This is a genomic window from Streptomyces sp. 1-11, from assembly GCF_007176755.1.
Lineage (GTDB): Bacteria > Actinomycetota > Actinomycetes > Streptomycetales > Streptomycetaceae > Streptomyces.
In genome coordinates, this window is the sequence record NZ_BJTV01000021.1 from 56,329 (window position 1) to 96,735 (window position 40,407).

General features: G+C 73.5%; 35 protein-coding genes (1 of these 35 only partly in view). 14 read left to right on the forward strand and 21 right to left on the reverse strand.

The window, feature by feature from the left end; all coding sequences use genetic code 11:
• Positions 1-714: the 5' portion of a TIGR01777 family oxidoreductase gene (locus tag TNCT1_RS32000; RefSeq protein ID WP_143639133.1), read on the reverse strand. 180 nt of this gene lie to the left of the window's left edge; the window shows 714 of its 894 coding nt (coding positions 1-714); it begins with the start codon at positions 712-714; the stop codon falls past the left edge of the window.
• 56 nt (positions 715-770) lie between these two features.
• Here TNCT1_RS32000 and TNCT1_RS32005 point away from each other — a divergent pair, with 56 nt between their 5' ends.
• Positions 771-1,253 carry a GNAT family N-acetyltransferase gene (locus tag TNCT1_RS32005; RefSeq protein ID WP_174266523.1) on the forward strand — a complete coding sequence of 161 codons (483 nt, stop codon included), beginning with the start codon at positions 771-773 and terminating at the stop codon, positions 1,251-1,253.
• A gap of 53 nt (positions 1,254-1,306) precedes the next feature.
• Here TNCT1_RS32005 and TNCT1_RS32010 read toward each other — a convergent pair whose 3' ends face one another.
• Positions 1,307-2,500, reverse strand: a complete 1,194-nt coding sequence (locus TNCT1_RS32010) for a MarP family serine protease (RefSeq protein WP_143639137.1) — start codon at positions 2,498-2,500, stop codon at positions 1,307-1,309.
• Positions 2,501-2,701: 201 nt separating this feature from the next.
• On the opposite strand from TNCT1_RS32010, the gene TNCT1_RS32015 reads away from it, so the two are divergent.
• Positions 2,702-3,577, forward strand: coding sequence for a peptidoglycan recognition protein (locus TNCT1_RS32015; RefSeq protein WP_143639139.1), 876 nt, complete (start codon positions 2,702-2,704; stop codon positions 3,575-3,577).
• Here the strand turns inward: TNCT1_RS32015 and TNCT1_RS32020 are convergent.
• The 8 genes from TNCT1_RS32020 to TNCT1_RS32055 form a co-directional block, all read right to left on the reverse strand.
• Positions 3,567-4,085 carry a DUF4240 domain-containing protein gene (locus TNCT1_RS32020; protein WP_174266527.1) on the reverse strand — a complete coding sequence of 173 codons (519 nt, stop codon included), beginning with the start codon at positions 4,083-4,085 and terminating at the stop codon, positions 3,567-3,569. The genes TNCT1_RS32015 and TNCT1_RS32020 overlap by 11 nt on opposite strands.
• Positions 4,086-4,141: 56 nt before the next feature.
• Complete coding sequence (locus TNCT1_RS32025; RefSeq protein ID WP_143639144.1) at positions 4,142-5,128, reverse strand: YafY family protein; 987 nt, start codon at positions 5,126-5,128, stop codon at positions 4,142-4,144.
• Between the two features lie 96 nt (positions 5,129-5,224).
• Positions 5,225-7,927 (reverse strand): pyruvate dehydrogenase (acetyl-transferring), homodimeric type, encoded by a 2,703-nt coding sequence (gene aceE, locus TNCT1_RS32030; RefSeq protein WP_143639146.1) that lies wholly within the window; start codon positions 7,925-7,927, stop codon positions 5,225-5,227.
• Between the two features lie 274 nt (positions 7,928-8,201).
• Positions 8,202-8,825: a GntR family transcriptional regulator gene (locus TNCT1_RS32035; protein WP_143639148.1), complete on the reverse strand. Its 624-nt coding sequence runs from the start codon at positions 8,823-8,825 to the stop codon at positions 8,202-8,204.
• Positions 8,826-9,002: 177 nt separating this feature from the next.
• Positions 9,003-10,799 (reverse strand): 2-oxoglutarate dehydrogenase, E2 component, dihydrolipoamide succinyltransferase, encoded by a 1,797-nt coding sequence (gene sucB / locus TNCT1_RS32040; RefSeq protein WP_143639150.1) that lies wholly within the window; start codon positions 10,797-10,799, stop codon positions 9,003-9,005.
• A 62-nt stretch (positions 10,800-10,861) separates the two neighbouring features.
• A complete protein-coding gene (gene lpdA, locus TNCT1_RS32045) occupies positions 10,862-12,250 on the reverse strand; it encodes a dihydrolipoyl dehydrogenase (RefSeq protein ID WP_174266524.1) in 1,389 nt (462 codons plus the stop codon).
• A 267-nt stretch (positions 12,251-12,517) separates the two neighbouring features.
• Positions 12,518-14,044, reverse strand: coding sequence for a leucyl aminopeptidase (locus TNCT1_RS32050; RefSeq protein ID WP_143639154.1), 1,527 nt, complete (start codon positions 14,042-14,044; stop codon positions 12,518-12,520).
• 469 nt (positions 14,045-14,513) lie between these two features.
• Positions 14,514-15,299 carry an adenosylcobinamide-GDP ribazoletransferase gene (locus TNCT1_RS32055; protein WP_143639156.1) on the reverse strand — a complete coding sequence of 262 codons (786 nt, stop codon included), beginning with the start codon at positions 15,297-15,299 and terminating at the stop codon, positions 14,514-14,516.
• Positions 15,300-15,391: 92 nt separating this feature from the next.
• Between TNCT1_RS32055 and TNCT1_RS32060 the strand changes: the two genes are divergently transcribed.
• Positions 15,392-16,156, forward strand: coding sequence for a hypothetical protein (locus TNCT1_RS32060; protein ID WP_143639158.1), 765 nt, complete (start codon positions 15,392-15,394; stop codon positions 16,154-16,156).
• A gap of 245 nt (positions 16,157-16,401) precedes the next feature.
• Here TNCT1_RS32060 and TNCT1_RS35660 read toward each other — a convergent pair whose 3' ends face one another.
• From TNCT1_RS35660 to cobT, 3 genes are read right to left on the reverse strand one after another with little or no spacing between them, the layout of a single operon-like run.
• A complete protein-coding gene (locus TNCT1_RS35660; protein WP_160160446.1) occupies positions 16,402-17,109 on the reverse strand; it encodes a hypothetical protein in 708 nt (235 codons plus the stop codon).
• A 10-nt stretch (positions 17,110-17,119) separates the two neighbouring features.
• Complete coding sequence (locus TNCT1_RS32070) at positions 17,120-19,009, reverse strand: phosphatidylglycerol lysyltransferase domain-containing protein (protein WP_235903013.1); 1,890 nt, start codon at positions 19,007-19,009, stop codon at positions 17,120-17,122.
• A 55-nt stretch (positions 19,010-19,064) separates the two neighbouring features.
• The gene (gene cobT / locus TNCT1_RS32075) at positions 19,065-20,207 is read right to left on the reverse strand and encodes a nicotinate-nucleotide--dimethylbenzimidazole phosphoribosyltransferase (protein ID WP_143639160.1); all 1,143 of its coding nucleotides are present in this window, start codon (positions 20,205-20,207) and stop codon (positions 19,065-19,067) included.
• 133 nt (positions 20,208-20,340) lie between these two features.
• Between cobT and TNCT1_RS32080 the strand changes: the two genes are divergently transcribed.
• Positions 20,341-21,345 (forward strand): class I SAM-dependent methyltransferase, encoded by a 1,005-nt coding sequence (locus TNCT1_RS32080; RefSeq protein WP_143639162.1) that lies wholly within the window; start codon positions 20,341-20,343, stop codon positions 21,343-21,345.
• A gap of 62 nt (positions 21,346-21,407) precedes the next feature.
• Here the strand turns inward: TNCT1_RS32080 and TNCT1_RS32085 are convergent, their stop codons facing one another.
• On the reverse strand, positions 21,408-22,610 hold the full coding sequence (locus TNCT1_RS32085) for a bifunctional adenosylcobinamide kinase/adenosylcobinamide-phosphate guanylyltransferase (protein ID WP_143639165.1): 1,203 nt from the start codon (positions 22,608-22,610) through the stop codon (positions 21,408-21,410).
• Positions 22,611-22,690: 80 nt separating this feature from the next.
• On the opposite strand from TNCT1_RS32085, the gene TNCT1_RS32090 reads away from it, so the two are divergent.
• Positions 22,691-22,903 (forward strand): hypothetical protein, encoded by a 213-nt coding sequence (locus tag TNCT1_RS32090; RefSeq protein WP_143639167.1) that lies wholly within the window; start codon positions 22,691-22,693, stop codon positions 22,901-22,903.
• Between the two features lie 40 nt (positions 22,904-22,943).
• On the opposite strand, the gene TNCT1_RS32095 is transcribed toward TNCT1_RS32090, so the two are convergent.
• The 3 genes from TNCT1_RS32095 to TNCT1_RS32105 all read right to left on the reverse strand — a co-directional run bounded on the left by TNCT1_RS32095 (position 22,944) and on the right by TNCT1_RS32105 (position 25,582).
• The gene (locus TNCT1_RS32095; RefSeq protein ID WP_143639169.1) at positions 22,944-24,017 is read right to left on the reverse strand and encodes a S1C family serine protease; all 1,074 of its coding nucleotides are present in this window, start codon (positions 24,015-24,017) and stop codon (positions 22,944-22,946) included.
• 126 nt (positions 24,018-24,143) lie between these two features.
• Positions 24,144-24,881, reverse strand: a complete 738-nt coding sequence (locus TNCT1_RS32100) for a bifunctional 2-polyprenyl-6-hydroxyphenol methylase/3-demethylubiquinol 3-O-methyltransferase UbiG (RefSeq protein ID WP_143639209.1) — start codon at positions 24,879-24,881, stop codon at positions 24,144-24,146.
• Positions 24,882-24,955: 74 nt separating this feature from the next.
• Positions 24,956-25,582 (reverse strand): DUF3043 domain-containing protein, encoded by a 627-nt coding sequence (locus TNCT1_RS32105; RefSeq protein ID WP_174266525.1) that lies wholly within the window; start codon positions 25,580-25,582, stop codon positions 24,956-24,958.
• A 279-nt stretch (positions 25,583-25,861) separates the two neighbouring features.
• On the opposite strand from TNCT1_RS32105, the gene TNCT1_RS32115 reads away from it, so the two are divergent.
• The 5 genes from TNCT1_RS32115 to TNCT1_RS32135 all read left to right on the forward strand — a co-directional run bounded on the left by TNCT1_RS32115 (position 25,862) and on the right by TNCT1_RS32135 (position 32,292).
• Positions 25,862-26,653, forward strand: a complete 792-nt coding sequence (locus TNCT1_RS32115; protein WP_143639174.1) for a PspA/IM30 family protein — start codon at positions 25,862-25,864, stop codon at positions 26,651-26,653.
• 33 nt (positions 26,654-26,686) lie between these two features.
• On the forward strand, positions 26,687-26,965 hold the full coding sequence (locus TNCT1_RS32120; RefSeq protein ID WP_143639177.1) for a hypothetical protein: 279 nt from the start codon (positions 26,687-26,689) through the stop codon (positions 26,963-26,965).
• Positions 26,966-27,145: 180 nt separating this feature from the next.
• Positions 27,146-28,363: a sensor histidine kinase gene (locus TNCT1_RS32125; protein WP_174266526.1), complete on the forward strand. Its 1,218-nt coding sequence runs from the start codon at positions 27,146-27,148 to the stop codon at positions 28,361-28,363.
• Positions 28,360-29,037 (forward strand): response regulator transcription factor, encoded by a 678-nt coding sequence (locus tag TNCT1_RS32130; RefSeq protein ID WP_143639179.1) that lies wholly within the window; start codon positions 28,360-28,362, stop codon positions 29,035-29,037. Before TNCT1_RS32125 ends, TNCT1_RS32130 begins: the two co-directional genes overlap by 4 nt.
• Positions 29,038-29,193: 156 nt before the next feature.
• The gene (locus TNCT1_RS32135; RefSeq protein WP_143639181.1) at positions 29,194-32,292 is read left to right on the forward strand and encodes an efflux RND transporter permease subunit; all 3,099 of its coding nucleotides are present in this window, start codon (positions 29,194-29,196) and stop codon (positions 32,290-32,292) included.
• Between the two features lie 63 nt (positions 32,293-32,355).
• Here TNCT1_RS32135 and nadA read toward each other — a convergent pair whose 3' ends face one another.
• Complete coding sequence (nadA, locus tag TNCT1_RS32140; RefSeq protein ID WP_143639183.1) at positions 32,356-33,540, reverse strand: quinolinate synthase NadA; 1,185 nt, start codon at positions 33,538-33,540, stop codon at positions 32,356-32,358.
• A 274-nt stretch (positions 33,541-33,814) separates the two neighbouring features.
• Here nadA and TNCT1_RS32145 point away from each other — a divergent pair, with 274 nt between their 5' ends.
• On the forward strand, positions 33,815-34,171 hold the full coding sequence (locus tag TNCT1_RS32145) for an iron-sulfur cluster assembly accessory protein (RefSeq protein ID WP_061919812.1): 357 nt from the start codon (positions 33,815-33,817) through the stop codon (positions 34,169-34,171).
• 130 nt (positions 34,172-34,301) lie between these two features.
• Here TNCT1_RS32145 and TNCT1_RS32150 read toward each other — a convergent pair whose 3' ends face one another.
• Complete coding sequence (locus tag TNCT1_RS32150; RefSeq protein WP_143639185.1) at positions 34,302-35,954, reverse strand: hypothetical protein; 1,653 nt, start codon at positions 35,952-35,954, stop codon at positions 34,302-34,304.
• A 99-nt stretch (positions 35,955-36,053) separates the two neighbouring features.
• Positions 36,054-36,263 carry a hypothetical protein gene (locus tag TNCT1_RS32155; protein WP_143639187.1) on the reverse strand — a complete coding sequence of 70 codons (210 nt, stop codon included), beginning with the start codon at positions 36,261-36,263 and terminating at the stop codon, positions 36,054-36,056.
• Between the two features lie 159 nt (positions 36,264-36,422).
• Here TNCT1_RS32155 and TNCT1_RS32160 point away from each other — a divergent pair, with 159 nt between their 5' ends.
• On the forward strand, positions 36,423-37,397 hold the full coding sequence (locus TNCT1_RS32160) for a carbohydrate kinase family protein (RefSeq protein ID WP_143639189.1): 975 nt from the start codon (positions 36,423-36,425) through the stop codon (positions 37,395-37,397).
• A gap of 89 nt (positions 37,398-37,486) precedes the next feature.
• Here the strand turns inward: TNCT1_RS32160 and TNCT1_RS32165 are convergent, their stop codons facing one another.
• Positions 37,487-38,869: a cysteine desulfurase/sulfurtransferase TusA family protein gene (locus TNCT1_RS32165; RefSeq protein ID WP_143639191.1), complete on the reverse strand. Its 1,383-nt coding sequence runs from the start codon at positions 38,867-38,869 to the stop codon at positions 37,487-37,489.
• A 309-nt stretch (positions 38,870-39,178) separates the two neighbouring features.
• Here TNCT1_RS32165 and coxB point away from each other — a divergent pair, with 309 nt between their 5' ends.
• Both coxB and TNCT1_RS32175 read left to right on the forward strand, forming a co-directional pair.
• Positions 39,179-40,144, forward strand: a complete 966-nt coding sequence (coxB, locus tag TNCT1_RS32170; protein WP_143639193.1) for a cytochrome c oxidase subunit II — start codon at positions 39,179-39,181, stop codon at positions 40,142-40,144.
• The coding region (locus TNCT1_RS32175) for a cbb3-type cytochrome c oxidase subunit I (protein ID WP_373920520.1) at positions 40,141-40,407 on the forward strand (267 nt) is incomplete at its 3' end. The genes coxB and TNCT1_RS32175, both read left to right, overlap by 4 nt.

The following is a 40,407-nucleotide window of genomic DNA, read 5'->3' on the forward strand; positions in this document are numbered from 1 at the left end:
CGCCTCAGTGACCTCGCGGTTCGTCAGCGGCTGCGGGGCGGTCAGGTTGAACGGCCCGTACGCGCCGTCGTCGTCGATGAGGTGCCGGATCGCGGCGACCTCGTCGTGCAGCGCGATGTACGACCAGTACTGCCGTCCGCTGCCCAGGCGTCCCCCGAGCCCCGCCTTGAACAGCGGGAACAGCCGCCCCCAGGCTCCGCCGCCGCGCGCGACCACCAGACCCGTGCGCAGGAACACCGTGCGCACCCCCGCCTCCTGCACGGGCGCCGCCGCCTCCTCCCACTCCACGCACAGCGAGGGCAGGAACCCGTCCCCGGGCGGCGCGTCCTCGTCCACCGCGCGGTCGCCGGTGTCGCCGTAGATGCCCATCGCGCTGCCGCTCACATAGACCCGCGGCGGGGTGTCCAGCGAGGCCACCGCCTCCGCCAGGGCGGCCGTGCCGAGCACCCGGCTGTCCCGGATCAGCCGCTTGTACTCCGGGGTCCAGCGCCGGTCGCCGATCCCCGCCCCAGCGAGATTGACCACGGCGTCGCAGCCGGCCAGTCCCGCCGCGTCCACCTGCTGCCGCTCGGGGTCCCAGCGGACCTCGTCCTTGCCCCGGGGCGCACGCCGCACCAGGCGCACCACCTCGTGCCCGTCGGCGGTCAGGGACCGCACCAGGGCGCTGCCGATGAGACCGGACGCACCGGCCACCGCGATTCGCGAACGTTCCATGCGCCCATCCTTCCCCGCCGGAGCCCTCCTTCTCCGGCCTGCTTAAGGTGATCTCCATGCCGTCCATACGCATCGCCCGGCCCGCCGACGAGGAGGAGCTGGCCCTCCTCGACCGGGCCGCCTGGTCACCGCTGCACGCCGTACTGCCCGCGCCGCGCCCGCCGTACCCGCCCTTCTTCGACGAGCGCCACCAGCCGGAGGACTACCTCGTCGCCGAACTGGACGGGCGCCTCGCCGGCTACATCCGCCTCGTCCTGCCCACCGCGCTGCCCGCCAACGCGCACGTCCGCCAGATCCAGGGCCTGGTCGTCTCCGACGCGGCCCGGGGCAGGGGCGTCGGCGGCGCGCTGGTCCGGGCCGCCGTCGAGGAGGCGCGGGCGCGCGGCGCGCGGCGCCTCACCCTGCGCGTGCTCGGGCACAACACCCCCGCCCGGCGGCTCTACGAGTCCCAGGGCTTCGCGGTCGAGGGCGTGCTGCCCGGGGAGTGGCTGATCGAGGGCGCGTTCGTCGACGACGTGCTCATGGGACGCGCCCTCTAGGGCCCGGTCCCCGCGGCGCCACGAGCGGTGCGGGAGCCGGCGCGGCCCGCGCGCTACGACGTGACGAGGTGGCCGGTGCCGACCGGCGCCGTCGCCGTCGCCGCGCGCGCGGCGTCGCCCGCCACCTCGTCCGCCGTCAGCGCGTACCCCGTCTCGGCGTCCGAGGTGGACCGCGCGAAGACCACGCCGAACACCCGGCCGTCGGCCGACAGCAGCGGGCCGCCGGAGTTGCCCGGCCGGACCGTGGAGCGGATCGAGTAGATCTCCCGGGTGACCGTGCCCGTGCCGTAGATGTTCTGGCCCCGCGCCAGCACCCGGTTCGCCACCGTGGCCGCCTGCAGGTCCAGGCCGCCGTCCTGCGGATAGCCGGCGACCACGGCCGGGTCGCCGCGCACCGCGCCGTGGTCGAACCGCAGCACCGGGGCACGCAGCCGCGGCACGTACAGCACCGCCAGGTCGCGGTCCGGGTCGAACAGCACCACACGCGCCAGGTAGGCCGGCCCCACCCCGCCCACCCGGACGCTCGGGTGGTCGATGCCCGCCACCACGTGCGCGTTGGTCATCACGTGCCGCGCCGCGTACACGAAGCCGCTGCCCTCCCGGCCCTCGGCGCCGGCCGCGCCCTCGATCTTCACCGAGCTGCGCCTGGCCGCGTTCGCCGCCGCCGACGTGACGCTGTCGCCGGTGGGCGGGGCGACCCGGGCCGTCGACTCGTTCTCGAACGGGTTGAAGACCTGCGGGAAGCCCGCCTCGGTCAGCGCGGAGGTGGCCCGGGAGAACCACGCCGGGGTGGTGTCCGGCATCGTCCGCTGCACCGCGCCCAGCACCGCCGAGTCGCGGATCGCGGTCGTCACGGTCTGCGAGGAGGAGGCACCCAGCACGCTCGCCGCGACCCAGGCCACGATCAGCACGGCGACCGAGTTGGCCGCCGCGCCCCCGAGCCCGTCCGCCGCCCGCAGCGGTCCCCGGCCCTCCCGGTCCAGCTCGCGCCGCAGCCGCAGCGCCGGCCGGCCCGCCAGCTCGTGCCCCACCACGCCCGGCACCAGGACGGTCAGCACCGCCAGCACGGTCGCCGTCGCCGAGCCGCGCGCCGCGAGCCCGGTCACCCAGGGCAGCACCCACACCCCGACCGCCGCACCGCCCACGAACCCGGCCAGGGACAGGCAGCCGGCCAGCAGACCGCGCCGGTAACCGGACGCCGCGTAGACGACGACCACCAGCGCGAGCACCAGGTCGAGCAGGTCCACGGAGCCGCCTTTCTCTCGGACCCCCTGAGATACGGGCCGGGCGGCCCCGGCGACCGGTCACGCGCGGGTGAGCGGCCATCCGGACCGCGAACCGGTCACGTTGTGCGTATATCCCCAGAAACGGCCTGGACAAGGACGATGGTTCCACCAGGTGGCACACCCCACATCGCGAGCACGGCGGAGCGAGCCGACAGTGGGACCATGCGCCTCCCGCGAAGGGCGCCGGGAACACGTGGACGGCGGACCGCCCGCGTCCCCGGCGCCGTACCCGTGCTGCTCGGCTGCCTGCCCGGCCTGCTGGCCGTCCTGGCGCTGGCCCTGTGCGCCCGGGCCGTGGAGGGCGCCGTCCCGCTCCGCCCGCCCCGGCCCGGCGCGGACCCGGAGATCCCGGCCCACCAAGCCCCCCGGCCGCGCATCCTGCCCCGCTCCGCCTGGCTGGACGCGGCCACCGCCCCGCGCAGCCAGCCGCCCCCGCGCTACGACGACAAGGTGGTCGCCGTCTTCGTCCACCACACCGCCTCGCCCAACCGGTACGACTGCGCCGACGCGCCCCGCATCATCCGCGGCCTGTACGCCGGGCAGACCGGCGACCGCCGCTGGGACGACATCGGCTACAACTTCCTCGTCGACCGCTGCGGCACCATCTACGAGGGCCGCGCCGGAGGAGTGGACCGGCCGGTCACCGGCGCCCACACCCAGGGCTTCAACCACCGCACCGCCGGTGTCGCCGCCCTCGGCAACTTCACCGGGGACGAGCCCGTGCCGCGGGCCATGACCGACGCGATCGCCGCCCTCGCCGCCTGGAAGCTCGGCCTCGCCGGCGTCGACCCGCGCGCCCGGGCCCGGCTGGTCTCCAGCAACGGGCACAGCCGCTTCAAGGCCGGCACCGGCGCCACCCTGCCCGCGGTGGCCGGCCATGACGAGGGCTTCATGACGAACTGCCCCGGCGCCGCCCTGACCGCCCGGCTGCCGGAGATCAGGCGGACGGCGGCCCGGCTCCAGGGCCGGCCGCCCGCGGACGGCGCCCGCAGGCGCACGGGCCCCGTGCCGTCCGCATCCGGTACGGCTACTCCTTGAAGCGCTCCCACAGGCGGGGATAGCGCTCGGCGAGCACCCGCTCGTTCTCGAACGCGATCGGGGGGCCCTCCGGCTCGGCCGGCGCCGGGGCGATGCCGAGGTCAGGGGCGACGGTGCCGGTGAGCTGCTCGTAGGCCTCGTCCGCCGCGTAGCCCAGCTCCTCGCCGTCGCCGTCGATCTCCTCGTCGAAGTCCCCGAGCAGGTCGGCCAGGGAGTCCGGGTCGTGCAGGGCGCCCTCGAAGACCTCCCGGCCCTGGCCGATCAGCCAGCAGCGGAAGTAGTCGAACGCGTCGTCGCTCGCCCCGTCCAGCAGGACCCAGGCGGCGCCCCACAGATCCCAGTGGTAGGCCCGGTTGTAGCGGGCCTCGAAGTGACGGGCGAAGTCCAGGACCAGCTCCGGGTCGAACTGGAGCAGCCGTTCCACGAGCAGGTCGGCCTGCTCCTCGGGGTCGCCCTCGGCCGCCTCCCGGGTCGCGTCGATCAGCTCCCAGAACTCCGTCTCGTCCATCACGCCACCAGCATCGGGCCTGCGCCGGTGGGGCGCACGCGGAGTGCGGCGGATCGTTATCCACCGTCCACGCGCCCGTAGTGCGCGGCGAGCCGGGCCGCGTCCGCCGCGAACCGCTCCCGCAGGCCCGCCGGCGCCAGCACCTCCACCTCCGGACCCAGCGCCGTCAGCTGCCCGTGCGCGACGTCCTCCGACTCCACCGGCACGGTCACCGTCACCCACCCCTCGCCGTCCGGCTCGCCCGCGCTCGCGAGCGCCTCGCGCGCGGCGAGCGGGTCCACGGCGTACGGCAGCCTGCGCGCGCCCCGCGGGGACAGCCGCACGACGGCCTCGGCGCGCAGGAGCGACCGGGCGAACCGCTCCGCCTGCCCGGCCCAGAACGCGGCGAGATCGAAGTCCGTGACCCGCTCGAAGCGCTCCTCCAGGGCGTCGACCGCGTGGAACCGGTCGATCCGGTACGTTCGGAACGCGCCGCCGTCCGCCACCCGCGCGCACAGATACCAGACGCCGGCCTTCAGCACGAGCCCGTACGGCTCCAGGTCCCGCTCCACCGACTGCTCCCCGCGCCGGTACACGGCGCCGATCCGCCGGTCGGCCCACACCGCCTCGGCGACCACCGGCAGTAGCCCGGGCGTCTCCGGCTCGCGGAACCAGGCGGGCGCGTCCAGGTGGAAGCGCCGGGCGGCGCTGTCCGGGGCGTCCCGCAGGGAGGGCAGCAGCGCGGCGGACACCTTCAGCCGGGCGGCGCCGGCGGCGTCCTGCAGGCCCATCTCCCGCAGCGCCCCCGGTACCCCGCTCAGGAACAGCGCCTCGGCCTCGGTGCGCGCCAGCCCCGTCAGCCGCGTCCGGTAGCCGCCGATCAGCCGGTAGCCGCCGGCCCGCCCCCGGTCCGCGTACACCGGCACGCCCGCCTCGGACAGCGCCTGCGCGTCCCGGGTGACCGTCCGCTCCGACACCTCCAGCTCCCGCGCCAGTTCGGCGGCGGTCATGGACGGCCGGGACTGCAGGAGGAGCACCATCTTGATGAGGCGGGCGGCGCGCATGGGTTCATGATGCCGGGGCCCACTGACACGACGAGGGGCACGGCGGTCGCCGTGCCCCTCGTCAGGACTTGTCAGGACTCCGTGGGAGCCCGGTGCCTACAGCCCGTACTTCTCCCGGGCCTCCTTCACCGCGGTCGCCTTGACCTCGCCGCGCCTGGCGAGCTGGGCGAGCGCCGCGACGACGATCGACGGGGCGTCGACGCCGAAGTGGCGGCGGGCCGCCTCACGGGTGTCGGAGAGGCCGAAGCCGTCCGCGCCCAGCGAGGACCAGTCCTGCTCTACCCACTGCGCGATCTGGTCCGGGACCTGGCGCATGTAGTCGGAGACGGCCAGCACCGGGCCCTCGGCGCCCTGCAGCGCCTGCCGTACGTACGGCACCCGCTCCTCGCCGCGCAGCAGGGCCGCGTCGGCCTCGAGCGCGTCGCGGCGCAGCTCGCCCCAGGAGGTCGCGGACCACACGTCGGCGGCCACGCCCCAGTCCTCGGCCAGCAGCCTCTGCGCCTCCAGGGTCCAGTGGATCGCCGTGCCCGAGCCGAGGAGCTGGATGCGCGGGGCGTTGGCCGGGGCGGTCACGCCCGCCGTCTCCGCCGTGTTGAAGCGGTACAGGCCCTTGACGATGCCCTCGTCGACGCCGGGCGCGGCCGGCTTGGCCGGCTGGGGCAGCGGCTCGTTGTAGACGGTGAGGTAGTAGAAGACGTTCTGGTCCTCACCCGGCTTGGCCTCGCCGTACATCCGGCGCAGACCCTCGCGGACGATCACCGCGATCTCGTAGGCGAAGGCCGGGTCGTAGCTGAGCGCGGCCGGGTTGGTGGCCGCGATCACCGGGGAGTGGCCGTCGGCGTGCTGCAGGCCCTCGCCGGTCAGCGTGGTGCGGCCCGCCGTGGCCCCGACCAGGAAGCCGCGGCCGAGCTGGTCGCCGAGCTGCCACATCTGGTCGGCGGTGCGCTGCCAGCCGAACATCGAGTAGAAGATGTAGAACGGGATCATCGCCTCGCCGTGCGTCGCGTACGCGGTGGACGCGGCGATGAAGTCGGCCATCGAACCGGCCTCGGTGATCCCCTCGTTGAGGATCTGGCCGTTCTTGGCCTCCTTGTAGTACATCAGCTGGTCGCGGTCGACCGGCTCGTACGTCTGGCCCTTGGGGGAGTAGATGCCCAGGGACGGGAACAGCGACTCCATGCCGAAGGTGCGCGCCTCGTCCGGGACGATCGGCACCCAGCGCTTGCCGGTCTCCTTGTCGCGGACCAGGTCCTTGACCAGACGGACGAACGCCATGGTGGTGGCGACGTTCTGGGAGCCGGAGCCCTTGTCGAAGGCGGCGAACGCCTTGTCGGCGGGGGCGGGCAGCGGGGCCAGCGGGTGGACGCGGCGGGCCGGGGCGGGACCGCCGAGGGCCGCGCGGCGCTCCTGGAGGTAGCGGACCTCGGGGGAGTCGGCGCCCGGGTGGCCGTAGGGGACCACGCCGTCGGTGAAGTCGCTGTCCTTGATCGGCAGCTCGAGCAGGTCGCGCATCGCCTTGAACTCGTCCACCGACAGCTTCTTCATCTGGTGGTTGGCGTTCTTCGAGGCGAAGCCCTCGCCGAGGGTGTGGCCCTTGACCGTCTGGGCCAGGATCACGGTCGGCGCGCCCTTGTGCTCGACGGCCGCCTTGTACGCGGCGTAGACCTTGCGGGCCTCGTGACCGCCGCGCGAGAGGTGGAAGCACTCGAGGATCTTGTCGTCGCTCAGCAGCTTCGCCATCTCGGCCAGCGCCGGGTCGGCGCCGAAGAAGTCCTGGCGGATGTAGGCGGCGTCGCGGGTCTGGTACGTCTGGACCTGCGCGTCCGGCACCTGGCGCAGCCGGCGTACCAGCGCCCCGGTGGTGTCGAGGGCGAACAGCTCGTCCCAGGCCGAGCCCCACAGCGTCTTCACGACGTTCCAGCCGGCGCCGCGGAACTGGGCCTCCAGCTCCTGCACGATCTTGAAGTTGGCGCGGACCGGGCCGTCGAGGCGCTGCAGGTTGCAGTTGATGACGAAGGTGAGGTTGTCCAGTTCCTCGCGGGCGGCCAGCGCGAGCGCGGCCGTCGACTCGGGCTCGTCCATCTCGCCGTCGCCCAGGAAGGCCCAGACGTGGGAGGCGGAGACGTCCTTGACGCCGCGGTTGGTGAGGTACCGGTTGAAGCGCGCCTGGTAGATCGCGGAGAGCGGGCCGAGGCCCATCGACACCGTCGGGAACTCCCACAGCCAGGGCAGCCGGCGCGGGTGCGGGTAGGAGGGCAGGCCGTTGCCGCCGGCCTCCTGGCGGAAGTTGTCCAGGTGCGCCTCGTCCAGCCGGCCGTCGAGGAAGGCGCGGGCGTAGATGCCGGGGGAGGCGTGGCCCTGGATGTAGAGCTGGTCGCCGGAGCCGTCCTGCTCCTTGCCCCGGAAGAAGTGGTTGAAGCCGGTCTCGTAGAGCCAGGCCGCGGAGGCGAAGGTGGCGATGTGGCCGCCGACGCCGTGCTTCGCGCCGCGGGTCACCATGGCGGCCGCGTTCCAGCGGTTCCAGGCGGTGATCCGGGCCTCCATCTCCGGGTCGCCGGGCAGGGCCGGCTCGGCGGAGGTGGGGATGGTGTTGACGTAGTCCGTCTCGAGGAGCTTCGGCAGCGCGACGCCGCCCGCCTCGGCACGCTCCAGCGTGCGCCGCATCAGGTACGCGGCGCGGTGCGGCCCGGCCTCCCTTGCCACGGCGTCCAGGGAGGCCTGCCATTCGGCGGTCTCCTCCGGGTCGCGGTCCGGGAGCTGGTCGAGCGCGCTCGGCTGGATGGCGTTGGGGTCGGTCATGTCGCCGCCTTCCTCAGTCGAAGGGGGTTCCCTCATCGTTAAGGGTTCGGGGTTGCCCTTGGTCTTTGGCAGGACAGGGCAGACGGACCTCGGTGGAGGTCCGCCCTGGACTCTAACTCCGTGATCGATGATCGATCAAAGGGGTGAAGGGGAAAACTTCTCGATATCGAGAAAGTCGGCACCGGGTGCCTCGGGCAAGGGCACCGAGTGTCGGGATCGGCAGGGGGTTTTCGCAGGTGGGGCGGCGTTTTGAGCGGGGGTGCGCTCTCCTGCGTCAGGCGCGCGGGGCGCAGCCCAGGACGTGGGCCTTCACCAGCTCGGGGATCCGGGGATCGCGGCGCTTGAACGCCTGCACCAGCTCCTCGTGCTCCTCGGCGTAGCTCTGCTGGACCGTGCCCAGCCAGCGGATCGACAGCGCCGTGAACACCTCGATGCCCAGGCCCTCCCAGGTGTGCAGCAGCACCGAGTTGTCCGCCGCGCGCACCAGCTCCCGGTGGAAGCCGACCGTGTGGCGCACCTGGGCGGTGCCGTCGGCCGTGCGGTCCGCCTCGTACAGGGCGGTGACGTGCGGTTCGAGGGCCGAGCAGTCCTCGGCGAGGCGGTCGGCGGCCAGCTCGGCCGCGATGGCCTCGAGACCGGCCCGGACCGGGTAGCTCTCCTCCAGGTCGGCGGCGGTGAGGTTGCGGACCCTGACGCCCTTGTTGGGCGCCGACTCGATCAGGCGGAGGGACTCCAGCTCGCGCAGCGCCTCGCGCACCGGCGTCTGGCTGACCTCCAGCTCGGTCGCGATCCGCCGCTCCACGATGCGCTCGCCCGGCTGCCAGCGACCGCTCACGATCCCCTCCACGATGTGCTCGCGGATCTGTTCGCGCAGCGAGTGGACGACGGGCGCGGTCATGGGGGCTCCTCCCAGGGGCTGACGTTTAGACAATACGGCGGGCGCGCGCCGCGCAGAGGGCGCGCGGGGGTGCTTTGACGCAGGTGAGACGAGGCTTACACGGTGCGCACCCCGACAAACGCGAACACCCCGCCCGGATCGCTCCGGACGGGGTGCCGCACTGCCTGATCTGGGACGTCAGAGGCCGAGCTCGACCTCGAACTCGCCCGCCTCCAGGATCGCCTTGACCGCCGTCAGGTAGCGGGCGGCGTCGGCGCCGTCCACCAGGCGGTGGTCGTAGGAGAGGGTCAGGTAGGTCATGTCGCGGACGCCGATGACCGTGCCCTCCTCGGTCTCGATGACGGCCGGACGCTTGACCGTGGCACCGATGCCGAGGATCGCGACCTGGTTCGGCGGCACGATGATCGTGTCGAACAGCGCGCCGCGCGAGCCGGTGTTGCTGATGGTGAAGGTCGCGCCGGACAGCTCGTCCGGGGTGATCTTGTTGGCGCGGACCTTGCCCGCCAGGTCGGCCGTGGCCTTGGCGATGCCCGCGATGTTCAGGTCGCCGGCGCCCTTGATGACCGGGGTCATCAGGCCCTTCTCGGAGTCCACCGCGATCCCGATGTTCTCGGAGTCGAAGTAGGTGATGGTGCCCTCGGCCTCGTTGATCCGGGCGTTGATGACCGGGTGGGCCTTCAGCGCCTGGGCGGCGGCCTTGACGAAGAACGGCATCGGGGAGAGCTTGACGCCCTCACGGGCGGCGAAGGAGTCCTTCGCCCTGCCGCGCAGCTTCATCAGACGGGTGACGTCCACCTCGACGACCGAGGAGAGCTGGGCCTGCTCGTGCAGGGCCTTGACCATGTTGTCGCCGATGACCTTGCGGATGCGGGGCATCTTGACGGTCTGGCCGCGCAGCGGGGAGACCTCGAGCGCCGGGGCCTTCTTCGCGGCGGCCGGGGCGGCGGCGGGAGCCGGCGCGGCGGCGGCCTTCGCGGCCTCGGCGGCGGCGAGGACGTCCTGCTTGCGGATGCGGCCGCCGACGCCGGTGCCCTTGACGGCGGCCAGGTCGACGCCGTTCTCGGCGGCGAGCTTGCGCACCAGCGGGGTGACGTACGCGCCCTCGTCGGTCGCCTGGGTGGCGGTCGGCGAGGTGGGCGCGGCCGCCGGGGTGACCGGAGCCGGGGCCGGGGCGGCCGGGGCGGGAGCCGGAGCGGCGGGCTGGGCCGGAGCCGCGGGCTGGGCCGGGGCCGGAGCAGCGGCGGGAGCCGGAGCCGGGGCGGCGGGAGCGGCCGGAGCCGGGGCCGGGGCGGCCGGGGCAGCGGCGGGCGCCGGGGCGGCCGGAGCCGGAGCGGCGGCCGGGGCGGCGCCCGGAGCGCCGATGACGGCGAGCTTGGCGCCGACCTCGGCGGTCTCGTCCTCGTTCACCACGATCTCGAGCAGCACGCCGGAGGCGGGCGCCGGGATCTCGGTGTCGACCTTGTCCGTGGAGACCTCGAGCAGCGGCTCGTCGGCCTCGACGGAGTCGCCGACCGACTTCAGCCAGCGGGTGACGGTGCCCTCGGTGACGGACTCGCCGAGCGCGGGCAGGACCACGTCGGTGCCCTCGGCGGAACCGCCGCCGGAGGCCGCCTCGGCGGTCGGGGCCGGGGCGGGAGCCGCCTGCTCGGTGGACGGGGCGGCCTGCGGAGCGGGCTCGGGCTCGGCGGCCGGAGCGGGCTCGGCGGCCGGGGCCGGGGCGGCCGCGGGGGCGCCGGAGCCGTCGTCGATGACGGCCAGCTCGGCGCCGACCTCCACGGTCTCGTCCTCGGCGACCTTGATGGAGGCCAGCACGCCGGCGGCGGGGGAGGGGATCTCGGTGTCGACCTTGTCGGTCGAGACCTCGAGCAGCGGCTCGTCGGCCTCGACACGCTCGCCCTCGGCCTTCAGCCAGCGGGTGACAGTGCCCTCGGTGACGCTCTCACCGAGCGCCGGAAGGGTTACGGAAACCGCCATGGTTTCGGTTGCTCCTTACGAATTGCGGAAAGTCTGTGTCGTCGCGCCCGTTGACCGAAGGGTCAGTCGTGGGAGTGCAGCGGCTTGCCGGCCAGCGCCAGGTGCGCCTCGCCGAGAGCCTCGTTCTGCGTCGGGTGGGCGTGGATGAGCTGGGCGACCTCGGCCGGCAGCGCCTCCCAGTTGTAGATCAGCTGGGCCTCGCCGACCTGCTCACCCATGCGGTCGCCGACCATGTGGACGCCGACCACGGCACCGTCCTTCACCTGGACGAGCTTGATCTCGCCCGCGGTGTTGAGGATCTTGCTCTTTCCGTTGCCCGCCAGGTTGTACTTCAGAGCGACGACCTTGTCCGCGCCGTAGATCTCCTTGGCCTTGGCCTCGGTGATGCCGACGGAGGCGACCTCCGGGTGGCAGTACGTCACCCGCGGGACACCGTCGTAGTCGATCGGGACGGTCTTCAGACCGGCCAGACGCTCCGCCACCAGGATGCCCTCGGCGAAGCCGACGTGCGCGAGCTGGAGCGTCGGGACCAGGTCACCGACGGCGGAGATGGTCGGGACGTTGGTGCGCATGTACTCGTCGACCAGGACGTAGCCGCGGTCCATGGCGACACCCTGCTCCTCGTAGCCGAGGCCCTGGGAGACCGGGCCGCGGCCGACGGCGACGAGCAGGACCTCGGCCTCGAACTCCTTGCCGTCGGCGAGGGTGACCTTCACGCCGTCCTGGGTGTACTCGGCCTTCTGGAAGAAGGTGCCCAGGTTGAACTTGATGCCGCGCTTGCGGAACGCGCGCTCGAGCAGCTTGGAGCTGTTCTCGTCCTCCACCGGGACGAGGTGCTTCAGGCCCTCGACGACCGTGACGTCGGCGCCGAAGGACTTCCACGCCGAGGCGAACTCGACGCCGATGACACCGCCGCCCAGGATGATCGCGGACTTCGGCACGCGGTCCAGGACGAGGGCGTGGTCGGAGGAGATGATCCGGTCGCCGTCGATCTCCAGGCCCGGCAGCGACTTCGGCACGGAGCCGGTCGCCAGCAGGACGTGACGGCCCTGGATCCGCTGACCGTTCACGTCGACGGAGGTGGGGGAGGACAGCCGGCCCTCACCCTCGATGTACGTCACCTTGCGGGAGGCGACGAGACCCTGCAGGCCCTTGTACAGGCCGGAGATGACACCGTCCTTGTACTTGTGGACGCCGGCGATGTCGATGCCCTCGAAAGTGGCCTTGACGCCGAACTGCGCGCTCTCGCGGGCCTGGTCGGCGACCTCGCCCGCGTGCAGCAGGGCCTTGGTGGGGATGCAACCCCGGTGCAGGCAGGTGCCGCCGACCTTGTCCTTCTCGATCAGGGCGACGTCCAGGCCCAGCTGCGCCCCGCGCAGGGCCGCGGCGTAACCACCGCTACCACCGCCGAGGATCACTAGGTCGAAAACGGTGCTGGCGTCGTTCGCCACGTCACGTCCTCCATGCATGTGCGCCTTGCGCCGATCTCCGATGACCGGCGGGCGGCTGGTGTCCGGCCGCTTGATGCTTCGGCCCTTCGGTGGGGGCCCTGTCCTGCCGGGCTCCATCTTTGCACTTGTTCGAGGCGGACGAGACGCGGGGCCTGAGTGTGAGACACCCCACGTACCCCCGCAAACGCGGACGCGGGGACCGCGTGAACGGTCCCCGCGCTCCCGGGTCCGCCCGGCGACGGGGCGGCCCGGGCTACCGGGCGGTCATCAGCCCAGGTCACCCGCCGCGGTCAGCTCGGCCAGCCGCACCAGGGTGCGGACGGCGGAGCCGGTGCCGCCCTTCGGCGTGTAGCCGAACGGGCCGCCCTCGTTGAACGCGGGACCCGCGATGTCGAGGTGCGCCCAGGTGATCCCCTCGCCCACGAACTCGCGCAGGAAGAGGCCGGCGACCAGGCCGCCGCCCATGCGCTCGCCCATGTTGGCGATGTCGGCGACGGAGGAGTCCATGCCCTTGCGCAGGTGCTCGGGCAGCGGCATCTGCCACGCGGGCTCGCCGACCTCCTCGGCCGCCTCGTGCACCGCGGAGCGGAACGCCTCGTCGTTGGACATGACGCCGAAGGTGCGGCTGCCGAGCGCCAGCACCATCGCGCCGGTCAGCGTGGCGACGTCGACGATCGCGTCGGGCGCCTCCTGGGAGGCCGCCCACAGCGCGTCGGCGAGCACCAGCCGGCCCTCGGCGTCGGTGTTGAGCACCTCGACCGTCTTGCCGCTGTACATGCGCAGCACGTCGCCCGGGCGGACGGCGGTGCCCGAGGGCATGTTCTCGGCCAGCGCCAGCCAGCCGGTCACGTTGACCCTGAGGTCCAGCCGGGCGGCGGTGACGACGGCGGCGAACACGGCGGCGGCGCCGCTCATGTCGCACTTCATTGTCTCGTTGTGGCCGGCCGGCTTCAGCGAGATGCCGCCCGAGTCGTAGGTGATGCCCTTGCCGACGAGGGCGAGGTGCTTGTCCGCCTTGGGGTGCGAGTACGACAGCTTGACCAGCCGCGGGGTCGCCGCCGAGCCGCCGCCGACGCCCATGATGCCGCCGTAGCCGCCCTTGACCAGGGCCTTCTCGTCGAGCACCTGCACCTTGAGGCCGTGCTCCTTGGCCGCGCCCTGCGCGACGGCGGCGAAGGCCTGCGGGGTGAGGTCGTTCGGCGGCATGTTGATCAGGTCGCGGGCGCGGTTCAGCTCCTCGGAGACCGCGACGGCCCGGGCCACGGCGCCCTTGTGGGCGGCGTCGCGCGGCTTGCCGCCGAGCAGCGTGGCCTCGGCCAGCGGCGCCTTGCCGTTCTTGGCGCGCGCGTCCTTGGCGCTCTCCTTGTACGTGTCGAAGGAGTACGCGCCGAGCAGCACGCCCTCGCCGATCGCGCCGATGGCGCCGGGACCGTCGACGGGCAGCGCGAACGCGGCCTTGCGGGCGCCGGTGAGGGCGCGGGCGGCCACACCGGCGGCCTGGCGCAGGGCCTCGGCGTCGTAACCGGCGTCCTTCTCGGGCTCCGCGCCCAGGCCCACCGCCACCACGAGCGGCGCCTTGAAGCCGCCCGGGGCGGGCAGCTTCGTCAGCTCGCCCTCGGCACCGGAGGCACCGAGGGTCTCCAGGACGCCGGCCAGCTTGCCGTCGTAAGCCTTGTCCACGGCCTCGGCGCCCGGCGCGACGACGGGCCCCTTGGCACCCTTGGCGACACCGATCACGATCGCGTCGGCCCGCAGGCCGGGCGCCGCGGTGGTGCTGAGAGTCAGAGCAGTCACGGTGGTGAAATCTCGCTTCCGATGTGAAGTTGCTGTGGCCGAAAAGGGGTGGGTCGACCGGGCCCGACAGCCGACCCTAGGCGCAGGCCTGGGGGCAGGTGGCAACCGGGGCCTTCACCCTGTCGGCGAACACCCGGGACGAGACTACGCGCGTGCGCCCGTTCCCTCATGCCTGTGGGCGGTCCCCGGGTCATGCCTTCGGGTAAACCCTCGGCCATGCCTTCGGGTAATCCCTATGCATCCCTGTGCCCCGGATCCCCGGCCCGAAGGGCCGGCCGGGCGGCAGGAGGCGCCGGCGCGGCCGCCGGCGAGGGAGCGGCGGCAGGGGAGAGCACCGGCAGCGCGTTCACCTCGAAGAGCGCCACGGCGGCCGCCCACACCGTGCCGGAGAGCGGGAACCGGCCCCCGGCCGGCAGTACGTGGGCTCGGGTGCCCCCGGTCAGAACCCGTCCGTGTGCGGGACGGGGGACTAGCGGCCGAGGGACAGCACCACTAGGGCGCTCGTCGCGGCCGTCTCCGCCAGGGCGCCGAACACGTCGCCGGTGACGCCGCCGAAGCGCCGGGTGCAGTGGCGCAGCAGGAGTTCGGCGGCGGCCAGGGCGAGCGGTACGGCGGCCGCGGCGCGCAGGGCCCCGTACGGGCCGAGGGCCGCGCCCCAGGCGGCCGCCACCACCGTGACGGCCGCCGCGACGGCCGCCGCGCCCGGCGCCGGAACCACCCCGGCGACCGCCGCGCCCAGCCCCTCCGGCCGGGCGGCCGGCACCCCGGCGCGCGCGGCCAGGGTGAGCGCCAGTCTGGCCGTGACGGCCGAGGTCAGCGCGGCGGTGGCGCCCCGGGTCCAGGAGTCGCCGTAGAGCTGCGCCAGCGCGGCGGTCTGGGCCAGCAGGACGAGCAGGAGGGTGATAACGCCGAACGGCCCTATGTCCGACCGCTTCATGATGCGCAGCGCGTCCTCGGCCGGCTTGCCGCTGCCCAGCCCGTCGGCGGTGTCGGCGAGCCCGTCCAGGTGCAGTCCGCGGGTCAGCACGGCCGGTACGGCCACCGAGGCGACGGCGGCGAGCAGCGGGCCGGCGCCCAGCAGGAGCAGCAGCAGCCCGAGCCCGGCCGCGCAGGCGCCGACGGCGAGTCCGGCCACCGGGGCGGTCAGCATGCCCCGGCGGGCGGCCTCCCGGTCCCAGCGGTGCACCCGGACGGGCAGCACGGTGAGCGTGCCGAAGGCGAAGCGGAGGCCGTGGAGGGAGGGGGTCCTGGACACCGGCGCAGGCTACCGGGCGCCGGACCGGGCCCCGGCAGGTGAATCCGGCGAACGGCACCGAGGGTCGGGGCAATTGGGGGTAATGTGCGCACATGGGGCACTGGTGGGAGCGGAACATCCTGGAGCCGGGCAAGCTCCCGCTGCTGCTGGCCCTCGCCGCCTTCGTGCTGACCTTCCTCGTCACCCGGGTCATCACCCGGCTGATCCGGGCCGGCAGGGGCCCGTTCGGGAACGTCCGGGCGGGCGGACTGCACATCCACCACGTGGTCCCGGGGGTGGTGCTCACCGTCGTCGGCGGGTTCGGGGCGGTCGCCAGCGACCGGCACGGCGCCGGCGGGGCCGTCGCGGCCGTGGTCTTCGGGATGGGCGCGGGGCTGGTGCTGGACGAGTTCGCGCTGATCCTGCACCTCGACGACGTCTACTGGACGGCGGAGGGCCGCAAGAGCGTCGAGGCCGTCGTCCTCACCGCCGCCCTGGTCGGCCTGCTGCTGGCCGGCTTCGTCCCGTTCGGCGTCAACGACCTGTCCGAGCAGGAGCTGGAGAACAGGGGCAGCGTCATCGGCACCATCGCCGTGAACTTCCTCTTCGCGCTGATCGCCCTGAGCAAGGGCAAGGCCCGCACCGCGGTGTTCGGCGCGATCGTGCCGCTGGTCGCGCTGGTCGGCGCCATCCGCCTGGCCCGCCCCGGCTCCCCGTGGGCCCGCCGCTTCTACGGCCGCCGCCCCCGCGCCCGCGCCAGGTCCGCGCTGCGCGCCTACCGCCACGACCGCCGCTGGTCCGGCCCCCGCCGCGCGGTCCAGGACTGGATCGGCGGCAAACCAGACCCCCGCCCGACCCGCCTCCCGGACCACGACTGAGCACATCGCGCGGGGCGGTTCCCTGGAGCCCGCCGGGGCGTTCGGGGCTGGGTGGTGGCCGGAGTGCGGTCCGGGCGGTTGGGGGCGGGGCGGTCTTGGGCCCGGTCGGCTAGGCTGCCGGGCCACCTTGGGCCGCTCCAACGCGGGACGGTTGCCTGGAGGCCGCATTCACCGAGCGCTTCGTGGGGGCGGGCATCGCGTGGCCGCCGGCGTCCCGTCGCCGGCAGGGGGGGCAGGCGGGTCGGTCAGGGGCGGAGCGGAGGCGGGGTGGGGCTGGGGCCGGGGGGACGGCCGGGGCGGTAGGGGGCGCGGTCGCGCAGGGCCGCCGCCAGGCAGAGGGTGCCGACGCCCATCAGGGCGGCCAGGTGCTCCTTGCCGGCCAGGTTCTCCTTCAGGAGCACCTCGACCACCATCGCCGCGGTCACCGCGCCCGCCGTGACATAGGCGCCGTAGCGCCAGCCCACGTACACGGCGAGGCCGACCACCGCCGCCGAGGGCCCGGTGTCCACCACCCGGGCGTCCGAGGCGGGCAGGCCGAACGGGGCGTGCGGGCCGAGGGCGATGCCGGCCCGCGCGTACAGCGTCCCGGCGAGCGTGGCGACGTAGGCCACGGCCAGCGTGCGCCACCAGCCCAGACAGATCTCGGCGATGCCGAACACGCACAGGATCTGGGCGAGCGCCCCCCACACGGGCAGGTCCGGGGCCGGCACGAACAGCGACAGCGGCGTGCGTAACAGCGCCTGCCACAGCGGGTCCTCCGCCCGCACCGCCCCCGCGTCCTGTACGAACCGGTAACCCCACGGCTGGTTCTGCGCGTACTGCAGGAGCGCGGTCAGGCACACCGCGCCGGCGGCCATCGGCGCCGCCCGCAGCCGCCGTTCGCGCAGGGGCCCGCGGACCGTGACGTACAGCGCCCCCCACTCGGCACGGGCCCAGCGGGCGGGCCTCTCCATCAAGCGTTCCTCATCGGTGCGTCTCCAGATCCCTGCGATGCGCCCACTGCGGCGGCCCGGGAGACTCGGGGCCCGCCGCCGGACTCCCGCCCGCCGCGCGGCGCCTGGCGACCGCGCGCACCAGACGCCGCGCGCCCCGCCCCCCGGGCGGACGCCGGGAATCCGACGACAGGCCCCCCAGGAACCCCTCGGCCCGCGCCGACGCGAGGCCGATGCGCAGCAGGTCCGCGCTCTTCTCGAAGAGCAGGAACCTCGGTTCCCAGATGGGCCGGTACTTCGCGTTGGCGCGGTACAGCGACTCGATCTGCCACCAGCGGGAGAAGAAGCTGAGCAGCGACCGCCACAGCCTCAGCACCGGACCGGCGCCGAGGCGCGCGCCACGTTCGAAGACCGAGCGGAACATCGCGAAGTTGAGCGAGACCTGCGTGATCCCGGTCTCCCCGGACCGCCGCAGCAGCTCGATGACCATGAACTCCATCAGCCCGTTGTCGGAGTCCCGGTCCCGCCGCATGAGGTCGAGGGACAGCCCGTGCGGCCCCCAGGGCACGAAGGAGAGCAGCGCCCGCAGCCTGCCCTCGGCGTCCGTGCACTCCAGCATCACGCACCGGCCGTCCTCGGGGTCGGCGAGCCGCCCCAGCGCCATGCTGAAGCCGCGCTCGCCGGCCCCGTCCCGCCAGTCGTCGGCGCGCTCCACGAGGTACGCCATCTCCGCCGCCGGAATGTCCTCGTGCCGCCGGATCCGCACCCGGTACCCGGCCCGCCGCACCCGGTTGTACGCCTGCCGGACCGTGCGCATCGCCCGCCCCTCCAGGGTGAACTCGGCGACCTCCACGATCGCCTCGTCGCCGAGTTCCAGCGCGTCCAGACCGTGCCGGGCGTAGACCGTGCCCGCCTCCTCGCTCGCCCCCATCACGGCCGGGATCCACCCGTGCGCCCGCGCCTCGGTCAGCCACGGCCCGATCGCCCCGGGCCACGCCTCCGGGTCGCCGAGCGGGTCGCCGGAGGCGAGGCTCACCCCGCCGACGACGCGGTAGGCGACGGCCGCCTTCCCGGTCGGCGACCACACCACGCTCTTCTCCCGGCGCAGCGCGAAGTAGCCGAGCGAGTCCCGCTCCCCGTGCCGCTCCAGCAGCGCCCGCAGCCGTTTCTCGTCGTCCTCGGTGAGCGGGTCCACGGCGCGCCGGGAGCGGAAGGCGGCGTAGAAGACGGCCAGGACGAGCGCCGTGCTGAGCACGTTGACCGTCACGTTGGCCCAGTTGGGCGGGTCGATCCCGGGAAAGCGGCTCTCGTCGGCGGCCACCGAGATCAGCCGCAGCGTGCCGTAGTGCCAGCGCTCCCGGAACGTCGAACGGGCCGCGTCCGAGGCCTGGTTGGTGACCGTGACCAGCGCACCGGCGAGCAGCGAGGCGAGCAGGCCGCCGCCCACCGCCACGGTCGCGGCCAGCCGCGGGTTCGACCGGTCACCCTTGGCGTAGAACTCCCGCCGGCCGGCCAGCAGCGATCCGGTGAAGACGGCCGTGAGGGCCAGGGAGACCCAGTTCTGCGCGTACTGCCGGATCTCCGGGAACGCCATGGCGAAGGCGAACAGGACCAGGAACGAACCGCTCAGCACCAGGTTCAGGATCCAGGCGGCCCGTTTGCGCCGCCGCATGGTGACCGCCAGGAACGCGGTGAACACGCCCGAGGCGAAGCCGGCGGTCAGCAGGTACGGCGTGAAGAGGTTCTCCTGGTTGTGCCGCCGTACGTCCTGCCCCAGCGAAACCCACACCGCGCTCAGGAAGTTGACGAACGCGACGGCCCGCAGGTACCAGACGGCGAACGCGGCGGCCCGGCGGGAGGCGCCGCCGGACCGCCGCCCCGGCTCGGCCTGCTGTTCCACGGCAAATCGGGCATCTCCCATGAGGAAGGATCATATGGGGGCCCTCGCCGCGAACCGTGCAGCCGACCGCGACCGGCTACTCCTTCTCCGGCTCCGTCTCCCGGCCCGGCTCCAGACCGGCACCCGGCGCGGCGTCGCCGTCCTCCGGCTCCGGCTTGTCGTCCGCCCCGGGCTCCGGTTCCTCGGGCAGCTCGGCGGCCAGCGCGGCGGCGGCCCGCACCAGCGGCAGCGCCAGCAGCGCCCCCACGCCCTCGCCGACCTTCACGCCCTGCTCCAGCAGCGGCTCCAGCGCCATCCGGTCCAGCGCCTTCGCCTGCCCCGGCTCCCCGCTGTCGTGCCCGGCCAGCCACCAGTCGGGCGCCCGGAACGCGACCCGCTGGGCGACCAGGGCGCACGCGGCGGACACCACGCCGTCCAGGATCACCGGCAGCTTGCGCACGGCGCACTGCAGCAGGAACCCGGTCATCGCGGCCAGATCGGCGCCGCCCACGGTGGCGAGGAGCTGAAGCTGGTCGCCGAGCACCGGGCGCGCCCGCCGCAGCGCGTCCCGGATCGCCGCGCACTTGCGCATCCACGCCAGGTCGTCGACCGGCAGGCCGCCCCGCCCGGTCACCACGGAGGCGTCGGTCCCGCACAGCGCGGCGACCAGCACCGCGGCGGCCGTGGTCCCGCCCACGCTCAGGTCGCCGAGCACCACCAGGTCCGTCCCCGAGTCGGCCTCCTCGTCGGCGACCGCCACGCCGGCCCGGAAGGCCGCCTCGGCCTCGTCGGCGGTGAGCGCGTCCTCGATGTCGATACGGCCGCTGCCGCGCCGCACGCGGTGGCGCACGACGTCCTCCGGGAAGGCCTCCGGCGGGCAGTCCAGCGACATGTCCACCACGCGCACCGGGACGTCCAGCCGGCGCGCGAGCACCGACACCGGGCTGCCGCCCTCGAGCACCGCCCGCACCAGCCGCTCGGCGCCGCCCGCAGGCCGTGCGGAGACGCCGAGTTCCGCGACGCCGTGATCGCCGGCGAAGAGCACCACCCGCGGCCGCTCGACCGGCCGTACCGGTACGGCGCCCTGCGCGGCGGACAGCCACTCGCCCAGCTCGTCCAGCCGTCCGAGCGACCCGGGCGGCACGATCTGGCGCTCGCGCCGGGCCTCGGCGTCACGGCGAACGCCCCCGTCCGGGCGCTCGATCAGATCGGTGAAGTCGTCCAGTTCAAGGCTGCTCATTCGCCGAACAGTACCGGCAGCGGACGAACCCGCCCGCGCCACAGCGCCACCACGCGGTGACGACGTCATTGCGTCCAAGATCGGTATCCCATACGTTCCGGTTTGTCGCGGAATGTCGCCCTGGGAGCCGTCCATGCAGCCCTCGCCCTCCTCCACGCTGGTCAACGAGCCCTGCGACCCCTTCCTGGAACCACGCCGCGAGGACTGCCCCTGGTGCGGCTCCCGGCGCCTGCGGACCCGGATGCGCGCCCCGGACCCGCTGCGGCACCGGCCCGGCAGCCACGCCCTCGACGAGTGCGGCGACTGCGGCCACGTCTTCCAGAACCCCCGGCTCACCGCGGAGGGCCTCGCCTTCTACCACCGGGACTCCTACGTGCGACAGCTCGAGGAGTTCGCCGGGCGGCTCCGCTCCGCCCGCACGGTCCGCCGCCGCCACCGCGCCGCCGCGCACGCGCTGTCGGCGCTGCCCGACCCGGAGAGCTGGCTGGACGTGGGCACGGGCCACGCCCGCTTCCCCGAGGCGGCGAAGGAGTTCTTCCCGTACACCAGCTTCGACGGCCTGGACCCGACGGCCCGCGTCGAACAGGCCCTGCTGGAGGGCCGCGTCGAGGAGGCCCACCGCGGCTACCTGAGCACCCCGGGCACGGCGGCCCGCCTGCGCGCCCGCTACGACGTGGTCAGCATGTTCCACCACCTGCAGCACACCCCGGAGCCGCGCGCCGAACTCCGCGCCGCGCTCGCCGTCCTGCGGCCCGGCGGCCACCTCGTCGTCGAAGTCCCCGACCCGCGCTGCGCGTTCGCCGCGCTCCTGGGCAGGTGGTGGTGGTCCTACGGACAGCCGAGGCACCTGCACCTGCCGACCCTCGCCAACCTCCGCGCGGAGCTGGAGCGGCAGGGCTGCACGGTCCTCGTCACCGACCGCGCCGCCCCGCACACCCCCTACGACCTGTCGGCGGCCCTCACCCTCGCCCTGTCCCGCACCCGTCCCCTCCTGCGGGCCGCGGCGGCCCCCCTGACCGACCTGGCCTGGGCGCTCGACCACGCCCTGTGCCCCCTCGCCCGGCACACCCCCTTCTCCAACGCCTACCGCCTCGTGGCCCGCAAGAACACGGCGGCCACCGTCCAGCCGCCGCCCTGAGCGGGACGCGGCCGCCCCGGGACCGGGCGGAAGGCGCGCGGGGAACCGTGCGACCGGGCGCCTCAGCCGCGGAGCACCACCGCCTGGCCCGCCACGACCAGCAGCACCTGCTCGCACTCGGCCGCGAACGCCGCGTTCAACCGCCCCAGCTCGTCCCGGTACCGCCGCCCGGAGGCGGTCGCCGGCACGATCCCCGACCCCACCTCGTTGGACACCGCCACCACGGTCCGCCGGGCGCCCCGCACCGCCGCCGTCAGCTCCCGCACCCGCTCCCGCAGCGCCTTCTCCCCGCCGCCGGCCCACTCCGCGTCGTCCCACGCCCCGACGGAGTCCATGACGTCCGTCAGCCACAGCGACAGACAGTCGATCAGCACCGGCGGCCCGTCCCCGGCCAGCAGCGGCAGCAGGTCCGTCGTCTCCGCCGTACGCCACGACCCCGGCCGCCGCTCCCGGTGCGCCGCCACCCGCGCCGCCCACTCGGTGTCCCCGCCGCGCGTGCCGCCCGTGGCCACGTACAGCACGCCGGGGAAGGCCTCCAGGCGCCGCTCGGCCTCCACCGACTTGCCCGAGCGCGCCCCGCCGAGCACCAGCGTCCGGCGCGGCACGTCCGGCACCTCCTCGTACGCGCCGACCATCAGCGTCGTGCCGTCCGGCACCGCCCGCGCGCCCGCCGCCGCGAGCCGCCGCCGCAGCTCCGCGCCCTGCGGCACGTCGTGGCCGAGGTGCACGGCGACGACGTCCGTGGTCGGGTCCACCGAACCCACCGCCCGCAGCCGGGCCAGCGCGTCCGGCCGGCCGACGACATCGGCGAGGACCATCTGGTAGGTCTCCGGGGCCGGTTCCTCCAGGCCGGCCGGCGCCCCGCCCGGCGGCAGGTACAGCAGCCGCTGCCCGTCCGGTCCGGTCACCGCGTACCCGGTGCCGCCCGCGTCCATCGCCACCGCCCGCACCCTATGGCCCGTCAGCAGCGCCAACTCCCGCCCGTCCGGCACCCGCCCGGGCTGCGGCAGCCCGGCCGGCACCTCCACCGGCGGCCCGTCGTGCGGATGGGACAGCAGCACCTGCCGTACTCCGCCCAGCGAATGCCCGGACCGGGCGGCCGCGAACGCCGCACCCGGCGTCAGGTCGAGCAGCAGGGCCCCGTCCACGAGCAGCGCGGTGGCCGCCCGCGCGTCAGGGCCCAGCGCGGTCGCGCAGACGGCGCAGGAACAGTCGGGGCGGGGCAGCCCCGCGGGGGCGCCGGTGCCGAGCAGAGTGACTTCCACGGACCGATTTTCACCCCTCCCAGCAGGTCTTGCGCTTCCGGCTAGTCTTCCGGGGCAGAGTTGGATCAGAGGAGGCCCATATGACGGCATGGACGTGGCGGTTCGAGAAGGCCGACGGGACGGAGGTCCAGCCCGCGGTGCAGCCCGAGGAGTTCACCACCCAGGGGGACGCCGAGTCCTGGATCGGCGAGCACTGGAAGGCGCTGCAGGAAGGCGGCGCGGACCAGGTGCGCCTGTTCGAGGAGACCAGCGAGATCTACGGCCCGATGAGCCTGCACGCCGAGGCGTCGTAAGCCGCGGCCGGGCGGTGCGGAGGAGCCGCGGCCGCGCTCCTCACTGCTCACCCAGTGTCACCTCCACGGTCTTCGCCGCGCCGTCGCGCTGGTAGGTCACCGGGACCCGCTGCCCGGGCCGCCGGGCCGCCAGCGCCTCTGACAGCCCGGTGGCGGAGGTGACCGGGGCGCGGTCCACCCCGGTGATCACGTCGCCGGCCCGCAGCCCGGCCCGGGCGGCCGGGCCGCCGCCGGTGACGGTCACCACCGCGGCCCCGGCCGGCCGGTAGCCGTCGTCCACCACCGTGCGCACGGTGACGCCGAGTGCGGCCCGCCCCGAGTCGACGACCTTGCCGTTACGGACGATCTGGTCGGCGACCGTGCGCACCATCGACGCGGGGATGGCGAAACCGATGCCGGGCGCCGCGCCGCCCCCCAGGCCGGGATCGGACGCGGCGAGCGTCGGGATGCCGATGACCTGCCCGTCGAGGTCGACCAGCGCCCCGCCGCTGTTGCCCGGGTTGATGGCCGCCGAGGTCTGCACCATGTTCGCGATGGTGGCGCCGGTGCCGCCGGCCGAGCCGCCGCCCTCGCTGACGGTCCGTCCGGTCGCCGAGACGATGCCCTCGGTCACGCTGGACGACAGTCCGAGCGGTGAGCCCATGGCCAGCACGATGTGGCCGACCTGCACCGTCTCGGAGTTCCCGAACACCGCCGCCCGCAGCCCGTCCGGCACCCGGTCCAGCTTGATCACCGCGAGGTCCTGCTCGGGGTAGGAGTACACCAGGCGCGCGGTGAGCGGCTCCTCGCTGTGGGCCGTGGTCACCCGGAAGGTCTTCTCCGAGCCGACCACGTGCGCGTTCGTGACGATGTGCCCCTGGCCGTCGTACACGACCCCGGAGCCGAGGTCGCCGCTCGCCTGGATCTGCACGACCGACGGCAGGACCTCCTTGATCACCTTCAGGTACCGGCCCTGCAGGTCGTCCAGCGCCAGCGGCAGCGCCGCCCGGTCGGACGCGCCGGGCCGCTCCACCGGCGTCTCCGACGCCGTACAGCCGGCGGCGAGCAGCACGGCACAGACCAGCACGGGAACGCGGGCGCCTCTCAGACGGGCGCGGCCACGGGAAACGTCCATGCCCCGAGTGTTTCCACCGGCGGCCCCCCGGGCCCGCCCGATACGCCCGGACGGCCCCGTAAGCCGCCGGCCACCGAGCCCGCCGGGGGCCGCCCCTAGGGAGACGGGCCCCGTCGCGACAGGGTTCTAGCCGCGTACCCCGCACAGGTGCAGCAGGGCCGCGACCGCCCGGTAGGGGTCCGTGCGCCCCGCCCGGTCCTCGGCCGCCAGCAGGCTCTCCAGGTCGTCCGGGATCTCCGCGTCGTCCGCCGCGGTGCCGGTGAAGACCTGCACGCCGTACCAGGCGTGCAGCGGGGCGGCGATGCCGGCCAGGGTGGCGGTCAGCTCCGCCAGCCGGTCGGCCCGTACGTCCGGGCCGGGGCGGGCGGGAGCCTGCGCGTCCGGGTCCGTCCGCTGACCGGGCAGGCGCGGGGCGGTGCCGAAGGCGGCCAGCGCCCCCGGCCAGTCGCCCGACAGGCCCGGCCGCATGGCGAGCGCGTCGCCGTTGCACACGAGGAGGGACAGCAGCCCGCCGGGCGCGAGCATCCGGGCCAGGCCCGCGACCAGCGGGTCGGGCTCCTCCACGTACATCAGTACGCCGTGGCACAGCACCACGTCGAAGCTGCCGGGCAGGAAGTGCACCCCGGTGTCCCGCCCGTCGCCCTGCACGAGACGCACCCGCTCGCGAATGCCCTCGGGCTCACCGGCCAGGACCCGGCGCGCGGCCGTGACCATCGCCGCGTCCTGCTCGACACCGGTCACCCGGTGGCCGAGCCGGGCCAGCCGCAGCGCCTGCGTACCCCGGCCCATCCCCACGTCGAGCACCCGCAGCCGCTGCCCGACCGGGAACCGCCCGGCCATCTGCTCGTCGAGCTGCCGGGCCACCAGCTCCTGTCGCACGACGTCACGCAGGCCGCCCGGCCGGGCGTCGGCCGCACCCCCGGTCAAAGCCTCTGCGCTCAGGGCCGCTCTCCGCGCTTGACCTGCGGCTTCGGCAGCCTGAGCCGGCGCATCTGCAGCGAGCGCATCAGGGCGTAGGCGACCGCGCCCCGGCGGTTCTGGTCGGGGAAGCGCTCGGCCAGCCGCTTGCGCAGCCGGAAGCCGCTGAGCACCGCGTCGACGACGATCAGCACGATCACCACGGCCCACAGCCACAGCGCCAGCGCCTGGATCGACGGCACCCGCACCACGCTCAGCACCAGGATCACCACGGCGAAGGGCAGGAAGAACTCCGCCATGTTGAACCGCGAGTCCACCCAGTCGCGCGCGAACCTGCGCACCGGGCCCTTGTCGCGGGCAGGCAGGTAGCGCTCGTCGCCGCCGGCCAGCGCCTTGCGCTGCCGCTCCAGCGCCTGGCGCCGCTCCTCGCGCTGACGCTTGGCTGCGTCCTTGCGGGTCGTCGGCGTGCTGGCGACGCTACGGCGCTGGGACTGGGCCTCACTGCGCTTGGGGGTCGGCCTGCCCTTGGGGGCCTGCGGGTCACGGGGCTGCTTGGAGAAGCTCACGGCCGCCTTGTCGGCGGGGGTCTTCTCTTCCTTGGCACGGCTACGGAACACAAAACCCAAGGGTACGGGCTGCACCGGCATGGACCCCAGCCCGCCCGGGAACGATCCGGCAACACCGGACGTCTGTAGGGGGACAGAGGGGACGACGCGGACGCTCCACCCGGCGGTCACCGCAGGGGCGCGGCCGGGCCGCCCCGGGGATCACCTACTCCTCACGCCGGAGCGGCCAGGTCCGCAGTCGTCCTTGGGGATGAGCGCATCGGTCCCCGAACAGTGCGGTAATGGAGTCAGGGCCCGTACTGTGGGTTCTGTCGCTGGATCGGTCAGCTGGAGTCCGTCAGAAGGGGGCGCGCGAAGCCCATGAGCGGTGTCATGAAGCGTATGGGGATGATCTTCCGCGCGAAGGCGAACAAGGCCCTTGACCGGGCCGAGGACCCGCGCGAGACCCTCGATTACTCGTACCAGAAGCAGCTCGAACTGCTGCAGAAGGTGCGCCGCGGGGTCGCCGACGTGGCGACCTCCCGCAAGCGCCTGGAACTCCAGCTCAACCAGCTGCAGCAGCAGTCCTCGAAGCTGGAGGACCAGGGCCGCAAGGCGCTCGCGCTGGGCCGTGAGGACCTGGCCCGCGAGGCGCTGTCCCGCCGCGCCGCCCTCCAGCAGCAGGTGACGGACCTGGAGACGCAGCACTCCACCCTCCAGGGCGAGGAGGAGAAGCTCACCCTCGCGGCCCAGCGGCTGCAGGCCAAGGTGGACGCCTTCCGGACGAAGAAGGAGACCATCAAGGCCACCTACACCGCCGCCCAGGCGCAGACCCGCATCGGGGAGGCCTTCTCCGGCATCTCCGAGGAGATGGGCGACGTCGGCCTCGCCATCCAGCGCGCCGAGGACAAGACCGCCCAGCTCCAGGCCCGGGCCGGCGCCATCGACGAGCTCCTCGCCTCCGGCGCCCTCGACGACCCCTCCGGCATGGCCAAGGACGACATCCAGGCCGAGCTGGACCGGCTCTCCGGTGGTACGGATGTAGAGCTGGAACTGCAGCGCATGAAGGCCGAGCTGGCCGGGGGCTCCTCGCAGCAGGCCATCGAGGGCGGCGCCGGCGGATCGCAGTCCCAGCAGCAGCCGCAGGACACCCCGCGCTTCGACAAGCAGTAGTCCGGGCCGGGACCCCGAGCCGAGGAGGCCGACGTGATCGTACGGATCATGGGGGAGGGCCAGGTGAAGCTGGACGACGCCCACTTCGCCGAGCTCAACGAGCTGGACGACGAACTGCTGGCCGAGGTGGAGGGCGGCGACGAGGCGGGCTTCCGCCGCACGCTCTCCACCCTGCTGGACGCCGTCCGGCGCCTCGGCGTCCCGCTGCCGGACGACGCCCTGGAACCCTCGGAACTCATCCTCCCGTCCCCTCAGGCGACGCTGGAGGAGGTCCGGGAGCTGCTCGGCGACGAGGGGCTCATCCCGGGCTGAGCCGGCTCATACGGGCTGAGCCGCCCGAGGCGGGACGGGACGCCGGCGAGAAGACCCTGAACAGCGGGAACGGGAAGTCCGGCCGATGTGCGCGCCGCCCGCACCGGCCGGGTGCCGAGGGCGGGTGAGCCGCGCCTCGCGAGGTTCCGGCGCCCCGTCCCGCGCCGTACTGTTCAGCGGGTGAGCACTCTCGATCGCGCCCGGTGCAGCCTCAAGGCCCACCCCATGGCGCTGGACGCGGCCATCGCGGCGGGCGTGCTGGCGTGCATGGTCGCCGGCTCCTTCGCGGTGCCGCACGGCGCCAAGGGCGTCACCTGGGGCGTGCGCGTCCCCGACCCGCTCGGCCTCGTCCTGATGACCCTCGCCGCCGCCGCGCTGGTCCTGCGCCGCCGCTTCCCGAAGAGCGTCCTCGCCGTCACCGGCACCGCCTCCCTGGTCGAGTCCCTCACCGGCGACCCGCGCGCCCCGGTCGCGATGGCCGCCGTGGTCGCCCTCTACACCGTCGCCGCGACCACCGACCGCACCACCACCTGGCGTGTCGGCCTGCTCACCATGACCGTGCTGACCGCCGCCGCGATGCTCGCCGGACCCATGCCCTGGTACGCCCAGGAGAACCTGGGCCTGCTCGCCTGGACCGGCATCGGCGCCACCGCCGGCGACGCGGTGCGCAGCCGCCGCGCCGTCGTGCAGGCCATCCGGGAGCGCGCCGAACGCGCCGAGCGCACCCGCGAGGAGGAGGCCCGCCGCCGGGTCGCCGAGGAGCGGCTGCGCATCGCCCGCGACCTGCACGACGTGGTCGCCCACCACATAGCGCTCGTCAACGTGCAGGCCGGGGTCGCCGCCCACGTCATGGACCGGCGGCCCGACCAGGCCAAGGAGGCGCTCGCCCACGTCCGCGAGGCCAGCCGCAGCGCGCTCGACGAACTGCGCGCCACCGTCGGCCTGCTGCGCCAGTCCGGCGACCCCGAGGCGCCCACCGAGCCCGCCCCGGGCCTGAGCCGCCTCGACGAACTCGCCGGCACCTTCCGCAGCGCCGGGCTGCCGGTCGAGGTGGCCCGCACCGACCACGGCACCGAACTCCCGGCCGCCGTGGACCTGGCGGCCTACCGGTGCATCCAGGAGGCCCTGACCAACGTGCGCAAGCACGCCGGCGCCGAGGCGCGGGCCGAGGTCAGCGTCGTACGCGTCGGCGGCAGCATCGAGGTCACCGTGGTGGACGACGGCGCCGGCACCGGCGCGCCGGGGGACGGCGGCGGTCACGGGCTGCTCGGCATGCGGGAGCGGGTCAGCGCCGTCGGCGGCACTTTGACCACCGGGCCCCGTCACGGCGGCGGCTTCCGGGTCCATGCGATCCTGCCGGTCACGACCCGTAAGACGGCTCCCGGGGAGACCGCATGACGATCCGTGTCCTGCTCGCCGACGACCAGGCGCTGCTGCGCAGCGCGTTCCGGGTGCTGGTCGACTCCGAGTCCGACATGGAGGTGGTGGGCGAGGCCTCCGACGGCGCCGAGGCGGTCCGGCTGGCCAGGGAGCGCGCCGCCGACGTCGTCCTCATGGACATCCGCATGCCCGGCACCGACGGCCTCGCCGCAACCCGCCTGATCAGCGCCGACCCCGGCCTGGCCCAGGTGCACGTGGTCATACTGACCACCTTCGAGGTCGACGACTACGTCGTGCAGTCGCTGCGCGCCGGCGCCTGCGGGTTCCTCGGCAAGGGCAGCGAACCCGAGGAACTGCTGAACGCCATCCGGGTCGCCGCCGGCGGCGAGGCGCTGCTCTCCCCGGCCGCCACCAAGGGCCTGATCGCCCGCTTCCTCGCCCAGGGCGACGACGACGGCCGCGACCCGGCCCGCTCCGAGCGGCTCGGCGCGCTCACCGGCCGGGAGCGCGAGGTCCTGGTCCAGGTCGCCGGCGGCCACTCCAACGACGAGATCGCCGAACGCTTGGAGGTCAGCCCGCTGACGGTGAAGACACACGTCAACCGGGCCATGGCCAAGCTGGGCGCACGGGACCGGGCACAGCTCGTGGTCATCGCGTACGAGTCGGGTCTGGTACGTCCGAGGATGGACTGATCTCCACCCGCGTGTACTGCGCGGGGAGTAGGCGCCGGATAAGGAAATGGACCTGGGGGCTACGGAACCGCGGTCCGGCATGCCCCATGGTGGGGTGGGCGCTCGTCCGCGTCCCGCGGCAGCTCCTGCCGTTCACAGAAGAGAGATCCCTGACCCATGTCCTGGCTGTCGAGATTCAGCCTCGCACAACGGGCCCTGATCGGCCTGATGTCGCTCATCGCGCTCGTCTTCGGGCTGATCGCGATCCCTCAGATCAAGCAGCAGCTGCTGCCCACCATCGAACTGCCCATGGTGTCGGTCATCGCGCCGTACCACGGCGCCTCTCCCGACGTCGTGGAGAAGCAGGTCGTCGAGCCCATCGAGAACAACCTGCAGGGCGTCGACGGCGTCACCGGCGTCACCTCCACCGCGAGCGAGGGCAACGCCGTGATCATGGCGTCCTTCGACTACGGCAACGACACCAAGCGGCTCGTCTCCGACGTCCAGCAGGCCGTCAACCGGGCCCGCAACCAGCTTCCCGACGACGTCGACCCGCAGGTCGTCTCCGGCTCCACGGACGACATGCCGACCGTGGTCCTCGCCGTCACCTCCGACAAGGACCAGCAGGCCCTCGCCGACCAGCTCGACACCACCGTCGTGCCGGCCCTGAAGGACATCGACGGCGTCGGCCGCGTCCAGGTCACCGGCGCCCGGGACCTGCAGGTCGCGGTCACCCCGGACGACGCGAAGCTGGCGAAGGCCGGGCTCACCTCCGCCGCCCTCGGCCAGGCCCTGCAGGCGGGCGGCGCGACCGTCCCGGCCGGCTCCTTCGACGAGGACGGCGCCAACCGCACCGTCCAGGTCGGCGGCGGCTTCACCTCGCTGAAGCAGATCCGGAACCTGCGGGTCACCGGCGAGGGCGCGGACGAGCCCGTGCGCCTCGGCGACGTGGCCACGGTGAAGGAGCAGCCGGCCCCGGCGGACTCCATCACCCGCACCGACGGCCGGCCCAGCCTCGCCGTCAACGTCACCATGGACCACGACGGCAGCGCGGTCTCCATCTCCGACGCGGTCAAGGACAGGCTGCCCGCCCTGCGGGCGGACCTCGGCTCCGGCGCGAAGCTCACGGTCGTCAGCGACCAGGGCCCGGCCGTCTCCAAGTCCATCAAGGGCCTGACCACGGAAGGCGCGCTGGGTCTGCTCTTCGCCGTCCTGGTCATCCTGGTCTTCCTCGCCTCGGTCCGCTCGACGCTGGTCACCGCGGTGTCCATCCCGCTGTCGGTGGTCCTCGCGCTCATCGTGCTGTGGACCCGCGGCCTGTCGCTGAACATGCTCACGCTCGGCGCGCTGACCATCGCCATCGGCCGGGTCGTCGACGACTCGATCGTGGTCCTGGAGAACATCAAGCGGCACCTCGGCTACGGCGAGGAGCGCCGGGAGGCGATCCTGGGCGCGGTGCGCGAGGTGGCCGGCGCGGTCACCTCCTCGACCCTCACCACGGTCGCCGTGTTCCTGCCGATCGGCCTGGTCGGCGGCATGGTGGGCGCCCTGTTCGGCTCGTTCAGCATCACCGTGACGGCGGCCCTGCTCGCGTCCCTGCTGGTCTCGCTGACGGTCGTGCCGGTCCTGTCCTACTGGTTCCTGCGCGCGCCCAAGGGCACCCCCGAGGACGCCGAGGAGGCGCGCCGGGTGGCCGAGGAGAAGGAGGCGAAGAGCCGCCTCCAGCGCGTCTACGTCCCCGTCCTGCGCTTCGCCACCCGCCGCCGGCTCACCAGCGTGCTGATCGCGGTGGCCGTCCTGGTCGTCACGTTCGGCATGTCCGGACTGCTGAAGACGAACTTCTTCGACCAGGGCGACCAGGAGGTCCTCACGGTCAAGCAGAAGCTGAAGCCCGGCACCAGCCTGGCGGCCACCGACGCGCAGGCGAGGAAGGTGGAGAAGCTGCTCGCCTCCACCGACGGCGTCAAGGACTACCAGGTCACCGTCGGCTCCTCCGGCTTCATGGCGGCCTTCGGCGGCGGCACCGACACCAACCAGGCGTCGTACCAGGTCATGCTGAAGGACTCGGCGTCCTACGACGACGTGCAGAAGCATCTCGAGGACGGCCTGAAGAAGCTCGACGGCATCGGCACGACCACGGTCTCCGCCGGTGACGGCTTCGGCAGCCAGGACCTCAGCGTGGTGGTCAAGGCCTCCGACGCCGGCGCGCTGCGCGAGGCCGCCGAGCGGGTCCGCTCCACGGTGGCCGGCCTGGACGACGTCACCGACGTCACCAGCGACCTGGCCCAGAGTGTGCCGCGGATCTCGGTCAAGGCCAACGCCAAGGCGGCCGCTGCCGGGTTCGACGACCAGAAGCTGGGCGCCGCGGTCGCGCAGGCCGTGCGCGGCACGACGGCCGCCAAGGCGGTCCTCGACGACACCGAGCGCGACGTCGTCGTGAGGTCGGCCGAGCCCGCCACCACCCTGGCGCAGCTCAAGGCGCTGCGCCTCGGCCCGGTGAAGCTCGGTGACGTGGCCACCGTCAAGGTGGTGGACGGCCCGGTGTCGATGACCCGTATCGACGGCCGGCGCGCCGCGACCGTCACGGCCCGGCCGACCGGCGACAACACCGGCGCGGTCAGCAGCCAGCTCCAGTCGCGGATCAAGGCCCTGAAGCTCCCGGCGGGGGCGCGGGCGGAGATCGGCGGCGTCTCCTCCGACCAGGACGACGCGTTCAAGAACCTGGGTCTGGCCATGCTGGCGGCGATCGCGATCGTCTTCATGCTGCTGGTGGCGACGTTCCGTTCGCTGGTGCAGCCGCTGATCCTGCTGGTGTCCGTGCCGTTCGCGGCCACGGGCGCGATCGGCCTGCTGGTCGTCACGGGCACCCCCATGGGCGTCCCGGCCATGATCGGCATGCTGATGCTGATCGGCATCGTGGTGACCAACGCGATCGTGCTGATCGACCTGATCAACCAGTACCGCAGGCAGGGCCACGGCGTCGTGGAGGCCGTGATCGAGGGTGGCCGGCACCGGCTGCGGCCCATCCTCATGACGGCGCTGGCGACCATCTTCGCCCTGCTCCCGATGGCCCTGGGCGTCACCGGCGAGGGCGGCTTCATCGCCCAGCCGCTGGCCGTGGTCGTCATCGGCGGCCTGATCAGCTCGACCCTGCTGACCCTGCTCCTGGTCCCGACGCTCTACGCGATGCTCGAACTCCGCAAGGAGCGGCGCGCGCGGAAGAAGACGGCCGAGCGGGAGCCGGAGCCCGAGGCGCTGGAGCCCGCGGGCGTCTGAGCGAACGACGGGGCCCGGTCCGCGCAGTGTGCGGACCGGGCCCCTGCGTGTGCCGGTGAACCGTTACGGCAGCGCCAGCATCCGCTCCAGGGCGAGCTTGGCGAAGGTCTCCGTCTCCTCGTCGACCTCGATCCGGTTGACCAGGTTGCCCTCGGCCAGGGACTCCAGCGCCCAGACCAGGTGGGGCAGGTCGATGCGGTTCATGGTCGAGCAGAAGCAGACCGTCTTGTCGAGGAAGACGATCTCCTTGCCCTCGGGCGCGAAACGGTTCGCCAGCCGGCGCACCAGGTTCAGCTCGGTGCCGATGGCCCACTTGGAGCCGGCCGGGGCGGCCTCCAGGGCCTTGATGATGTACTCCGTCGAACCGACGTAGTCGGCGGCGGCCACGACCTCGTGCCTGCACTCCGGGTGGACCAGGACGTTCACGCCCGGGATGCGCTCGCGGACGTCGTTGACCGAGTCCAGGCTGAAGCGGCCGTGCACCGAGCAGTGACCACGCCACAGGATCATCTTCGCGGCGCGCAGCTCCTCGGCGGTCAGCCCGCCGTTCGGCTTGTGCGGGTTGTAGACCACGCAGTCGTCCAGGGACATGCCCATGTCCCGCACCGCGGTGTTGCGGCCCAGGTGCTGGTCGGGCAGGAAGAGGACCTTCTCGCCCTGCTCGAAGGCCCAGTCGAGGGCGCGCTTGGCGTTGGACGAGGTGCAGATGGTGCCGCCGTGCCTGCCGGTGAACGCCTTGATGTCCGCCGAGGAGTTCATGTACGAGACCGGCACCACCTGATCGGCCACGCCCGCCTCGGTCAGCACGTCCCAGCACTCGGCGACCTGCTCGGCGGTGGCCATGTCGGCCATGGAGCAGCCGGCGGCCAGGTCGGGCAGGACCACCTTCTGGTCGGCCGACGTCAGGATGTCCGCCGACTCGGCCATGAAGTGCACACCGCAGAAGACGATGTACTCGGCCTCCGGGCGCGCGGCCGCGTCCCGGGCCAGCTTGAAGGAGTCGCCCGTGACGTCGGCGAACTGGATGACCTCGTCGCGCTGGTAGTGGTGGCCGAGCACGAAGACCTTGTCGCCGAGCTTCTCCTTGGCCGCGCGGGCGCGCGCCACCAGGTCCGGGTCGGACGGCGAGGGCAGGTCGCCGGGGCACTCGACACCCCGCTCGCTCTTCGGGTCGGCCTCACGGCCGAGCAGCAGCAGGGCGAGCGGAGACGGCTGTACGTCGAGCTCCGGGGTCTGGGCGGTGGTCACGACACACACCCTTTCTACTTTTCGTCTAACTGACGCTATCTATCATAGCCGCTTCATGTCACTTTGACGATGCCCATAGTGTCCATGTGACGTGAATCCCGCCCGGGCCGCCCCGGTCGCTCCACAGGCCGCTGTCCGTGTCCACGGGCGTGTGCGAGCATGAAGAAGGAACCAGAAACGCGACCACGCGATTGCCCGGCCCGGAATGAATCCGCGGATGCGCCGGTTGCACTCGTTCGGCAAGCAGTCTCCGTACAACCCGGGAGAGATGTAGATGTCCGTATCGGACGAGACCACCACCGTCACCGACGGCATCATCCTGACCGACGCCGCCGCGTCGAAGGTCAAGGCCCTGCTCGACCAGGAAGGCCGCGACGACCTCGCCCTGCGGGTCGCCGTCCAGCCCGGCGGCTGCTCCGGCCTGCGCTACCAGCTCTTCTTCGACGAGCGCTCGCTCGACGGCGACGTGGTGAAGGACTTCGGCGGGGTCAAGGTCGTCACCGACCGCATGAGCGCTCCGTACCTCGGCGGCGCCACCGTCGACTTCGTGGACACGATCGAGAAGCAGGGCTTCACGATCGACAACCCGAATGCGACGGGCTCCTGCGCCTGCGGCGACTCCTTCAGCTGAACCGGCCACGGCCTGAAGCACGAAGCGGCGGCACCCCTTCTCCAGGGGGCCGCCGCTTCGTGCGTCGAGGCTCCGTGCGTCGAGGCTCCGTGCGCCGCCCCTCCGTGCGCCGCGCGGGCGTGGGGGCGTCCTAACGAGCGGTCCGCGGCTCCACCGGCCTCACCTCCGGGAGCCGGCGCCCGTCGCTCGCGACCACCTCGCGCCCGGCGACCGGCGCGTCCAGGCGCACGGTCCTCGCGTACTGCCTGCCCATGGCGACGCACATCTCGCCCGGGCGCGACCGCTCCGTCACCGTCACGGTCACCCGGCCCGCGCTCTCCTTCGCCGCCGCCCGGTACCGCGAGCACACCCCGCCCGTGAAGCTCACGCGCAGCTCACGGCCGTCGGCGCGGTAGCCGTCCGGCGTGACCTTGCGGGTCCGCGTGGCCGTGCCCGGCTCGGGGGCCGCCGACCCGCCGGGGGTGGTCAGCGCCTCGGGGTCGATGGCCGGGCCCCGCTCGAGCAGGTACTTCGGGTCGACGGCCGGGTAGGCCAGCGTGAAGGCGCCGCGTGCCGTCGAGCCCCGCACCTCGAAGAGCCACGCGGGCACCAGCACCTGACGCCCCTCGGACGAGCGCGCGGCCAGCCCGAACACCGCCTTGTCCACCTTCAACGGGTTGACCGGGTCGGCCGCCCCCGGCGCGGACGGCGCCCCGCCGCACGGCTGCTCCAGACGCTCCTTCAGCGGCACCGGACTGGCGCAGCCGCCGATCCCCATCCGGTGACCCGCCTTCGGCCCCTTGTTCATCAGCGCAAGCGTCCGAGCCGCCGAGAGCACCGGGTACGTGTCGCCCCTGACCGGCGCCGTCAGCATGCCGTGGCCGCCGGCCAGCTCGCCGTTCGCGTCCACGGTCAGGCCGGTCGTCAGGCCGTAGGTGGGCAGACCGCCCACCACCGGATCGGCGTCGACCACGCGCTGCGCGCCCATGACCCGGCCGGCGTCGATCGCGGCGTCCTCCTGGCCGAGCGCCTTCAGTACCGGCGCCGCCGCCTTCTCGGCGGCGTCCGCGCTCACCGGGTCGGCGGCCGGGGCGGCCGGGTCGTGCGCGCAGACGGTCACCTTCCGGCAGTCGTCGGTGCCGGGCGAGTAGCGGCTGTACGTCCAGTCGCCCGGCGCGTCCCGGTTCACCCGCAGGACCGGTCCGGACCCGTCCTTCCCGCCGACCCGCCAGCCGCGCCCCTCGGCCACCGGCGCGCCCTCGACCCCGAGCGCCCGGGCCAGCCGGGTCACCTGTTCCTCGCGGACCCCGCTGCCCGGTCCGTACACCGGCGCGGAGCCGGGGCCGTCCGGCAGCTCGCCCACGGCGACATAGGACGTGCCGTACGGATCCGGCTCCCCGGGCGCGATGCCCTCCGTGCCGCCCCCCGTCCACTTGTCCAGGCGAAGCGGCGGGGGAGTGGCGCCGGGGCCGGACGCGCCGGCGTCCGCGCGGTGGCCGGAACCGTTGCCCGCGGCGGCCAGGTACGCACCCCCGCCACCGGCCAGCAGCACGGCCGCGGCGACCGACACGATCACCGCCCGCGAGCGGTTGCGCCCGGCCCACTCACCGCCGTCCCCGCCGTCCCCGCCGTCCCCGCCGGCCGCCGGGCCGGCCTCGCCCACGCCCTCGCCGGCCTCCGCGCGGACCTCCCCGGCCTCGCCGTCCGCGGTGCCGCCGGCGCCGGCCTTCCGGGCGTCGCGCCGGACCTCCGGCTCGGCGGGGTCCCTGGGCTCCTCGGGGTTCTCGGGTCGCTCGGTGTTCACCGCATCGCTCCTCGCTGGCTCGTGTCCCGCGTCCCCGGCAGGGGGAACGCCGGTGTGACGTGCCAGGGGAGCGCACGGTTCCCGCCCGCGCGCCCCGGCTCAGTCGCCGTAGTCCGACATGGCGTCCAGCAGCCGCGCGGACCGCGCGGGCACCGTCACCCCGTGGATCAGCGACGGGGGCACCGGCCGCGATCCGGTGTGCCGCGGCGGCGCCCAGTGCGGGGCCATCCGGGCGCAGTCCCCGCGCAGCGACGCGAGATCGCCTTCGAGGTCCGCGGGGGTGTTGGTGTTGACCTTGAGGTTCGTCATGGCGGCACCGTATGCACGTGAGAGCGACGAAGAAAGACCTACTATCAGGTAGTTTTGCCTGCTTCAGCGTCCCGCGCCAACCGGGTAGCGTGAACTGTCAGGCCCTTCCCACGAGCGCTATCGCGCGCCCCTTCTTAACTCCACAGGAGAGTCCACGCCGTGCGCATCGCAGTCACCGGCTCCATCGCCACCGACCACCTCATGACCTTCCCCGGCCGTTTCGCCGACCAGTTCGTCGCGGACCAGCTGCACACGGTCTCGCTCTCCTTCCTGGTCGACAACCTGGACGTCCGCCGGGGCGGCGTCGGCGCCAACATCGCCTTCGGAATGGGCCAGCTCGGCACCAGGCCGATCCTCGCCGGCGCCGCCGGCTTCGACTTCGACGAGTACCGCTCGTGGCTGGACCGCCACGGCGTGGACACCGACTCGGTCCGGATCTCCGAGACCCTGCACACCGCCCGCTTCGTCTGCACCACCGACGCCGACCACAACCAGATCGGCTCCTTCTACACCGGCGCGATGAGCGAGGCCCGCCTCATCGAGCTCAAGACCGTCGCCGACCGCGTCGGCGGCCTGGACCTCGTCCTGATCGGCGCCGACGACCCGGAGGCGATGCTCCGCCACACCGAGGAGTGCCGCTCCCGGAACATCCCCTTCGCCGCCGACTTCTCCCAGCAGATCGCCCGCATGGAGGGCGAGGAGATCCGGATACTGCTGGACGGCGCGACGTACCTGTTCTCCAACGAGTACGAGAAGGGCCTGATCGAGTCCAAGACCGGCTGGTCGGACGAGGAGATCCTGGCCAAGGTCGGCCACCGGGTCACCACCCTCGGCTCGCGCGGCGTCCGCATCGAGCGGACCGGCGAGGGCGTGATCGAGGTCGGCTGCCCGGAGGAGGAGCGCAAGGCCGACCCCACGGGCGTCGGCGACGCCTTCCGGGCCGGCTTCCTCTCCGGCCTCGCCTGGGGCGTCTCCCTGGAGCGCGCCGCCCAGGTCGGCTGCATGCTGGCGACGCTCGTCATCGAGACGGTCGGCACCCAGGAGTACCAGCTCCGCCGGGCCCACTTCATGGACCGGTTCACCAAGGCGTACGGGCACGACGCGGCCGAGGAGGTCCACGCCCACCTGGGCTGAGCGCCCCGGCGGGGGCGGGACCGCCCGCCCCCGCGAGGCCCGGTCCGGCGATTCCCGCCCGACCCGCGACGCGAATCGCCGGACACGCTCTAGCTCACCCGGCGGACCAGATAGGCCGAGCCACGCTCCGCGGGCTCCTCGCCCACGTACTCCTGGCCCCGCATCTCGCACCAGGCCGGGATGTCCAGCCGGGCCGCCTCGTCGTCCGACAGCACCCGGACCGTCCCGCCGACCTGCACCTCCCCGAAGACCCTGGCCAGCTCGATGACCGGGATCGGGCAGCGCTTGCCGAGGGAGTCGACGACCAGTTCCTCCGCCCGCACGGCCGTCGCGGGCGCGGCGGCCGGCGCCCCCAGCTTCTCGCGGACCCCCGCCACCACCCCGGGCAGCACCTCCAGGAACCGCTCGACGTCCTCCGGCGCCGCTCCCAGTGGCAGCGACACGCGCACGTTCCCCTCGCTCAGCACGCCCATCGCCCTCAGCACATGGCTCGGCGTCAGCGTGCTGCTGGTGCAGGAGGACCCAGAGGACACCGAGAAACCCTTCCGGTCCAACTCGTGCAGCAGGGCCTCTCCGTCGACATAGAGACACGAGAAGGTGACGATCCCGGGCACCCGCCGCTCCGGGTCGCCCACCACCTCCACGTCCGGCACCAGCCGCGGCACCCGGGCCCGGATCCGCTCCGTCAGCTCCCGCAGCCGCAGCGCCTCCTGGGCCGCCTCGGCGCGCACCGCCCGCAGGGAGGCGGCGGCCGCAACGATCGCCGGCAGGTTCTCGAACCCGGGCGCCCGCCCCGATTCCCGCTCGTCCACGGGCCCCCGCGGCGCGAACCGCACCCCCTTGCGCACGGCCAGCAGGCCCACGCCCGAGGGGCCGCCCCACTTGTGCGCGCTGCCGGCCAGCAGCGACCAGTCGCCCTCGACCGGCCCCCAGGCCAGCGACTGCGCCGCGTCCACCAGCAACGGCACCCCGGCCGCCCGGCACGCCTCGGCCACCTCCGCCACCGGCTGCACGGTCCCGACCTCGTGGTTGGTCGACTGCAGGCAGGCCAGCGCGGTGTCCGGCCGCAGCGCTGCGGCCCAGTCCGACGGGTCCACCGCCCCGGACCGGTTCACCGCCACCGTGCGGACCGAACCGCCCTCCGCCTCGAACGCCTCGGCCGAATGAAGGACCGAGGAGTGTTCGACGGCTGACACGATGAGGTGACGCCCCACCCGCCGCCGCCCGGCCAACGCGCCCGCGACACCCGTGTGCACGGCCCAGGTGCCGGAGGAGCCGAACACCACCTCGTCCGCCCGGCACCCCACCGCCTCGGCCACCGCCCCGCGGGCCGCGTCGAGCAGCATCCGCGCCTTGCGCCCCTCCCGGTAGAGCCGGGCCGGGTCGGCCCACCCGTCGTCGAGCGAGGCCAACAGCGCCTCACGGGCCACGGGATGAAGGGGAGCGGCGGAGGCCGCGTCGAAGTAAGCCACACGTCAACGTTAGAACGCGGCTGACCGGGCAGGGCCGCGGGACCGTGTCCGCACAGCCGCCCCGCGACCAGCCACAACGTACCCGCGGCGGGCGGCCAAACCCCGACAACCCGAGCTAATAGGCGCCCATTCCCAACCTGAAGGAGTGACCGGCGGCGCGTATGGCACCCTCCCCGCGAACCCTCGGAGAGCGTCGGCTAGGGTTTGGTCCGCATAAACATCCAAACCCCTGCCCGACGCAGGGCGGCGACCGACCAGCGAGAAGGCCGCAGCCGTACAGCGCGGGCGAGACTCTCGGGAAGGCGCTACGTGAGTCCCAACGGCTCCGACCGCTCGCCGCGGCGCCCGATGCGGCGGAAGCTGCTGCAGGCACTGACCGCGGGCCTGGTCCTGGCGACAGCCACCGGTTGCTCGTACAACTGGGAAGACTTCCCCCGCCTTGGTATGCCCACCCCGACCACGGAAGAGGCTCCGCGGATCCTCTCCCTGTGGCAGGGTTCCTGGGCGGCTGCGCTCGCCGTCGGCGTGCTGGTGTGGGGCCTGATCCTGTGGAGCGCCATGTTCCACCGGCGCAGCCGCACCAAGGTCGAGGTACCTCCGCAGACCCGGTACAACATGCCGATCGAGGCCCTTTACACGGTGGTCCCGATCATCATCATCTCGGTGCTGTTCTACTTCACGGCACGGGACGAGACGAAGCTCCTGAGCCTCTCCAAGAAGCCCGACGTCACGGTCAACGTGGTCGGCTTCCAGTGGAGCTGGGGCTTCAACTACATCGCAGACGTTCCCGGCTCGACCGGCAACGCCAAGGCCGACCCGAACCTGTCCGCCATTCCGGACCGGTACAAGAAGGCCTTCCCGGCCAACGCCGGCGGCGTCTACGACGTCGGCACCCCGGGCACGCGGAACCCGCAGACGGGCAACCCCGGGCCGACCCTCTGGCTCCCCAAGGGGCAGAAGGTCCGCTTCGTCCTGACCTCGCGCGACGTCATCCACTCCTTCTGGGTGGTGCCGTTCCTGATGAAGCAGGACGTCATCCCGGGCCACACCAACGCCTTCGAGGTGACCCCCAACAAGGAGGGCACCTTCCTCGGCAAGTGCGCTGAGCTCTGCGGCGTCGACCACTCCCGGATGCTGTTCAACGTGAAGGTCGTCTCCCCCGAGCGTTACCAGCAGCACCTCAAGGACCTCGCCAAGAAGGGGCAGACCGGTTACATTCCCGCCGGCATCGCGCAGACGAGCCACGAGAAGAACCGGGAGACGAACAACCTGTGAGCATCCTCAACGAACCCCAGGGTGCCGCGGCAGCTGAGGACTCGTACGAGAACGAGCTGCCGGTCAGGCGCAAGCAGCCCGGTAACGTCGTGGTCAAGTGGCTGACGACCACCGACCACAAGACGATCGGCACGCTCTATCTGGTCACCTCGTTCGCGTTCTTCCTGATCGGCGGCGTGATGGCGCTGCTGATGCGCGCCGAGCTGGCCCGTCCGGGCCTGCAGATCATGTCGAACGAGCAGTTCAACCAGGCGTTCACGATG

Excerpts from the sequence above, each read along its gene's own strand:
- TNCT1_RS32005 (WP_174266523.1), top strand. The coding sequence starts at position 771 with ATGCCGTCCATACGCATCGCCCGGCCCGCCGACGAGGAGGAGCTGGCC.
- TNCT1_RS32015 (WP_143639139.1), top strand. The coding sequence starts at position 2,702 with ATGCGCCTCCCGCGAAGGGCGCCGGGAACACGTGGACGGCGGACCGCC.
- TNCT1_RS32020 (WP_174266527.1), bottom strand. The coding sequence starts at position 4,085 with ATGGACGAGACGGAGTTCTGGGAGCTGATCGACGCGACCCGGGAGGCG.
- TNCT1_RS32025 (WP_143639144.1), bottom strand. The coding sequence starts at position 5,128 with ATGCGCGCCGCCCGCCTCATCAAGATGGTGCTCCTCCTGCAGTCCCGG.
- aceE (WP_143639146.1), bottom strand. The coding sequence starts at position 7,927 with ATGACCGACCCCAACGCCATCCAGCCGAGCGCGCTCGACCAGCTCCCG.
- TNCT1_RS32035 (WP_143639148.1), bottom strand. The coding sequence starts at position 8,825 with ATGACCGCGCCCGTCGTCCACTCGCTGCGCGAACAGATCCGCGAGCAC.
- sucB (WP_143639150.1), bottom strand. The coding sequence starts at position 10,799 with ATGGCGGTTTCCGTAACCCTTCCGGCGCTCGGTGAGAGCGTCACCGAG.
- TNCT1_RS32060 (WP_143639158.1), top strand. The coding sequence starts at position 15,392 with ATGGGGCACTGGTGGGAGCGGAACATCCTGGAGCCGGGCAAGCTCCCG.
- TNCT1_RS35660 (WP_160160446.1), bottom strand. The coding sequence starts at position 17,109 with ATGGAGAGGCCCGCCCGCTGGGCCCGTGCCGAGTGGGGGGCGCTGTAC.
- TNCT1_RS32070 (WP_235903013.1), bottom strand. The coding sequence starts at position 19,009 with ATGGGAGATGCCCGATTTGCCGTGGAACAGCAGGCCGAGCCGGGGCGG.
- cobT (WP_143639160.1), bottom strand. The coding sequence starts at position 20,207 with ATGAGCAGCCTTGAACTGGACGACTTCACCGATCTGATCGAGCGCCCG.
- TNCT1_RS32080 (WP_143639162.1), top strand. The coding sequence starts at position 20,341 with ATGCAGCCCTCGCCCTCCTCCACGCTGGTCAACGAGCCCTGCGACCCC.
- TNCT1_RS32090 (WP_143639167.1), top strand. The coding sequence starts at position 22,691 with ATGACGGCATGGACGTGGCGGTTCGAGAAGGCCGACGGGACGGAGGTC.
- TNCT1_RS32095 (WP_143639169.1), bottom strand. The coding sequence starts at position 24,017 with ATGGACGTTTCCCGTGGCCGCGCCCGTCTGAGAGGCGCCCGCGTTCCC.
- TNCT1_RS32105 (WP_174266525.1), bottom strand. The coding sequence starts at position 25,582 with ATGCCGGTGCAGCCCGTACCCTTGGGTTTTGTGTTCCGTAGCCGTGCC.
- TNCT1_RS32115 (WP_143639174.1), top strand. The coding sequence starts at position 25,862 with ATGAGCGGTGTCATGAAGCGTATGGGGATGATCTTCCGCGCGAAGGCG.
- TNCT1_RS32130 (WP_143639179.1), top strand. The coding sequence starts at position 28,360 with ATGACGATCCGTGTCCTGCTCGCCGACGACCAGGCGCTGCTGCGCAGC.
- TNCT1_RS32135 (WP_143639181.1), top strand. The coding sequence starts at position 29,194 with ATGTCCTGGCTGTCGAGATTCAGCCTCGCACAACGGGCCCTGATCGGC.
- TNCT1_RS32145 (WP_061919812.1), top strand. The coding sequence starts at position 33,815 with ATGTCCGTATCGGACGAGACCACCACCGTCACCGACGGCATCATCCTG.
- TNCT1_RS32155 (WP_143639187.1), bottom strand. The coding sequence starts at position 36,263 with ATGACGAACCTCAAGGTCAACACCAACACCCCCGCGGACCTCGAAGGC.